Origin of the sequence: Facklamia sp. P12955, from assembly GCF_050409565.1 — a bacterium.
Lineage (GTDB): Bacteria > Bacillota > Bacilli > Lactobacillales > Aerococcaceae > Facklamia.
Window position 1 is genome coordinate 1 of sequence record NZ_JBNUPF010000003.1, and the last position, 57,671, is coordinate 57,671.

Below are 57,671 nucleotides of genomic sequence, written 5' to 3' on the forward strand. Positions count from 1 at the left end.
GTAAGTGTGTCCAACAAGATGGATGAAGGGCCATCGGAAACTCATTAGTCAGGGCCTCCGCTAACCCGGTTAATTCGTCTGAGACAAAAAGTAAAACATTTTCTAGCCCTCTTTGTTTTAAGTCTTGAAGCATTTCACGGTAATGAAGAGCTGACTCTGTAGGATAGACTTGAAAATCGAGTATTTCCTTATAGCCTTGAGCATCGATACCGATAATAGTATGGACGGCTTTCTTAGAGACATTTCCACGCCTTACAGGGACAAAAGTAGCCTCACAGTATAAACATACATCGTCTTGTTTGATGGGGCGTTGTCGATAAGCACCCATTTCCTCTTCAATAGTTTTTGATAGATTGGAAATGGTCGTTGGAGAATAATGAGGACCTTACATCTTTTCGATGAGCTTTGAATTGTCACGTGTCGTCACAGCCTTTTGAACCATCCAAACAATCATCTCCTCTAGATGAGAGAGCACTTCTTGAAGACATTGGAGTGTTTTAACGTCTCATTCACCTAAACGATTACGGGGTACTTTAAGATTCAACCTGCCATATTCTGTTATTAAAGTTCTCGAATAATAGCCATTTCTAGAATTGCCTGCATGGTAGCCTTTGACTTCTCATTTCTCATCATCAAGAAAGACGATTCTTTCACTTTCAAGCAGTAGATTAATCGCTTCTTCTAAAGCCTGACGAAACAGTTCATGAACAGATTCACCTTGGGCTAGTGCTGTGAATTATTTTGTGTTAAAGTCTTCCATAAGGGACCTCCTGTGTATGATTGTTTTGTGGTTATTACAATCTTACATAAGTGAGGTCTCTTTTTCTAGGGAGTCTCGGAGCTTACACAAAAAATTTTACGCTATGTATTAAGCTTGATCTATAAATCTATTTATATGTTCATAAAGCCCATAAGTTTATCTCTCAAGGCTTTACTGAAATAAGACTTTGAGTTAACCATACAAAAAAAATATACCGAGAATTCCTCGGTATATTTTAGGTCGAATCGCATTTAAGTTATTATTTTAAATTGTTTACAATTAAATCAACATTATGACGACACATATCAATAAATGTATCTCCCTCTTGACCTTCAGGTGCTAATGAATCAGAGAAAAGTTCTTGACCTTCTCCACTAACAACTTTCACTTCAAAACCTTTAGAGGCACAAGCTTCTTTTAATTTTTCCATCCGTGCTGGATCGGTTGTTGATTCAGCAAAGATTGCTTTAATTTTATTTTCAACAATAAAATCAACAGTATCATCAATATCTTTATTAGAAACCTCAGAATCGGTTGTTACCCCTTGAGGAGCACGTACTGGAATATTATAAGCTCTTGAGAAATAATTGAAAGCATCATGTGGTGTAATTAAGAAGCGACTTTCTTCTGGAATTGAAGCAATTTTTTCCTCTAATTCTTTATCTAATTCTTTCAATTGCGTAATATACTTATCGGTATGCTCCATAATTTCAGCTTCATTGTCTGGTATTAACTCGATTAGGGCTTCAGAAGCTCTTTGAGTAGCTTGTTGATAGAGATTCAAATCAAACCAGAAATGAGGATCGACAGCCATTCCCCCATCGTCGTCCATTACTCCGACCTCATTCGAATCAAAATTTTCTGAAACTGCCACACCAATTGGTTCTAATTGTTCAATCATTTTTCCTTCAAAATGCAAACCATGGTATAAAACAAGATCAGCTTCTTTTAATTTTTGCAAATCTTGAGGTCTTGGCTCATACAAATGCGGATCCTCCCCTGCTGGAATAATCATTTCAATGGTTACCAGATCTCCGGCTAAGTTCTTTACCATATCTCCTAAAAATGAGGTGGTTACAGTAACCATTGGTTTTTCTTCAGCTGCAACACTCGAAGCTAAACTAACGGATGACCCCATAAACAATGCCATTGCGAACAGAAACTTAATAAACTTTTTCATACTATATCTCCTTTTTAGGTTACCCTAATTATTTTTGTAAGGTAAGTATATAATAGTAATCATTACATGTCAACAGAATTTTAGACGAATCTAAACTAATTAAAGATTTTTCCTTATTTTTTGATAAATGACGATTAACTTTGTAAACTTTTACCAAAGATTCCTTATTTTATTCATTTACATCTTCAATATTAAAAGAACCCACGTCCTAGTAATGGACATGGATTCTTATGCGCAAACAGATTGGCGTTAGAGGACTGAATTAAAGATTATACCTTTCTTTAAGAGATTTTACTCTTACTTGACCTTTTGAAGTTAGTTGATAAGTAGCATTCAAATTATCATGAAAAACTTCGTCATTTTTTATTAAACGGTTTGCTACTTTTTCAATTTGCTCTTGGGGCCATTGTAAATGCTCTTTTATTGATTGGAAGCCAACTTCACTCAATTCATTGACTGTATTCCTATGATTTGCCAGATGCATAATAAATAATTCTTCTTTTAAGGTTCTTTTTTGTTGAATCTTACGGACCATTTGAGTAATGAATCCATTTTTATTAAACAAGAAAGTCAATCCAAACGTGATTCCTGCAATGGTGGCTGTCATACCAGAGAGTGAAACATTTAAGCCTAAGCCGATAAAATAACCCAAAACGGAGTTAAAAATTGCATAAAGACTGGCTATCAAAAGCATATGATTTAATTTTTTTACAATGAGATAGGCTGAAGCAGCTGGTGCGATTAAGAAGGAAATAACAAGAATGGCCCCCACCGCATCAAAAGCGACAACCGTTGTGATTGAAGTTAACAACATCAAACCATAAAAGAGCATAATCTGGGTAAACCCAGCCACTTGGGCAAATTGGGCATCAAAGGTTGTGATTTTCAATTCCTTATAGAAGAGTACAATAAACAAAATATTTATGAGTAACATAACACTCATTTGAACAGCTGATTTAGCAATCGAAATACCAAAGACATCCAAACGAGTTAAGGAAGCCATTCCCACATCCCCCATTAACACAGCATCCGTATCAAGATGAACGTTCCTCCCATATTTAGTTATTAAAATAACGGATAAGGCGAAAAAGAGCGGATAGACAACACCAACCGCATCATCATTTTTTATTAAGCCGGTATTGGATAAACTCTCGACGCCCCAGACAGTAAAAACGCCTATCAAAGCGGCGCCAATTATTAATAAGGGGGATGTTAAGTCATGAGCGATAAAATAAGCTAATACGATTCCTAATAATACGGTATGAGAAATGGCATCTCCTAACATCGAAAGATTTCTCAATAAAAGGAAACAGCCAATGATTGCACAAGCGATAGCTGTCAATACCAGAATGATCAGTGATTCATAGGTAATATCAAATAATAGTAAGATATTCTCAATCATTGAATTCTCCTCCTTTTTTTGGCATGAGTGTTTTTTGAACAATTCCCTTTTTACCAAAAAGCATCGAAAGTAATGCGACAATTGATAAGGTCAAAATAATAGTCGGACCCGTACTCATACCGTTATATTTGGTAGAGATATAAGTTCCAATCACGGCAGATATACCACCAAAGATCCCTGAAAGAATTAAAACGCGCTCAAAACGATGGGTCCATTGCATCGCTGCAATGGAAGGTACAATCAAAATTGAAGCAATTAGAATGGTTCCGACAAGTTTTAAGCCTACAGCAATTAAACTCATCGTCATGACCAGAATAATACTGTAAAGAATAACAGGTTTAATACCCACTGTTTTCGCATAAACTTCATCAAAGACAAACAACTTAATTTCTTTTTTAAAGAGAATTAATATAAAAATAGAGATAAGGGCCACAATTAAAATGATTTTTAAATCATTTTCCATAATATAAGAGGCTTGACCGAAAAGGTAATTTTTTAACCCTGATTGAGAAGCTCCTTTAAAACGCGGATTGCCAGAAATATTGCTCTTTAATACCATACCAAAACCAAAGAAAGATGATAAAATGATGGCTAGAATTGCATCTAAATTAAGTTTGGAATGTTGGTCAATGATTTGAATTAAACCGTAAGCCACTCCCCCACTAATAACGGCTCCGATCATCATGGTCATGGTATCTTTGGAGAGCGTCAACATGAAGGCTAAAACAATCCCAGGATAAGTAGCATGCCCAATTGCATCGCCAATCAGTGATTGACTTTTAAATACACTCACAGCTCCCACTGCTCCTGAAGCAGAGGCTAAAAGAAAAGTAGAAAGTGCAATTAAAATAAAGGAATAACTAGTTAAAATATCCACTTTAAATTTCGCCTCCCCAAGTCATGTTCGCTTTAACTAAATGTTCATGAACAAAGACTTCTTCAGTTGGTCCCGCCGCAATTAGACGTTTATTTAAAATAATAACATGGTCAAAATATTGTTTAATAGTGTTCAAATCATGATGAACAACAATCGACGTGTGCCCCTTTTGCTGGATTCGCTTGACAAAGTCGATAAAAATTCTTTCGGTCCGCTTGTCCACTCCTGCTAAGGGTTCATCCATAAAGTAGATCTCTGCTTCTTGAGCAATGGCTCGTGCAATAAATACACGCTGTCTTTGACCACCTGACAATTGAGAAATTTGGCGGTCTTTATACTCATAAATACCAATTTCTTTTAAGGCTTGATGAGCCTTTTCATAATCAATTTTACGTGGCCGTTTAATCCATCCTAAATGAACATATCTCCCCATTAAGACTACATCTTCTACAGTGGTTGGAAAATCCCAGTTGACTTCACTGGCTTGGGGAATATAGGCGACTTTATTTTTTATGGCATCAAAATGTGTTCCCAGTATAGATACTCTTCCTGAAAGGGGCTTTTCTAATTCTAGAATCCCTTTAATTAGAGTAGACTTACCAGCACCATTAGGTCCAATAATAGCTGTTCTTGATCCTTTCATAATTTTAACGTCAATATCCCAAAGAACAGGTTGTTCTTGATAGGCCATAGTTAAATCCTCAACTTCGACGATGGCATTTTTCATAATGTTTCCTCCTATTTAATTTAATAAAAATGATACCCAAAGATTTTCAGCAAAATATCTATTTTTTAAAAGATTACTCATTATTGAAAAGTTTTAACGAACCTTTTCCATCTATTTAGTTCTTTTTCTTTTTCTGATATCCCCTCCATTTTTTATCCTTAAACTCCGATGGCCTCTTTTAATTTTATTTTAAAGTGATTAAAATGATATTAGACTATTGACAAAAATTTTTTAGTTTAGTCTAATTCAACTTAATTTAGTATAGGTATATTTATGAAAATGTCAACAATAAGACACATCTAAAAATCACTTAATAAGCATAAAATCCACTTATTTTTGATGTGAACCCCTAAACACGAGCCACAATATTTATTGTAACTATGCGGCCTGTATCCTATAGTCAATAAGTAAAAGTCCGTTTATTCTTTTCTTTTTGCGTAGGTGTATTCCGATAATCATGCGACATTTGAATTCTCCTTTATTGATGATTGGTCACTTCAATAGAAAATGAATTCAGTGTCGTTTTTTTACTTAGACGAATGAGTGTCCAAGTTCATTATAAAATCCGCCCTATATTATCATCCTTAACACCCTAAATTTTTTAAAAACCCAAAGAAGTTTTCCCTATTACATCTGGTTCATCTGGATTTAGACAGGGGAAACGCCTTTTCATAACTTTAACCAAACTCTTATTAAAATCAAAGCAGTAGGGATTGTTTACTGAATTTGAAAACGTTATACTTTTCTAAGAACAACCATGAGGAGTGAAAGCATGAAGAAATTATTATTAATTAATACCGGTGGCACGATTGCCATGTCTGAAGACCAAACCAGTGGTAAGGTATCTCCCTCATCTGAAAACCCAATTATTACCCAATCTTCTTTCTTTAACCAATTCGCTGATATCACTGTGGAAGATTTAATGAATATTCCTTCACCGCATATGAACGAAGAATTGATGCTCAATCTTAGCAATTATATTCAATCGATATCGGATCAATATGATGGCATTGTTGTCACCCACGGAACAGATACTCTGGAAGAGACAGCCTATTTCTTAGAACTAACCCTTGATATCCCCATTCCAGTCGTTTTAACGGGAGCCATGCGCTCAAGTAACGAAATTGGATCTGACGGTTTAGCCAATCTCCGCTCTTCCATCTTTGTAGCCCGTGATGAGAAGTCCCACGGCAAAGGGGTATTAGTGGTGATGAATGAAGAAATCCATACCGCTACTTATGTGACCAAAACCCATACCACTAATGTTGCAACCTTCCAGACACCTACCTTTGGACCGATTGGATTAATTTCTAAAAACCAGGTCATTTATTTCCAAGAATCACTGCACCGTGAATATTATAAAGTTAATTCAATTAGTAAAAAAGTTGTCTTAATTAAAACTTACGCCAGCATGGGGCCCGAACTCTTTCAAACAGTCCTAGATAATAATTTTGATGGCTTAGTCATTGAAGGATTAGGCGCTGGTAATATTCCACCCGAGACACTTCCACCCATTCAACAACTGTTAGAAAAAAACATTCCTATTGTGATGGTTTCTCGAGCCTTTAACGGAGTCACTGAAGATGTCTATGACTATGTAGGCGGTGGTAAACAATTGAAACAAATGGGGATCATATTTGCGCAAGGACTTTCTGGCGTAAAAGCACGACTTAAATTATCAGCGATTTTGAACGCGGAGATAGAAGGAGAAATTGCTTCAGCCTTCCATCTATAATCTTAATACAAAGACGACCTCCCATTGATTAACGAATCAATGGGAGGTCTTAATTTATTGGCTTAAATCCTTAAGAGTCTGCCGTCACATCCTGATATTTTTCAGGATCCTTAGCTAGCTTGTGGGTCACATAGGTGCAAGTGGAAGTAATCTTTCTTCCTTCCCTCCGGGCTTTATCGACCATTGCATTGAACAACTCGCCAGCTAGCCCCCTACCCTGATTGGTAGGGTGAGTAAAAGTATGAGTGACCCAGATTTTATCGCCTTCGGTTAATTCATAAACCATCTGTGCCAGTGTATTTTCTTGTTCATCTACTGCAACCAACCTTCTCGAATCATCCACGATTTTCATCGAAACCCTCTTTTCTAAACCTATTTTTTAACTGAAAGTCACTTAAAACTATTATAAACAAAATGTAAGCGTTTGTAATCTTAAACGACTCAATTTAACCTACTTTTAATATAGGAGAAATATAAGTATTGCTCGCTCTTAAAAGAAGCTCTAGGATGTTGGTCAATAAATAATTAAGCGGTAAAATCAAAGGAAGTTCCCAAACCTTGTGCTAAGGCCCTTTGATAGACTTCGTGAGCGACAGCTACATCCGTGGCACCGATTCCAATTGGAATACAGATGATGCGCTGATTTTTTGGATCAATCTTTTCACTCGGACTCTCAGAAAGTTCAGCCAAAGTAGCTGTGATATCTTCTTCTAAAATTTGACCTGACTGATAGAGAGGTTTCAAGATTCCACGATTAAGAGCTTGACTGACGTGGTCGACCACAATAGCATCTGCTTGATGGATCAATTCGTATTCAATTTCTTGGTAGGATCCCATTGGGAAAACGATAGTTCCTTTTTGTACCCACTCTTCTTTTATTAAAGCAACCTTAGAAGGAGTTAGGGTAAAAACCGCGTCTACTTGACAAGACTCTTGACCGTCTTCACAGATTTTAATGGCCCCTTGGACATATTTTTGCATATCCTCTTTAAACTCTTCGGCTGTATCGTGGTGGATATTCCAAACCCTTAATTCTACTATCTCAAAAACAGTTGAAATGGCATGAGTAACCTGTCTAGCTTGTTGACCAGCGCCGAAGATACCCATTTTAACCTTAGGCTTATTAAGCATATATTTTAAAGCTACAGCTGCTTGCGCTCCGGTTCGCATATTCGAAATCCGTGTCCCATCTAATACTGAAATAAAATTACCCATTCTAGCATCGACTAGCATGATCATCGCATTAATAAAGGGTAAACCCGCTTTAGCTCGTTCTCCTGCAAAACCTCCCACAAATTTTTGACCTGCTACTTTTAGAGAGCCTAAATAAGCTGGCATGGCGTTAAGAAAGGCTTCATGAAAAGGCCAGCCTCCCGTTTCCCCCATATCCAAAGTTACCTTACCTGGATTAACCACTTGACCAGCCGCAAATTCTTTAAAAACATTGTCAATAATTTCAACGGTATCTTCCATGGTAATTAAATGCTCAATTGTGGAATCATTGATCAGTAAACTTGATTGATCCATTAAATCACCCCTTTATGATTATTGTATCATGACACTTTTCTTTTTTCGATGCTTTGAATAAATGCTTTAACGCTAGCTTGAGTTTGTTTGGTTTTCGCTTGATAGGCCATAAGTTCGTCCTTTCGTAATTAATTATTTAACAATTATTATACTTTACTCATAGTACTCCACCAATTGATTGACTCTCCTTGCCTTTTAAAGCAATAGGTTCTAAAATATAAAAAAGAAGGAGGGTGGTTGAATGCGTATTTTCTATAAGAAAGTTTTTAAATTAGCACGTTTAGCTGGGAAGATTCTTTTAGAATCCAATGCCGAGGAACACCGTGTTGAAGACACGACTTTGAGAATCCTTCAAACAACTGGCCTTGACTCCCCTTCTAGCTATTCCAACACCACCGGTCTTTTTTTATCGCTAACAGATACAGACTTGGCAGAATATAGTTTTTCTGGTATTGTTCGCATAAATCAGCGACAAAACAATATCCAACACATCGCTAAAGTAAATGATATTTCTAGATCCTATGTTTCTGGCGCAATATCTGTTGATCAAGCCTATGAAGCCATGAAAAATATCAAGGATGATAAGTATGGCTTTTTAATTAAATACATTAACCTAATCCTGATGGTCCTCTTCGTCATTCTCTTTGGCGGAACTAATATCGATATGTTGGTCGCTTTTCTAATTGCTTGTCTCATACTAGCTTTAGAATATTGGCGCAAAACAACTTTTCTCACTGACTTTTTCTTTAATATCTTATCCATCGCTCTAGGATCTTTAGCCGTAAAATGGATTGATGCTAGTTTCCCTTCAACCATTCATCCAGGCATTATTTTAGGAGCTATGATCATGCCAAATTATCCAGTAACTTCAACGACCAATGCCATGCGCGATATTCTTAAAGGGAACAATCTTGCTGGTATAATCAAGGGCATTGATGCAATAATGGTCATCATTTCTCTGACTATTGGGTATACCCTAGGAATTCTTCTTAGTCAAATACTCCTGCCCTTCCTAAGCTAAAAACCGATAGCCAAAAACCGATTTTTAATTGGATTTAAAAAGCATTAATTTAATTAGATAAAGCAATAAAATATGTCCCGGATAGGCCCAATAGTGAAAGGCTTGTTGAACCCTACCACGCTTACCATTATAAAAAAGAATAAATAGACTGCTGAGAAAAACAGTGGGCATGAAATACTCAAAAGCAAAGGCTGGCAGAACGGCTAGCGCCTCTCTTAATCGTTTACCATAAGCAAAATAAAAAATTAAAGCAGCTAATAAACCAAATAAGTCATAATCTGCCATAGTTAAATATGCTAAGCCAAAGCATAAGCCGACACTCACTAAACGCATCAACCAACGATCTTTAAAATAATCCAGACTTACAAAAAGCATTAAGGCAATCAATAATTCTATGAAAACATTTTGATGGTTCCAATAAAAGACTTGATCAGCAAAGGCTAAATCAAAAGGTATTTCCGATATCACTGCTAAAAACCCCAAACGCATAAAATAACGCTTCAAATTTTTAGTATGATGATAACCTTCTAATAATAGATAAAGATAGATTGGAAAAGCTAAGCGCCCAATATTTCGCATAATTTCATAAACGCTTACCATCTGGCTTAAGAATTCATAGCTGTAATCACTCTGATGTCTAAAGATGCCCATTTCGATCAGAACAACAGCTGTATGGTCAATGATCATAAAAATTAAAGCCAACCACTTTAAATGGCCAGCTGTTAAAAAGCCTTTAAAGTTCTTCATTTTATTGTCACCCACTCATCAAATTTATTTTTAAAATTATTCTTATTATATAGAGAAAACGCTTTTAAAACAATAAAAAAACAGACAGCTAGGGGCAATGATGCTATGCCTAGCTGTCTGTTTTCATTTATTTATCCGATTCTTTTTCTAATTTAAAGCTTTCTTCATTTTCTGAATTATTGGTAAGCTTACCGTCTAACTCGTCCTTAATAATTTGTTGATTCTTATTAAAGGACTCTTCAGTAATTTGATCATAATAGATGCCGTCTAACATAAAGCCTTCACCTTCAAATTGATTAAAGGTTAGCGTTGGACGCATATCTAAGTGTGAAATTACTAGCTTACCCAAATCAAACATATTGAGATTCATCCCCACATATTTGTTAATAGCCGTCGTCATATCTATTACTTCTTTAATACCTCTGCTTTTATTTAAAGCAGATTGGGCAATACCAACTACCACTTGACGTTGACGCTTTTGACGAGCATAGTCGCCACCAGAATTGTAGCGTTCTCTAACGTAAGCAAGCGCCATCTCACCATCTAAATGTAGTTCTTGACCTTCAGTAAAACTATAACCGCTGATTTCAAAAGAAGTTGGTGGAACAACATCAATTCCTCCTACAGAATCAACTACATCAGCTAAGCCTTTCATATCAACGGTAATATAGTATGGAATTTCAATATCTAACCAGTTTTCGACTGTTTCAACTGACAATTCTGGTCCCCCAAAGGCATAAGCGTGATTGATTTTATCCATTCCTCTATCAGGAATAACAACATAGGAGTCACGAGGAATAGAGGTAATGACAATATTTTCTTCCTTAGGATTTATCGTAGCAACCATCATAACATCTGAACGCCCAACTTCTGTTCGACCTAAATCGCCCGTATCAATCCCTAAAAGTAAGACTGAGAATGGCTTATTAATATCCATAGCATGGGTAGTCACAGTAGTTGTGAATAATGATGTCATGAATAAAGCAAAGACAGTAATATATTTAATTAGTTTTTTGGACATTGTTCCATCTTCCTTTCTATAATAGCATAGTTATTATAAGTTATTTCCGAGGCGATTTCTAGAAATTCACAAAAAATACTAACTTATCACTAATCACTTTAAAAACTTTGAGGCTATTTAAGAATTGACATGGCTTGAGAATATCAGATAAAAACCGTATGATAAAATGGATTACAAACAAAGGAGATTGTCTATGAAAGTTAGAAAAGCCGTCATCCCCGCAGCAGGGCTTGGAACTAGGTTTCTTCCTGCAACAAAGGCCATGCCTAAAGAAATGCTTCCTATCATTAATAAACCGACTATTCAGTTTATTGTGGAAGAAGCCCTTCAATCAGGTATCGAGGATATCTTAATTGTGACCGGACGGTCTAAGCGGCCCATTGAAGACCATTTTGATGCCAATGAGGAGTTAGAAGCCGTCTTAGAAGCTAAAGGTAAAGAAGAATTACTAACCACTGTCAAAGATCTTAATAAGATTAACCTCTTCTTTAAACGTCAATCTTATCCAAAGGGCCTGGGCCACGCTGTTTTACAAGCCAAGAATTTTGTAGGAGATGAACCTTTTGTCGTCATGTTAGGCGATGACTTAATGACTGATACGGTTCCCTTGACCAAACAATTAATCGATAATTATAAAGATACCCATGCCTCTACTCTAGCAGTCATGTCAATCCCACCTCAAGATACCTCCAAATACGGTGTCATTGATCCGGAGCGCCAATACAAAAAAGGTGTTTATAATGTGAGACGGTTTGTCGAAAAGCCAGCACCCGAAGTCGCACCGTCCAATTTGGCTATCATCGGCCGCTACCTATTAACACCAGAAATCTTTTCACTATTAGAAACACAAACAGCTGGGGCTGGTAACGAGATTCAATTAACTGATGCCATCGATCGCTTGAATAAAATCCAACGCGTCTTCGCCCTGGAGTTTAATGGACATCGTTATGATGTAGGAAATAAATTCGGTTATATGAAGACAGTAATAGAATATGGTCTCAGTCTTCCGGATTTACGCGATGACTTAATTAAATTTATCAAGTCCACTGTTGACGAGCGCTTATAGGAGGTTATTATGACTAAGGTTCAAGTTAAAAAAGCTGTTATTCCAGCCGCTGGTCTAGGCACGCGCTTTTTGCCAGCCACCAAGGCAATTGCCAAAGAAATCTTACCTATTATCGATAAGCCGGCCATTCAATTCATTGTTGAAGAGGCTATTGCGGCTGGGATTGAAGATATTTTAATTATTACTGGTAAAGGAAAACAAGAAATAGAAGATCATTTTGATGCCAACTTTACCCTCGAACAAAATTTAAAAGCCAAAGGGAAGGAGAAACTCCTTAAACTAGCTACTGAAACATCTAACTTAAATATTCATTATACCAGACAACACCATCCAAGAGGACTGGGTGATGCAGTTCGTCACGCCAAGGCCTTTATCGGCAATGATCCCTTCTTACTACTCTTAGGAGATGATATTATAAGGGGAGAAAATCTTTCCAAACAGATTATTGATCTCTATGCGGAAAAAAGACAAACAGTAATTGCCGGCGTTCGTGTCGATCCTGATAAGACCAAAAATTATGGTATCTTAGCTATTGAAGAAACAGCTACCCCTCACGTCTTTCAAGTCCTCGATATGATAGAAAAACCACAAGATCAACCGTCTTCAAATATGGCTGCAGCGGGGCGTTATATCCTAGAACCGACAATCTTTTCCATCCTAGACCAACTTGAAGTTGGAGCAACAGGTGAAGTGGAATTGACTGACGCCTTAATTGAATTACAAAAAACGCATCCCCTATTAGCTTACGAATATCAAGGCGAATGGTTTGAAGTAGGAGATGCTAAAGGGATGCTCAAAGCTTCTATTATATTCGCCATCGATCATCCTGAAGTTAAAGAGGAATTTATCCCTTATCTTAAAAATTTAGCTGAAAAGTTTGCGAATGAATAGTTATAAAAGCAGTGTCAATTTATGACTCTGCTTTTTATTTTAGAAATTATAAAGGCTATGGAGGTCGATAATAAATAAGAAATTTCAGAAAACACAAATAAAAATAAAATTTTTTTCTAATATTCGTATTTTTATATTGTATAATATTGCACCACTTAAATAATAATTTATGCCGTTTTATGTAAGCGAATAAAAAACGATTGTATCCCCTATGCTATCAATAAATAACTCCATAATTATTAAAAAACTTTAACAAGTTAACTTAAAGGTTAAACTGCTATAAAAGCCAAAGCACTACGATTTCTTTTGAAAGTCATAAAAATTATGCTATAGTGGATATAAGTGCTAAAATTTTACTTTTTTTCTTAGAAAAATAGTTTAACTGTTTAATAAGTGTAAAATCAGCATTAAAACTTATGAAAGAAGGAATCTGAATGGAAGATACACCGATTGTTCGTTTTCTCGGCCTATCTTTTAACTTCAACACCTTGATAGCCACCCTGGTCGTGGTAGCCATCATCACGGTGTTGTGCTTATTAGTTAGCCGCAGATTATCAGCCAATCATCCTTCCAAATTCCAAGTTTTGATGGAAATCATCATTGAATTTGTTGAAGGCATCTGTGACTCAACCCTCGGCCAGCACCAAAGTGTTTATGTCAATCTAGGGTTGACCTTTTTCTTGTTCATTTTTGTGTCAAACTTAATTGGACTCCCCTTTTTAATTGTGACAGAGCATGAATCATTTTGGCGAAGCCCAACGGCTGATCCTATCGTAACCATTTCCCTAGCAATTATTGCTATTTTATCAGGTCACATTTTAGGGATTAAAAAGAATGGTTTAGGAGGTCACTTTAAAAACTTTTACGCTCGCCCAAACATTTTAAAATTACCTTTACAATTGGTTGAGGAAACAATCAATACAACCACCTTAGCCCTACGTTTGTTTGGTAATATTTTTGCCGGGGAAGTTTTAGTCGGACTGATTGCTAAATTCGCTATGGTCTTCATTCCATTTACTTGGGTAATTGCCATTCCCTTACAATTTGTCTGGCAAGGCTTCTCTGTCTTTATTGGTGCTATCCAAGCTTATATTTTTACCACTTTAACTATGGTTTATTTATCACACAAAATTAATCACTAATCCAAATACAAAGGAGATTTAAATATGACTGAATTAGCTGCTGCACTTGCTGTCGGAATCGCTGCCCTAGGTGCGTCAATTGGTAACGGAATGGTTATTTCTAAAACCATCGAATCCATTTCACGTCAACCCGAATTAGACTCACAATTAAGAGCTTTAATGTTCCTAGGTGTTGGTCTGATTGAGGCTGTTCCGATTATCGCTGTTGTTATTTCCTTTATCTTAATCTTTAGCTAACCATCAACTATTTAAGGAGTGTCAATATTGGACTTTACTATTATTCTGGGCGAAGCCCTTTTAACGCTTGCATCCTTTTTGATTTTACTCTTTGTCATCCATAAATTCGCATGGAAACCCTTCAACCAAATGCTAGAAACGCGTCAGAAAAAAATTACTGACGATTGGCAAGCGGCTGAAGAAGCTAAGAATAAGAACAAGGAAGCCCTATCACAAATTGATGCACAACTAAAATCAGCTCACTTAGAAGCTGAAAAAATTATTCGTCAAGCACAAATTGATGCCAATCATCTGCGCGACAAGATGATTGAAGAAACACGTCAAGAACAAAGCAAAATGCTGCAAATGACGCAAGAAGATTTAAAATTACAAAGACAAAACTTTGCCGAAAATATGCAAGAATCATTAGTCCATATGGCAGTTGCCATGGCAGGCAAGGTCATTCGTCGTGAAATTTCAGAAGATGACCACCGTCAAATGATTCAAGAATTTATCACTCGATTGGAGGAGCTCGATGAACAACGGTAGACTTCACAAACAAGAAGACTTAGCAGAGCTCGCCCTAAAATCAGGACGACAGGTCACCTATGAAGATGACCTGCTCTTCGAACTGCTAGACATTGAAATTAATGATGAAGAAGAAGGTCAAGAAATCTTAAAAGAGTTAACTGGAGAGCGACTCTTTTTATCTTCAGCGATCCCCTTAACCAAAACAGAAAAGCTTAAAATTGCCCGTGAATTCATGCGCATTACTGGCTTTTCTATTCGTTCTTTTACCACTATTATTAACCCAGACTTAATTATTGGTGTCCGCTTACAAAGCGAACGCTTCTACTATGAGCTTTCTGGCGGACAGATCTTGCAAACTATGCAAAATGAAATTAATATTTCGGAAAGTGAAGAGGTGATTTCTTCATGAGCACAAACGAAAAGTTTACAAAAGATGTTTTAAAACAAATCCACGACTTTGAAATTGATAAGAAGTTAGAAGAAATCGGAACCGTTTCTTATGTCGGCGACGGTATCGCCTTTTCTGAAGGATTAGACAACGCCATGTATGGTGAGATGGTTGAGTTCAATGATGGAACCATCGGCATGGTACAAAACCTTGAAAACGACCAAGTCGGAGTAATTATTTTTGGCTCCTACCATCAAATCCATGAAGGCGATATTATTCGTCGAATGAACCACACCATGGAAGTTCCCGTTGGTAAGGCCCTGCTTGGACGAGTGGTAGACGCCTTAGGACGTCCCATAGATGATAAAGGACCTATTTTAACCAACAAAACACGACCCGTCGAACAAGAAGCTCCGGGCATCATGGAAAGACAGTCGGTTAAAAAGCCTTTGGAAACAGGTATTAAGGCCATTGACTCCCTAGTTCCCATCGGAAGAGGTCAAAGGGAATTAATTATCGGAGACCGTAAAACTGGTAAAACTTCACTCGCTATCGATGCCGTCTTAAATCAAAAAGGCAAAGATGTTATTTGTATCTATGTAGCGATTGGACAAAAGGAATCAACGGTAAAAAACATTGTCAATACTCTGACCAACCGTGGTGCAATGGATTACACTATAGTAATGACTGCTTCTGCTTCCAAGCCTGCTCCTCTTTTATACATCGCTCCCTATGCGGCAACTGCTATGGCTGAGGAGTTTATGTACGAAGGAAAGCACGTCTTAATTATATATGACGATTTATCCAAACAAGCAGCAGCTTATCGTGAAATGTCCCTCTTGCTCAAACGACCACCTGGGCGTGAAGCCTATCCTGGGGATATTTTTTATCTACACTCACGTCTTTTAGAACGTTCAGCTAAATTATCGGATGAATTAGGCGGTGGTTCGATCACTTCTTTACCGATTGTTGAAACGCAAGCAGGTGATATCTCAGCTTATATCCCAACCAACGTTATTTCCATTACAGACGGACAGATCTTCTTACAAAGTGATCTCTTCTTCTCTGGCGTTCGACCAGCCATTAATGCCGGACTATCGGTTTCACGGGTTGGAGGATCTGCGCAATTAAAAGCCATGAAACAAGTATCAGGAACCTTACGTTTAGACCTAGCTTCCTATCGCGAATTAGAAGCCTTTACTTCCTTTGGATCAGACATCGATGAAATGACTGCCCGCCAATTAAGACGTGGCGAGCGCATCGTTGAAGTTTTAAAGCAAGGCCTTCACAAACCTATGCGCTCTGGCGTTCAAATCATCGTCTTCTACGCTTTAGGTAATGGTTACTTTGATAAGGTATCCGTTAATTTAATTCACCAATTAGAAGAAGTAATTGCTAATGAATTTACTACCTATCATGCCGGGCTTTTACGACAATTAGAAGATAACCAACCCCTACCAACTGAAATCGAATTAAATGGTATTTTAGACAAAGTTGTTGATAATTTTATCCTAGTTCATTCTGAAGGATCTAAAACAGGAAGTGATAAGTAATGCCGTCTTTAAACGAAATCAAACGACATATTGCTTCTACTGAAAAAACAAAAAAAATAACTAATGCTATGCAGATGGTCTCAAGAAATAAAGTCAACCATTTATTGGATATGACTCAATCTTATCAAGTCTATATTGATCATTTAAGAGAAACCATAGTGCAACTGCACTATACCTTAAAAGTCACCCCTCCTAACTTTTCCAAACCAGAAATTCGCTCTTTAATCACTCCCCGGAAAGTAAACAAAATTGGTATTTTTCTTATCTCAACTGATAAGGGCTTAGCAGGTTCCTATAATGTTAACTTAATTAAGGGGCTGGATGAGTGGATTGAAGAACAAAACTTTGACGAAGAACAAGAATTAGTTTTTTATACCCTAGGACGGACAGGTGAAAGATATTGCCGCGAACGGGGCTACAAAATTGCTCGCTCTTACTATCCGCTGTCTGACCAGCCGGGCTTTCAAGAAGCTCACTACTTCATCAGACAACTACGTTCAGCCTATGTGGAGAAAGAATGTGATGAGCTTTATTTAGCTTACAATCACTATGGAGTAGGTTCCGGTACGAATTCAAAATTTGGAGTCGATAACTTATTACCGGTAGTTTCTTTAAACCGCCGTATGGAACTTGATCCATCTTTTGATAAAAAAGAATTAATTTCGGAAGTCTTTTTAATCGAGCCCTCAATGGAAGCAGTATTAGAAGGCTTAGTTCCTCAATATATCGAATCTTTTGTCTACGGTGCCCTCTTACAGGCCAAAACAGCTGAACATTTCTCACGTATGATTGCCATGCAATCGGCCACTGAAAATGCTAAAGAAATTATTGAAGACTTGCAGTTGCGCTATAATCGCGCCCGACAAGTTAAAGTAACCAATGAAATTATCGAAATTGTTGCAGGTGCTCAAGCCCAACATAAAGAAAGAAGGAAATAAGTATGCGAATCGGACATATCAAACAAGTAATCGGACCGGTCGTGGATGTTTCCTTTCCTTTAGAATACGGAACACCAGAAATCCATCATGCCCTGGTTGTAACCGACCTTGAGGAAGTAAATGAAACATCCGACTTAAAGACGATTCTCCAACACCGAAAAGTGGTACTCGAAGTCGCTATTGATATTGGGCATGACACCGTACGTACCATTGCCATGGAAGCAACCGAAGGTTTATCACGGGGCATGGCTGTTGTCGATTTAGGTGAAGCCATTAAAGTACCCGTAGGTGAAGCTACATTGGGACGCGTATTCAATGTTTTAGGAGATACAGTCGATAATGGACCTGAACTCTTCCCAGATGTAGTCAAACATTCCATTCATGCCGATGCGCCTGAATATAGCGAACTGGCTTCAAACTTCGAAATCTTAGAAACAGGAATAAAGGTCATTGACTTATTAGCTCCCTACCTCAAGGGTGGAAAAATTGGTCTTTTTGGAGGAGCCGGTGTCGGTAAGACGGTATTAATTCAAGAATTAATTCATAACATTACCCAAGAACACGGTGGCCTTTCGGTCTTCACTGGAGTTGGTGAAAGAACGCGTGAAGGAAACGACCTCGTCCATGAAATGCGCGACTCTGGTGTTTCTAAAAATACAGCCATGGTCTTTGGCCAAATGAATGAACCCCCTGGAGCTAGAATGCGGGTAGCTTTGTCTGGTTTAACCATGGCAGAGTATTTTCGTGATGTAAAGCATCAAGATGTCTTGCTCTTTATTGATAACATCTACCGTTTTACTCAAGCAGGTTCTGAAGTTTCGGCTCTACTTGGAAGGATGCCTTCAGCAGTAGGTTATCAACCTACCTTAGCTTCTGAAATGGGAGCCATGCAAGAGAGAATCACTTCCACCAAGGCAGGATCGATTACATCCATACAAGCAGTATATGTACCAGCCGATGACTATACAGATCCAGCGCCAGCGACTACCTTCTCTCACTTAGATGCAACCACTAACTTAGAGCGTAAATTAACCGAGCAGGGTATCTACCCAGCAGTTGATCCACTCGCCTCCTCTTCTTCAGCCTTATCTGAAGATGTTGTTGGCGAACGACACTATCGGGTAGCCCGTGGCGTTCAACAAACTTTGCAAGGCTATCAAGACCTCAAAGATATCATCGCCATCTTGGGTGTAGATGAGTTGAGTGAAGTTGAAAAACTAACCGTTAAAAGAGCCCGACGTATTCAGCTCTTCCTATCACAAAACTTCCACGTAGCAGAAGCCTTTACTGGTATTCCAGGTTCATACGTAACCGTACAAGAAACGATTGACGGCTTCGAAGGTATTCTAAATGGTGATTACGATAATCTGCCTGAAGAAGCTTTCCGTAACGTAGGAAATATCGATCAAGCCATTGAAAAAGCTAAGAAAATGGGAGTGGATTTGGATGACGCAAACGCTTAAAAATCTACAAGTTCAGATTATCTCTCCTAATGGCGTAGTCTATACCAAACGTGCCCGCAAATGTCATGTGCAAACCATTGATGGTGGTATCACCATTCTACCCAATCATATTGCCATGATGACCGTCTTAGACATCTCAACTGTTATCGTAGCACCTCTAGTCGAAGGCAAACCGGATGACTATATCGCTATTAACGGTGGACTATTGGAAATTCGGGACAACGAACTTAATATTATTGCCAACATGGCCGTTCGAGCCCTAGATATTGATGACGCCCAGACTAAAATGGAGTTGTCCATGGCTGAAGATAAGCTGAAACAAGCAGAAATCAATCAAGATATTCGCGCTTATCATTCAGCTGAAATTGAATTACGAAAAGCACTCAACCAATTGGATGCTTTCAAACATCAACATAATCAATAAAAAGAAACCTTCCGTTTTCAAATTAACGGAAGGTTTTATATTTATCTTAATTATTGCCAAAAACGTCGCGACTATAGACTTTTTCTTTTACAGCTGCTAATTGATCTGCAAGGCGATTAGCAAGAATAATATCAGCCTTTTGACAAAAGACTTCAAAATCAGCTACAACTTCTTCGCCATCAAATTGCTTTTCTTCAAGTGTCGGTTCATAGATAATTATCTCTTTGCCTTCTGCTCGCAGCTGTTTAATAATATCAAGAATAGCAGATTGACGGAAATTATCCGAATTGGATTTCATGGTCAAGCGGTAAATGCCGATTACTTGCGCTTGATGTTTTAAAACTTGTGAAGCAATATGTTCTTTACGGGTTGCATTCGAATCCACAATCGCTTGAATTAAGTTGTTTGGAACGTCTTGATAATTAGCCAGCAATTGCTTGGTATCCTTAGGCAGGCAGTAGCCACCATACCCAAATGACGGATTATTGTAGTGATCACCAATTCTAGGGTCAAGCCCTACTCCTTGGATAATGTGCTGACTGTTTAAGCCACGTACTTCAGCATAGGTGTCCAATTCATTAAAATATGAAATCCTTAAAGCCAAATAAGTATTGGAGAAGAGTTTTACTGCTTCTGCTTCAGTTGAAGGCATGGTTAAGATAGCCACTTCTTCATCCAAGCAAGCCTCAGCAAATAATTCAGCTACTGTCTGACTATGAACAGATTCATTGCCGACAATAATACGAGAAGGATGCAAGTTGTCGTAAAGCGCCTTACCTTCTCTCAAAAATTCTGGTGAGAAGATAATATCCATACCATATTGTTGACGGATCTCTTGGGTATATCCAACCGGAATGGTTGATTTAATCACAACTACTGCCTGAGAGGCATATTCTTTAACTTTATCGAGCGCCTCTTCGACAGCTGAAGTGTCAAAGTGATTATTAGCGTCATCATAATTAGTTGGCGTAGCAATAATCACTAATTCTGCCCCACTATAAGCATAGCTAGGATCATCGGTGGCTTCTAAATTTAAAGAATGATTGGCTAGGTAATCTTCCATTTCAGCGTCCACAATAGGTGCAATTTTTTGATTGATTAAATCGACCCTTTCTTTAACAATTTCCATCGCTTTCACTTCATTATATTGAGCCAAAAGAATCGCATTTGAAAGCCCGACATAACCCATTCCTGCAACTGTTATTTTCATGACGCCACCTTATCTTTCGTTATTTTAATTCTATTATACAAAAGTTCACTCTAAGTTAAAACTAAATATCCCGTGCAGATTCAAGCAAGTGTTTCACACAAGCTTCTGCTTGCTTATAGGTCAGCTTGGTATTATTGTTACCAAATTGAGTAGAGAAAATCCAATGACCTGTTAGATATAAATGCTCCAATCGGCCAAATCTTTGACTAAGAACTTGAGTATGCGGCCAATCAACAAGAATACCACCCAATGGATTTGCTTGGATAATTCCTTCTTGATACATTTGATTAATTAAAGGATCATGTTGAGCGGCTGTCTCTAAGTTTTGATCAAAGCCGGTTGCATTGATTAAATAGCCGCTTTGATAGCGTAAGCCTTTTTGAGTGATAACGGTAAATCCTTGGGCATTCACTTCCACAGCTTTCATACCAGAAACAATCCGAATACGTCCATCTTTCAAACCTTGTAAAATAAACGCAATACTTTCAGCCGGTGTTTGACTTCTAAAATGTTCGAAAAGTCCCATAAAATCTTTAAAGAAGCGTATGCGATCTTGGGATGATAAGGCCATATTCAAGGCTGGTAGAAAGGCAGTCAACTTGCGACCATATAATTGTAAGATACTTAATCGACGGTTTTGTTGGTGGATAGCCATTAAACCTTCCCCAATGGATCCTTGACTGTATCTTTCGACTAAAGATTTCCAATCTACCCCATTGGCTTCCATATCCTCTTCAAATTGATGAAATATAGCTTCTAAAGGGATTGTTTGACCATCAGATTGGGCCAACTGCTTATCAATCCAATCTGCATTTAAGTTAAAAACCAAGTCTTCGGCATAGCGTTCAAACTTCGGTGTCGAAAAGGGCTGGTCTAAAATATAAAAAGTCACCGGATGATCAATGGTAATTGGATAGTGATCTTGTAAATAACGCATAATATCAATCCCAGTTAATCCGGATCCAATGATTCCAATTCCTTTTTGATAGTCCAAATCACTTAGAAGCTGTTCAACTGGATAAGGATGGTGAATATAGCCTTCTTGTCCCAAAAGATTATAATAATCGGCATAAGGTGGATGACCTACTGTCATTAAGACAGAATCATAAGGTCCATATTGCTTACCTTGCGCGTCATATAGATAATAAGACTTGGGGGATTTAATTTTCAGTTGATGAATACGCTGATAAACTACATGAATGATTTCGTCTTCAAAGTATGGACTAAAATAATCTTGGATATACTCACCAAAAATAGGTCTGGGTGAAAAAATATCCCTGCGGGCATATTCGGGATAATGATCTTGTAACCACCTTAGATAGTGGTCAGCATCTTGCCATTCAAAGCCTAAATCACCGACATAGGAGTTCATTAATAATTGGTTAGAATCAGGCTCATAAGGGGAGCCTACTCCCAATTGTTTACGGTCTTCAAAAACATCCACATGACTAATCAGATTCTGGTGATTTTCTTCAAGGATTGTTTTAACGGCAGCCGCTCCAGCAACCCCTGCTCCAATAATTGCTACTTTCATAATGCACCTCCATTATCTTTTTCTCAACTTCCATTATAACGAATTTGAATTCGCTTTACACTAGGAGAAAAACAAATGAAAAAAGGCCTTATTAAAAGGCCTCGTTCTCTAGCTTGCCGTTTCAATTATTAATTGAATTTCAGGATCAATTGTTTTCAGCATATCTGTTAGCAATTTTTCAATTTGGCTTTGTGAATAATTCTGTGCTTCCTTTAATAATCCCTTAGATAAAGCTTGCTTCTCCATTTCTTTTTTTAGGTCTGATTGAAGACTCACAACATCATCCACCTTAATTGGATTAAATAGCGAACCTTCTTCATCAATGATTTCGATTGAATCATCTTCTACTTCATGCGCTAAAATTTTCGCTTGTGGGACTTTAACCACTAGTTTTTCTTCATTAGAAATGACGTCAATCTTTCCTAACTCTACCCCTGTATGAATGATACCGGAATAGGTCATCATAAACTCTGATTCAGTAAAGGGAATTTCCCAAGACTTTATCGTTTTATGCTTTTCAAATTTTCCCATATTAGTGTAGTGATATTTCATAGTGGTTAATTCCTGTGAATCTTCTAAACGATTTTTGATTAATACTAATTCTTGATCCGTTACTTGATTAGGTATGGAGTGAACAAAATGATTGAATCCGTACCAACCTATCCAAGCTACAAAAAAAAGGATGCCTACTAGTAGAAAGAAATAATTCAAGAATGTTTTAAGCGCTTGTTTCATCTATTCACCTCTTTTAAAGTTTGCCTATTTACTATCATAGCATAATCCATTCAGATAGTATCCGTCTTAAGGTGGAGAGAGGAAAAAATGAGACTAATTCCATTAATCCGTTAGCTGGACAATTTGATAACGATAATCCCCCAAGTTGAATATTGCTTTCTTACTTGGATCGACTAAACAACTAAGCGGCAGCGCTAATTGCCGACGAAATTGCTCCATTTCTGCTCGATTATAACCGGGGCAAAGGGTATTGTTATTAACTTCCCAATGTCCTTTAACAGCAGAAGCGGGTATGTTTAAATTTTTCATGAGTTTACGCGTGAGCCAGTCTCTAGCTTTGATTTGTTGAGGCGAATAGTCTTCTTTGGCATTAGCTTCTACTGATAGATGGACACAGAAATGATTACAATTGGCTACCCCCCAAGTCATGCGTTCTAGGTCATAATTTTGGTAAATTCGTCCTTGACTATCGATATAAAAGTGATAGCCTCCACGATCCCATCCACGTTGCTTATGCCAAAAGACCTCGTGGTCTGAAATGTGACGATTTAAAGACCGTTTCACACCTGTATAGTGCCAGACAATGGTTGTGATAGCATCAAGAGTCCTGTCTTTTGCTTGTCCACCTAGAGCTTCTGACCGACGATCAATAATAAGAGGCTCATCCAATTGCTTATTTAATTCCTCCACCCTATTCACTGCTAGATTATAGCTCGTAAGATCATAGCAGTTGATAATTTCAATTAACTTATCACCATAATGGGGGTCACTGGCATAAATGCCTGTTAAAGCCCTGGCTTCTTCAAAGGAATCCGCTGCTGCAATAGCGGCCTTATAGGCAACCTGCTTACGGTAGTTGGTTGAAGTGAAGAAAATAGCGTGGTCTTCAACGCCTTCTTCCAGACTCTTATAGGCGCGAAACTGTGAAACCACCATCTGGCCATTTGCTTCCAGTGAAGGATGGTCGACTACCTTACCCTGCCAGGGAGCAGATGCTTTAATACCAAAACCATTATTGGATTTAAGATATAGCGGTGACCGTCCCCCATTGGATTCTAAAACAAATTGCGCCATCCGGGTCGCAACCGATATCGGACTTTGATATTTCTGAAAAAGTGGTGCTAAGCTAGCCATTCTTTGACTCATCCAAGCATCTTTTATCATATTAAGGCCCCCCAACCCTTAGGCGAGTTATCATTATGATGATAGTGATAAGAGGATATTTGTAAGATAGATCCTAAAAAGATGGTTAACAAATTAATCAGCCCCACCCATTGACCTCCTTGATTCAAGTGGTACAAGTCGGCCATTCCTTGTACAAAAACAGCCAAGGCTGGTAGAAAAATTAATACGAGCCATTTGCCTAAATCATAAAAACGATTAGATAACATTCTATCACCCTTTCTATTATTTTTATATCCATTGACGACTTTCTGCCGGCCACATAAAATAATCGTTTTGATCGACCTTTTGTTTAATCGTTTGTAGCTCTTGGTTAAACGCTTCTAGTTTGGCCTGCATCCAATCAATGCGTTCAATTAGATCATGCAAGGCAGTAATCAGGCCAATTAACTTAGAAATCAAGGTAATCACTGCAATAATCGCTCCAGCATAAGAACCCAAATCAATCAAATGCATGCACAACCTCCTTTTAGTAATAAGGAGCTGAGCAAACACTCAGCCCCTCTAAAATCATGCTTAACTAAGCTTCTTCATAGGCATAAACATCGGTAACGTTACGCTCAACATAGCGAGCGGCAACCGGAGTCACATACATATCTACGCCCTGATCATCTTTGAATAAATCACAGTCAACTAGAGCCTGCATCACAGCTTCGGCAGTTTCTTTAGTAACTGAATCAGCTGGTTGATTAATCGTAATCTTACGCGTTTTACCCGCCGCATCTAAGAAAATCAATTCTAATACCATACTATCTTTCATCTTGCTTTCCCCTTTCCATCATTAAATAAAATTATAAGCATAAACAGCTTGAGCGGTATCGGTTGGATTAATGGTTAATTGATCGATTTGATCTTTAACCAACTGCACTTGATTGGGAGTAACCCCCTCAATCAAGCCTTGAATAGAGACATTAAAAGTCTTCTCCGTTGTCGGATTCATACCTTTAAGCGCTAAACGCCCTGATTTGTATTCTTTACTTTCCATTTTTCATTCCTCCTAGGTATTTATGTAAGCCGTACGATCTTACACCTTATACACACAATCAGATCATCAAAAACGGCAAGAAAAAGACAAGTTTTTAGATTTTTCTTTAAAGAGATGACCGAGCTTAGCTGCAATACGCTTTTTATCATTGCGGAGGGTGCGCTCAGAAATGTTGCAGAGCTGGCAGATTTCACGATTGCGCCATTTTCCTTGTAAAATTAAATTGAAAATCTTACGCTCTCGTTCTTTTAGATGGTCTTTAACAGTTTGTTCCAATAAAAAGATTGATTCTTTTGAGCATTCTTCTCTCAGCTCTTCGATAAGATCTGATAAAATAACAGGATCTGTCGGGGTCACTTGATAAGTGGATTGGCGCAAACGATTGAGTAGAAACCATTTTAAACCCTTACCCGCATAAGCGATAAATTGATAGCGATGATCGATACAATTTAAGGGATCGCCTTCAAACTTTTGATAAAGCCTTATCAACTCTAACCGCATCTCCTGAAGATGGTCTTGATAATCGTTATGGTGGGTAGACAATTGGTAATGATGGAGCCAGTGATGGATGAGGGGGTCAAACATAATAATGACATTAGTTAATTCTTCAGATGATTTTTTCATTAGTCTTCCTCCTTGAATTTTGACATGAAAAAAACGGGCCGAAAGCTAAGGAATATCCTTACAATCTAGCCCGTCTAGCGGTTCTGCTTAATTCTTATTTTTATTTTTATTTTTATTTTTCTGAGTTACCTGCGCTTCTTGAATGGTTACACTATCGGATGGAAGAAATTGAATCTTGGTTTCAATTCCTTTGCTAACAATAACAACCGTTTTCTGTTTCAAATCGAGCTCACAGACTTTCTTGTTCCTCGAATTCCTTATTTCGAGCATCCGAATCCTCCTACTATATTCAATTGAGTCCATGTGATGACTCATAGTTTCTCATCACTTTATGCAAAACACAACTTATATGATAAATGGCTTATAACAAAACAAAATAGCAAATTAAAAGACAACTAAGCGATTCTTTTTCTTATAGCTATAGGTAGCAGGCTCCCCCTTCCTCAGATTTATTGTTAAATGTTGATCAACAATTTGAATTATACATATTTTTAAAGCCTTTGCAATACTCTTAAGTTTAAAATTTTTAATAATTGAAATTTTTATTTAAAATAGGGCCTCTTTTTCTCACTCTAGGCTGATATCATACTCTTATTAAAATAAAAACATATATTTAAGATGATATAAGCAGAATTGTGAAGAAAAGATAGTAGCTTTGACAATCGGTTGAAAGTTGACAAAATTTTAAAAAATTATAAAAAGTTGCTGACTAGAAAATAAAAGAGCCAATAGCTCGGATCGCTATCAGCTCTGAGGGGCAAGAGTCAAGATTTAGCGTTCAGCTTTACTCGCAACCAATACCATCATTATCTCGATCTAAGTGTGGACCATATCCAGGTTGTCCACGATAGACGGGAGCGGCTCCTGCTTGACGGGCAATGGTACAGTTCGCATAATAAACATTTTGCTCTGGGGCTGGTTCTGGCTCTGTATTAGTGTCAACAGGTTCTTTTGACACTACTGGCGCTGAAACTTCTTCTGTTTGATTAATGTATGAATTATTAGATTCTTGCGTTGGATGGGATGGGTTATTTTTGCTCGGTAATTCAAATAAAGCATTTGCTTTTTGAGTATTATCGGCTTGAGAAACAACGACTTGACCCGTTTGTGTATTTTTAATCACTTCAGGGAATTCGGCATTGGCTAGAAACTGATTGGAGTTATCCTCCCAAACATAATAACGATTTTTGGCAGCATAGTCTTGGGATTGAACAAGAACATCTAAGTATTCATTAGCCATTTCTGCTTCTTTTGTTTTGTCGAGTTGGATCACTGAGTAGCCTTCCGTTAAGAGAATTTCTTGCACTAATATGCCATCTAACCATAAGTTCGCCACATAATCTTCTTTTTTAACCGATTCATCTTGGAAGTCTTCTTTTTCAACTTCAAATAATTCTAATTCGACCTTGTCAGCATCTTTCATCAATTCTTCTAAGCGCTCTTTAGCTTCTTGGGCATAAGCTTCATCTTTTTCTTCTTCTGGTGAGAGGATATGCAGTAAGTTAAACGTCATAACCTTATCCTTATCACTCTTTAAGCTGGCTTTCATGGTATTGGCCGAAAGAACCTTATATTTGTCCACTTCTTCAAAGTTTGATTGGTCTTCTCTTTCAGCAAAGACCACATAGCCTAACTCTTCCTCATTGACTTCTGCACTTACCCACGTATTAAAGAAAAGGCCTGAAGTCAATAAGCCGACAGTGGCTGCTAGTAACCATTTTTTCATTGTATGCTCTCCCTTATAATTGATAGTTAATGTTAATAATTATAACATAAAAAAAGAGCTGTTTTCTATATCAAAAGCGAAGAATTACGATAAAATACTTTAAGACAGAAATTTAAATAAAACTATAGATGAAAGCCTTCCTATAAAACAAAATTTTATAAGAAGGCTTATCTAAAGTGATTTACGATATGTTGAAGGAGTTATGTGATTGAGTTCTTTAAACTTACGATAAAATACAGTTTCTGACTGAAAACCAACCGAATGAGATATTTCGCTAATTGACATATTAGATTCTTGCAATAGATCCTTTGCCCTATTAATTCGTTGAGATGTAAGATAGTTCATTATAGTTTGATTTGTATGATTTTTAAATAAGCGACAGAGATTGCTAGCTTTCATAAAATAACGATTGGCTAAATCAGTTAAATTTAAATCAACCTGATAATAGTTTTTATTCAAATATAGTATTAAATCGTCGACAATTTCATTTCCATAAAGATTCATATTAAATACCCGATTTACAGCTGCAACAAATTTTTTCCGATCAATCGGTTTTAATAAAATGTCTTTAGCATTTAATCGCAAAGCTTCTTGAGCATATTCGAATTCATTATAAGCAGTGATTACAATGTATTGGAATTCAGGATAAGTCTCCATAACTTCTAAACCTGAATGATAGGGCATACGAATATCAACGAAAATGAGATCAAAATTTGCATCTTCTAACAATTTCAATGCATGTCTACCATCGCATATATATGCATCCACACTCATAGGTAATTTTTCCATCTCGATAATTTTACTAATAATATGATATACAGATTCTTCATCATCAATTATTGCTACAGAAAGCATTACATTACCACTTCTTTCGGAAAGCGAATAGTCATTTGAGTAAATTCTGGATTGGATTGTAACGACATAGTAAAATTTTTTTGAAAATTATTATAGAATTTCTGATATACCAAAGATAATCCATTATCAGTACCTATCGCTAAATTAGAATTAATATTTCTTACGCCGTTCATATCTAGTGTATTTCCATTATTTTGCACGATTAATTCAATTTTTTCTTTATTTATTAAATGTATAACCAAATTAATAATTTTTCGTCCATCATAATTTATAAAACCGTGTGAAAAAGCATTCTCTACAATAGGTTGTAAGCAGTTTATTGGAATTCCATTTTGTAAAACAGTATCATCAACTTCAATATTAAATTCAAAATTAGGATATCTTGATTTTTGAAGCTGAATATAAGCGTTTAAATACTCAAGTTCTTGACGAATTGAAATTAACATACCGGAATTATCTGATGTGTATCGTACCATATCAGCAAAGAGAACAATCAAATCATACAAACGGACATTGTCTTCTTTGATCGCTAAGTTAGCCATGTAATTTAAGGTGTTGAACATAAAATGGTTATTAATTTTTAAAGAAGAACTTTTTTCTTTTTCAAAATTTAATTGTTGAGCCATTGTTTTAATAATATTTCTCTTATTTTCTAACTGATGTATACTATCATTTAATTTCTTTTTTACAGAATGATGGATTGCGTAGCTTTCAATACTATCTATTAAACTGTTAAAAAAATTAAAGATACTCTTTTTTGTTGAGGTTGGCATTTCATCTATCAATAAACTTTCTGAATTAAAAATTATGATCCCCAGCACTTCATCATGAAAAAAAATCGGAAAAAGAAAATACTGCTTAAAAGTTGTTGATTGACCTGGCGATAAATTTATACTGTCTATTAATTGAAAAATAGAAGTTAAATCGTCGTATTTGATGGGTTTATTACTACAATATTTGATATCCTTAACACCATTGATAATACAATAATCTAATATAACTTGATCCTTCATTTCAATAATAATACTTTCAATAGCCTCACCTAATAAATCTTTCGAAATAGATGTGGATTGTTCTTTTGTATGATTAATATAGTTATTATTCGATAAACGAGGAATCGAAACCACCAAATCAACTAAAGGTTCATCCATATTATTAGTTGTCGAATGAATTGAATTATATGGAAATAATAGATAATCACCAGCTTTTAATTGAAAAGTTTGGTCATTTACTTGATAAGCGCCTTCTCCACTTATAACATAGATAAATTGTTCGTTTTCATAATGGATATGTGGTTTTTGATATGTATGTGGGTTGATTGAAGAAATACCAATATTGATATTATGGTGTAATCCATCCAGCCATTGTACTTTCCCCCAATAAAATTCTTCAATTTCCAATAAATCACCTACCCTCAACTTCTATTATGATTAACTAACTTTTAATTCTTGGCATTTTGCCAGAGTTCTGCACCTGAATGAATACCAACTGATCGAGGATCAAATGTTGGATTTTGAATACCTCTATTCAATTGATCTGTATAGTCATTAAGGATTTTAACACCTTTGTGACCGATAAATATTAGAGCAATAATATTGGTCCAAGCCATTAAACCATTTCCAATATCAGCTAATGCCCATATTGTATCAGATACTACTAAAGTTCCGCCAAAAACTGCTCCTAAAAAAACAACTTTTAAGATAGTATAACCTGTCTTATTATCACCTATAATATAAGATAAACTACTCTCTGCATAAAGATAGAAAGCCGTTAAAGCAACAAATGCAAAAACTAAAATAGCTAAAGCTATAAATATATTACCAAAATTTGGAATAGGAACAACTGATTGAATAGCATTAGCTACAAAAGGATTACCATATTCTAACCCTTTGACCCCTTCAAAAACTATTTCTTTCTGGTCATTAATAACATTATAACTTCCTGTCATAAGAATCATAAAAGTAGTTGTTGTACAGACAAAAAGCGTTCCAATATATACACTCATACCACCTAAAAGTCCTTGTTGAGCGGGATGAGAAACTTGTGAAGTCGCAGAAGTGATTGCGGAAGTACCGATACCAATTTCATTCGCATGAACACCCCTTCTAATTCCCCATTGAAGAGCACTACCTAACATCGCTCCAAAGACTGCATCTTGACCAAATGCTGAACTAAAGATTAGACTTAACGTTTCACCCAATTTATCAATATTCATTAGTATGACAATAATTGACATGATCACATATAACAAACCAGCTACTGGAGAAATTTTTTGACTTGTTCTTCCGATACGTTTTAAGCCTCCAAAAATCACAATGCCTAAAATTAATGTAAAAATAGTGGATAATAGTATAACTGGTAAGTTCATGGCCGAATGTAAACCTTGAACAATATAATAAGATTGTACGCCTGACATCAACACAGTTAATGAGACAGTAGTTATGATTGAATAGAGAATAGCAAAAACGCGACCTACTTTTCGGTTTGAAAACCCTTCAGCCATATAATTGGCAGGACCACTTTTATACTCATTATTAATGACTTTTTTATAAGTTTGAGCTAATGTTCCTTCAATAATAGCAATACTAGATCCAAAAATTGCTAATACCCATAACCAGAAAATAGCTCCGGGACCACCAAAGTAGATACCAGCCGCCATTCCAGCAATATTACCAACGCCCACTGTACGAGCAGCAGTAAAAATAAAAGATTGAATGGGAGAAAGACCTTGTTCCGACTCTCCACGCTCTTTTAGTAATCGCAACATTTCCTTAAATTGAGTAAATTGTGGAAACTTCATAACGATTGAAAAATATAAACTAGCTAATAAAATCATGAAAATTATTGGTAAGCCCCATATCTTACCAGCAATATCATTTAATATTCCAGACATTATTCTCAACTCCTTTTAAATTTCATTGAGGTATTCAATTGTTTTAGCGAAAAGATCTTCTTGAAGAATGATATCATCGTATGTATGTCCCGCATTTTCTACGATATGAATTTTTCCATCTTTGGCAAAATGATAATACAACCATCCATTAATAGGTAAAACATCTTGATCGTGCGAACCATGGATGACACGAATAGGAATATTTAATTTTTTAACTATTTCTAAAGGATGTATCTGATCGATATTTTCAAAGAATTTCGGACTGACTTCATCTCCTTCAATAGATATATAATTACCTTGCATTCCGGCTTGAAAACGTTCTGAACCTAATAGATGTTGAAAATTCCACAGCGGATCAGATACTGGTGACCAAAGTACTAGACCATCTGGATCAATCTCATTACTGAGTAGGGTAGCAGTTGTCCCGCCCATACTGTAACCTAAGAGAATGATTTTTTCCCAGCTATATGACTCTTCTAAAATTTCAAATACTTTGAGATAATCCTTAATTTGATCTTCGATTATCATATAGTCTTCATTTCCCTCACTGTCTCCGGATCCAATGCAATCCGTTCGACAAACAGTATACCCCAACTGAGTTAATTGCTGTGTTAATTTAGGTAACATCCGGTGAGGTGTAATCTTGTGCCCCACAAAACCGTGACAAAAAAAGATTAATGTTTTATTATCAATCGATACTTCTGGAAAGTGAATGATTGACACAAGTTCTAGTCCTCTGCTTTTAATTACCTTTGCTTCTAACATATGCGACTCCTTTCAATTATTTCCCGACTATGTATTCAATCTCTTCTTTAGAATATAAAGGGAATTGATTGACTAATTCTCTTACTTGTTTTTTTAATGATTCAAAAGATTTTTCATTTATTAAACATTCAGCCGTTTTATTCATAAGTTCAGCTATGAATAACATCTCATCTTCTTTCATACCACGCTGAGTTGTTGCCATTGTTCCTATTCGAATTCCGCTTGTTTCATTTGGACCTAAAGGATCTGAAGGAATTTGATTTTTATTTACAGTAATTCCAATCTTATTTAAAGCTTCATCCATTTGCTTTCCAGTAATATTTTTTTGTCGTAAATCAACTAAGAGCAGATGCGTATCTGAACCATTTGCAACAAGACGGAAACCTTTATTCTCCAAAGCTTTAGCCAAAGTTTTAGAGTTCTTCACAACTTGTTGCATAAGGGTTTGATACTCTTGACTTTGACAATGCTTGAACAACCAACATTTTGCTGCCATGGTTGTTAAATGCATTGATCCCAAAGCAGCAGGAAATACACCATGATCAATTTTTTTAGCATGTTCTTTTTTGCATAATATGATTCCAGATCGCGGTCCTGAAAAGGTTTTAGTGGTTGAAGCGGTAATAAAATCAGCATATGGTACAGGTGAAGGAATCACCTTAGCTGCAATTAAACCAATAATATGTGCAGCATCAACCATCAAATAAGCATTTACTTTATCAGCAATAGCTCTAAATTTTTCATAATCTAATAAACGGGGATAAGCCGATCCACCAGCGATAATTAACTTTGGCTGATGCCGAACGGCTAACCTTTCAAGTTCGGAATAATCTACTTGCTCATTTTCATTATTAAGAGGATAGTGAACAAAATTATAAAATTTATTCATAAAATTAGCTTTTGATCCATGAGATAAGTGACCGCCTTGATCTAGCTTCATTGATAAAACCGTATCTCCTGGTTCAAGAACAGCCGCATAAACAGAATAGTTAGCAGTTGTTCCAGAATAAGGTTGAATATTCACATGTTCACATTTAAAGAGTTCTTTTGCACGTTCAATGGCTTCTATTTCTAGTACATCGGCACATTGCGCTCCTTGTTGATAACGTTTACCAGGATAACCTTCAAGTGTCTTATTGGTGAATATAGAACCCGATAATTCCATTATCTCAATAGGAACAGTGCTTTCTGACGCGATCATTTCAATATTTTTCTCTTGTCTTTTTAACTCATCAATAACGATTTCATAAAGTTTAGGATCTGATACTTTCGTCTTATTTAACATATAAAACCCTCCTTATTTCTTCGTAAGCGCTTACTAATTATGTTTATTTTAAGAAAAATTATTTCAAAATTCAATCAACTAAATTATCTATTTTATGCTAAAAATTATCATTTATATATTAAAATTATAATAATAAAAAATTGTTAATACAAAAAACCGGTGAAAAATCACCGATTTTAATCATTCTATTGTAAATAATCAAGGGTTGCTAAAATAAAGGCCTTAAAGGCTAAGATGAGCTTGCTTTCATCGATATCGAATTTAGAAGAATGGTGACCATGGAACTGGCCTTCAATCTCTCTTGGGTTGGCTAAAAATAAGAAAGTTGCTGGAAGCTCTTTACCATAATAGGCAAAGTCCTCAGCCCCCATTAAGGCCTCTGCTGATGGAATAAGGTAATCATCGCCTAGTCCTGCTTGTAAAGCTTTAACAGTATCTAAAGTAGAGGCTTGATCGTTTACTAAGACGGGGTATTTATACTCATAAGACAGGTCAATTTTTACATCATAAGCGACTTCCAAACCTTTGGTAATCTTATCCATTCGCTGATGAACAAATGCTCTCAAATCATCATTTAAAGTCCTTACGGTGCCTTCAATGAAGACTTGATCAGGGATAATATTTTGATTAAAGCCCCCTTCAATATGGGTCACAGAAACGACTACTGGATCACTGGCTTTAATATTCCGACTCTTAATGGTTTGAAAGGCCATTATCAATTCGGCAGCCACTGTAATCGGATCTTTGGAAGATTCTGGATAACCGGCATGAAAGCCAAAGCCTTTGATTATAATCTGAAAACGATCCATCGAGGCCATCATAGGACCAACACGATAAGAAATATGACCCGGAGCAATTGCTTTATCTAAATGACCGATATGAAAACCTAATACCCGTGTTACATCCGGATTTTTAAGGACACCTTCTTGAATCATTGGCTCTGCCCCTCCGGGGTATTCTTCACCGGGTTGGAAGATTAGTTTAACCTTACCTCCAAATAAATGACGGTGATGGGATAAAAAGTCAGCGACGGCTAGAAGCGTAGCCGTATGTCCATCATGGCCACAAGCATGCATATTACCGTTTCTCGAAGCAAAAGACAAGCCCGTTTCCTCTTGGATGGGTAAACCATCCATATCGGCTCGAAGTCCCATTACTCGATCATTTGGACTCCCTTCTTTGCTTCCTTCTATGACGACAGCCAAGCCATTTCCGTTGACATAATGGTCTTCAACCGAAAGACCCATTCCTATGAGTTGACTGCGAACATAATCCACTGTCTTCGGCAAATCTAAGCCTAACTCAGGAATCTGATGTAAATCACGTCTCCATTGAATGATTTTTTTTTCGTATTGATCATTTCTTTCAAATAGTTCTTTGCTTGGCATTAAACCACCTACTTAATCTTTACTTAAATAATTGATCAACGCTTTAGTCGTTAGGATCATTTCATCCGTATCTAGGTATTCTTCCGTCGTATGAACCAGCTCCATCCCCACACCGACAATGGCTGAGTTAAAACCTTCTTCGGCAAAAAAGTTGGCATCCGATCCTCCACCGATAATTTGAGGCTCTGCTTTGACACCGACTGTTTCGTAGGCTGCGACAATTTCTTTGACGAATTTGAGGTCATCTTGACTGGCAAGGGCTGGGTAGTCACGACGCGTTTCGATGGTATAGTCGTTTGTATACTGCTGGATAATGCCTTCGTAGGCTTGTAATAATTGGTCGACCTTTTCTTCTTGATGCGAGCGGATTTCACCGGTAAAGATACAAGAATCTGGCACCACATTATTAGGGAAATCAGAAGTAATTTGCGACACATTGGCGGTTGTTTCGTCATCAATCCTTAAGAGCGGCATTTGGCTAATGACTTTGCTCGCTACTTGGATGGCATTAATGCCCTTTTCTGGTTCGATCCCCGCATGGGCCTTACGTCCTCCAATGGTGATCTCAAAGCGGTAACAAGTCGGTGCTTGGTAGGCGACCTTATTGGCCTTGCCGGCATTGTCAGCTACAATTAAGTTTTTAGCAGGATTGATATGCTGGTAGACACTTTCCCAATTAATATTCCGCGCACCTAACATCCCCTGCTCTTCACCGGGAGTGACGATTACATAAATATCTTGGTGACTAATCTGATGCTTAACAATGTATTCCACAGCGGTTAAAATAGCGGCCAGACCGGCCTTATCGTCCCCACCTAAGGTCGTCGTCCCATCTGAGGACCAAATATTGTCTTTTTTAACGATTTTTAAGTTTTTATTGGGCTGAATCACATCAGTATGAGCATTTAGTGACACGCCCTCGCCTTCTATGTCTCCTTTAATTTTCGCAAAGATAACTGGCGAATTGCCACCGTAGGTATGCTGGCTTTCGTCAAGATGAATCTCGGCTCCAAGATTTTCAAGAAATTTAATGACATAATCTGCCATTTCTTTTTCCTCTTTAGAGGGCGAATGAATCATCAACATTTCTTCAAAAATTTCTAAATTACGTTCAGCAATCATAGTATACCTCCTATTAGTTTAATAGACCTTTTTCCAATTGTTTACGCGCAAATAAAATAGTAGTAAAGATAGATGTTAAAGTAATAACAAAAGATGGATTTCCTGGAATGAACTGAACAATGTAGATCATAACGGTTGAAATCAACAGTGCAAAAAGACCGGTCTTGTATGACTTGACCATAAATTGGCCAAAGATTGCCCCATAAATGCCTGGAATGATTAGCTCAAAATACTTCGCTAAGTCGGCAGGTAAGGTAGTAATCACCGTTTGTCCTAAAATGGTCGCAAAAATCACAAAGAAAACAGCCACATAGATGGATACAGCTAAACCGATTGTCCCCATCAAAGCCCCTTCATCTGTCCCTTGCTTGTAGCCTGAGGCTTCCGATGAAATGGCTGCAGCAGGAATCTTCATATTGACCCCATTACCTGATAACATGGTTAAATATAAGCCTGATGTACCAACAATTGGGAAGTAAGTTAAAGGTTCACTCAGATAGAAAGCTCCAGAAACAGACATTTGTGAAATAGCTCCGGCGATGATGGCGGCAAAACCTGGATTATAACCAAAGACAAAGGTCATGGTTAGAGGGGGTAGTAATACGGCAATCACTCCCAAGACCATGGTTAAGCGGCCAAAATTAGTTATACTTTTGGTGAATTTTTCATAGGCTCCCATTCTTTTTCCTCCTTATAGATCTAAACAAAGAACATGCCACATAAAGCACCGGCAAACATGGAAATCGTTAGTGACCAAGACTTTAACCATTCGTATTGGTCGCTTAATTTTTGGCAGATAATCATAATCACTAAAGCCGATAAAGAAGCGACGGCGTAGGATGGATTGACATTAATTTTCACGACATTATTCATGACAAAGTAGGCAAAAGACCCTAACATGGCACCGACACTGACTGCTGGTAGTAAGGCTTTTTTACCACCGGTCATAAAATCATTGATCATGTTCATGCTATGGCCAAAGAAGAAGGTCACAATTAGCCAAGGGATAACCCCTAAAGCCGGCGTCCATAAGGCATTGGCATACACCGTTGGATCCATCATTGGAGAGAGTTCTCCGCCTGCTGCTTGCGCACCAAAGGTGGCGGCCATGGTTTCATAGTTGGTACCTCCAATAATTGACATCCGCAAGGCTGAAACTGGCGCACCTAATGAGACAATCAAGGATAAAATACTCCCTACAATCCCTAAAGCCGGTCCAATACTGGCCATGGCTGCGACTCTTAGGCCTTTTTTAACGCGCTGTTGATCCATATTTAATTCTTTGGTTGCCTTCATCGCTTTCTTTAGGATGTAGGTCCCTTGAATCAACACTAAAGCAATACCAATTCCACTAACCAGATACATCAAAGGATGGTTGGCAAATTTTAGATGGTCTGACATACAGATTCCTCCCTATTAAATTTTAAAAAAAGACTTCAACTATGATAAACTTATTGAGAACCGTTCTCTTTTAAAGATAGCGCTTACATCTTTAATTAAATTTTACCATCATCCTCTAGCAATTAAAAATAGATGATAACAATACCACCTATCCTCATTTACTTATAATCAAACTATTAGGAGCCTAGACCATGGACATTCATCATATTCAATACATTTTGGAAATCGCGAAGACGGGTTCAATCAGCAAAGCTTCTCAAAATCTTTTCGTTTCACAACCCTATTTGAGTTCAATATTAAAAAGGTTTGAAGAATCGATTGGTTTTACTATTTTCGATCGTACTCACAAAGGGGTTCAACTAACGAATGATGGCCAGCAAGTTCTTAATGATTTGGAAAAACTCGATGCCCTTTATCAGTCAATTGAAACCAAATATCTAACACCGACTAATTACTTCTCTTCGCTTTCTATTTCTGCCAGGAGGTCTTCTTATATTGCTTTTGCAATCGCCAAAATGATCAACCGCCTGCAAGAGGAACATCATAACTTATCGATCAAATTTTCTGAAACAACCAACTTACAAGTCATCGAGGATGTTAATAGTGGCAATGCAGATATTGGTATTATTCGTTTTTATACGGAGAACAAGGAGCATTTTGAAAATCAATTAAAAGCGCGTTATATTGAGTGGAAGCAGCTTTCCTCCTTTCCTCGAGTCGTTCTGATTTCCCAGCAGCACCCACTGGCTAAAAAAGAACATTTAGCGCTTAAAGACTTAGAACCCTTTACAGAAATTATCCACGGTGATTTTGAATGGGATGATTATACTGAGGCCTATTTATGGCAGAAAAAAATTAATTCCTCAAAGAAATTAATCCAAGTTTATGAGAGAGGTTCACTGCTTGACTTTATCGCCACCATTAAAGGCAGTTACACTTGGACCACAGCTACCTATCCAACCATTCTGGATAAATACAACTTAATTGAAAAACAAGTCTTACCGAGTCATTCGGAATGTTTAGATTATATTATTTATAAGGCGAAGCTTGAAAAATCAGTCATCCTTAAACTAGTCGAAGAGAAAATCGATGAAACGATCCAATTATTTAATTAATAAGTAGGGCGAAAATAAAAATCCCTAGAGCTAACTTCAACTCTAGGTGTTTAATCTTTTCATCTTATTCGTCCAACTTCTCCTTCATATACTGACGGATTTCCTCAGCGAATTCGCGGTGGAGGGCGAAGTCAATGGTGGTCTTAATAAAGCCGATTTTCTCCCCGACGTCATAACGAATGCCTTTGAAGTCATAGGCATAGACCGGTTCGACTTGGTTTAACATTTGAATGGCATCAGTCAGTTGGATCTCTCCACCGGCGCCGACTTGTTTCTTGGCTAGAAAATCAAAGATCTTAGGCGTTAAAACGTATCTTCCCATAATGGCTTGATTGGAAGGGGCTGTTCCTTGCTTAGGCTTTTCAACAAAGGTTTTGACCTTGTATAAGCGCCCATCTTGTTCCAAGGGATCAATAATACCATAGCGATGGGTTTGGTCTTGAGGGACCGTCTGGACACCGATAACGGAGGAGCCGGTCAAATCGTATTCGTCCATTAATTGTTGGATGGCTGGTTGATCACCCTCTTCTGATACCACAATATCATCACCCAGAAGAACGGCAAAGGGCTCGTCACCAATAAAGCTTCTGGCGGTATAAATGGCATCGCCCAAACCCTTCATTTCTTTTTGGCGGATAAAGTAGACGTTCGCTAGGTTGGAAGCCTTTTGAACCGACTCTAACATAGCAATCTTCCCCTTGTTCATCAGGTCTAATTCTAACTCGGTATTCTTGTCAAAATGGTCTTCAATGGCTCGCTTAGACTTCCCTGTAATGATAATAATATCCTCAATACCTGCTGCCACTGCTTCCTCTACGATATACTGAATGGTTGGTTTATCAATAATCGGTAACATCTCTTTCGGCATGGCTTTAGTAGCTGGTAGAAAACGTGTTCCATAACCGGCGGCAGGGATGATTGCTTTGCGTACAGTAATCTTCAAAATGTACATCCTTTCTCATCTTTTATAAATCTATATTGGTAATACATTATTTGTTATTGTTTAAACTTTTGTATAACAAATCTTTTAGGAATTTGTTATCTAATAAGTAAAGAACATATAAATATGCAATTAATGATAAAAGCAATTTTAAAAAAAGACTTAATATACTAGTTAATGAAAAAAAGTTTATTAAGGTACAAATTATAACTATAACAAATGATCCGATTATTATACTGATAAAAAATTTAAAAGGAACTTCTAGTTTATAAAGATGCTTAGAAAAATATAGTTGAATTAAAAACATTAAGAATTCTGCAAAAACAGTGGTGATTGCAGCTGCATTATGTTTAAAATAAGGTATCAAAAGAATGTTGAATAGGATATTTAAAATAGCACATATGAGTGTAGATATTAAAACTTGACTTTCTTTATTGAACGGTAACAGAACAACATTTGTATAAAATGTTGCTAAGATTGAAAAGAACAAGCTCACAGATAAAATCTGAAGAGTCAGTATTGATTCAGTATATTTATCACCACCTATTAAATTTATAATTTCCGGAGCGACCATAACTAATCCGATTACTGCTGGGACCAAAATAATAAAGAAAAGTTGAAAGATATACGTTGCTGTTCTTTTATATTCTATGAATTTATTCTCAGATAAATAATTAGAGAGTCTTGGGAGAGAAACTTGAATTATTGCTATAAACATTATCTTTAATACTGTATAGATATTTACAGAGGCTGAGTATAGACCAACAAAATAATTATTTAAGAAGTAACCTAACATTGTTTTGTCTGCGTTAACATATATAGTGCTAGCCACACTAGAAGAAAATATAATTAAAATTGGTTTAAGATGTTTTGATAATTCTAAATTTTTAGTTAAAGAAATATTAATATATTTCTTTGCTTTATAAAGATTATAAAAATTTGCACCTGTATTTGCAAAAATTGAAATTGATGCATATTTGAGATAATCATCTGGATTCTTCACCAAAATAAACATTAAAATAACAGATAAAATATGTATTAAAAGGGATCTAACAGTTATATAAAAATAGTCTTCAAAAATTGAAAATATCCAAAAGACTCCTAATAGGTTTGCAAATATACTAATACTTTGAATAGTAATTAAAGTAATATAGTTATGTAGTTTTTTTGAAAAGAATACAAAAATAAATAAGCATAAATATGAAAATATTGTAGTCAATATATTTAGAGTAAGCATTTGATTTGCAAAAACATTTAGTTCTTTTTTTTTGTTTCTTAAACGTGCCCCTTCTCTTATGGCATAAACATTTATGCCTAGACCGCCTATTAATATGAAATAATTTATTATAGATCCAGTAAAGTCTATTTCACCAATATTACGAACCTCTAAAACTCTTAAAATATAAGGATAAGTTATCAGTGGAAATATTACTGATAAAGCCGCTTTAAGACTATTCAAAACGGCATTCTTAGTTAATGATTTTTCTGTTTTAATCATATTCAAATTCCTTAAAAATATTTCTAGATATTATTAAATCATTATAAAATTTGTAACTCAAATAAATTGTAATTATAATTAATAGAGTTGGATATGAAAAAACACTACTTATTATATCTGAAAAGCTTCCTCTAGGTGCCCATAAAATTCGCTGGACTAGAAATAAAAATATACTCTTTTTAAAAATATTTTCATTACTTCTATTAGATAATTCTACCTTGGAAATTAGATATGAGTAAAATATTGAACCTATTATTGCTCCAAAGTAACCAAAATCTTGATAAAACTCTGCGATATAACTACTTCCAGTTCCTCTACCAGATAAATAATTATCACCTAATAGAATAAACCCAATTGAGTGTGCAAAACTTCCACCATACATTGCATGTTCATAAGTATTTCCATAATATACATCTATACCTAGTATCCTTGCAAAAATACCACTTCTAAGAAATTCCAAAGTATATAATTTATTACTATTTAATAATTCTTTAAAAGCAAATGATCTTTTAATTATATTACTAGTAACTCCTTGATCATAAACAAATTTATAAATCGCATCCAAAAACCCCAAATTTGAGATATCGTTTCCTTCTCTGAGAAAACTTATTGTAGTTGCTAAAAAAATTGTGATAGGAATTAAGATAATAAATATAAGAATAGATTTTTTATTTAACCATTTATCATCCTCATCAATATTATTTCTAAATATAAAATAAATAAATATAAATAGAATGCCAAGCATGAATGTTGATCTTGCGCCAGTCGCTAAAGATATAATTAAATAAATAATATAGGAAACTAGTGGATATTTTGTTTCTTTCTTTGTCGGGGATGCTGCTAAAAAAACGCTTAAAGCCACAGGCATCATTCTTTCCACAAAACTAAAGACAGACATAATTATATTTTCAGAATATAAATTTAAATACTCTGTGTAATATTCAAAATAGCTATTTGATAAGACAAATCTTGCAGCACTTATTTTGGAAAAAATTGCAAAAAATAATGTAACAAAAAAATAAAACTTAGAAATATTCCTAATAATAGTTATTTTTTTAACATTTCTTTTATTACTTTTATTAAAGTTATTATTAAGTTTGCTTAATTTCTTGTTTCGAGAAAATATTGGATATGACAAAAGAAAAGTAAATAAACTTAAAATATAAAGAATGTAAGCGTGATTATTTATTCTTTCCGGAAAGTTTTCAACTTGGAAACTGAGAACTACCTGAACAAATTCTCTACCTAGTAGAAATATAAAGAAAGTTATACAAAAGCCAAAAAGAAGGCTTCTATTAGATATATCTAGTAATGAATAAATGAATAATATTATCCATAGTGAAAAGGCTATTCCGAAGTAAAAGTTGTCAATTAAAAGACAAAATATACTCAAAATTATTAAAGTGAAAAGAAATAAAATAAAATTTATTTTACTTATTTTAGTCATACTATCCTCTCATTCATAATATTTAAAAGTTGTTCTATTTCTTAAACTTATTAAAGTAAATATAAATCTAATTACTGAAATAGGTTTGTTAGATAAAAAGGTAATTAATTTCAAAGAATTTGGTAATTTTTTGTCATTTAGTAAAAGTTTTTGATTAGTCTTAATATCTTTTAATGTAGATTTTAGAAAGCTGTTATACTTATTAAAAGTTAAATTATCTGAGTATATAAATAGTTCTCTAATTAACATAAGTTTAGTTTTTAATAAGCGGTATTCAATATGATCTTCAAACTCTCTTAGATAGGGTTCATTCAATAGCTCTTGAATAGCATATAACCACTCAAATTTTGTTTCTGAAAACCCATTTCTGATTATACTTCCTTTTCTTTGTCTATAGTGGTATAAAGGCTGATTAGCTAATGAAACTTTGTTTGAGTTTAAGAAGAGTTTATATGTAGTTCTTATATCTTCATATACTTTCCCTTTTGGATATCTAACATTTTTAAAGAGACTTCTTCTGTATAGTTTTGACCAAGCATGATCATGTATCTCATCTCCAATTAGAAGCTTTTTTAAAGCTTGCTTCGATGTTAAAATCTTATTATCATTATCTTCTACTTTTGTTTCGTTCTTATATTCTCTGTATATTCCACAAATTGCGATTTCAGTATTATTATTTTCGATACTATCCAATAGGGTTTCATACATATTATGTTCTATCCAATCATCACTGTCTACAAAACCAATATATTCACCAGTAGAATTACTGATCCCAACATTCCTTGCATCAGAAAGCCCACCATTTTCTTTATTAATAATTTTAATTCTTTTATCAGAAGAAGCTAATTCATCGCATATTTCTTTACTTCTATCAGTACTACCATCATTAACTAAAATAATTTCTAGTTTATTATATGTTTGATTTAATACACTTTTTACACATTTTTCAAGATAATTTTCGACGTTATAAACCGGAATTACAATACTAATTAATTTATGATTCAAATTTAACCTCCTAGACTCACTTGTATATATCTATAAGTTTTTTATATACACTTTCTTCTGAATAATGTTTAAGTGCGAAATCTTTAATAAACTCTTTGTCAAACTTACTATATTCAATAAATGTTTGATCCATGGCTTTTTCCAGAGAATCAAGATTTTTTGGTGAAACCTGAATTCCGAGTCTTTTATCCCAATTGGAAATAACTCCTACTGATTCACTAGATATTACAGGTTTACCTAGTGCCCATGATTCTATAATAGGCACACCAAATGTTTCATACAAACTATAATTTATAAGCACATTAGCTTTCATCAATTCTTCTGATGTCTCTTTTCTACTTAAAGATCCAGTAAATACTATCTTATTAAAGATGTTTAACTGTTTTGAAAGTTTCTTTAAATTAGAGTGTTCAGGTCCGTTGCCAACTAATACTAGCTCAGAATTTGGATTTTTTGATGAAAATTTTTTGAAAGCTTCAATTATTTTATCAAATTGTTTAATATTCACTTGATTTCCAATGGCTATAAACTTAAATTTTTTTGAAATCATTTTATCGCTTTTATTATTAAATACAGGGTTAATCATATTTGGAACAACTTTTATTTCGCAATTTTTCTTAACAATATTTAAGATAGAGCTTTTAAGAGTTTCACTTACAGTTATAAATGTATCGGCATTATCCACATATTCTATCAATTGCTTTCTTTCATATTTCTTAAGATCTTTCAAAAGTACTTTAGACCAATGTTCAGTACATACTATTTTACTCCCTTTACTTTTATAAGCAACAATAGTTTTAAAAATAGTAATATTGGTTGGATAATGTACATGTATTATATCAGGCACTCCGAATTCTTCTTCAACTGAACTTAAAAGTCTTTCCCAAAAATATGCTTTAAAATATTTAAAATTTAATTTGACTCTTTCTGGAAAGTAAAAGACTGAATTAGTATATATTTTGATATTGTCTTCTTCCCAATTTAATAAACCCCATCGCTTTATTTTTTTAAAAGGATGAAATATGCACGATAGGTAAGCAACTTTATGTCCATGCCTACTCAACATTTTTGCTTGTTCTAATTCAAAAGAACCCTGCATATTATTTTTGTTTAAAGGATAACTTCTTCCTATAACCCATATTTTCATAATGATAAACCTCGTTAATGTTTATTTATTTCAACATTTATATTATCAAAAACTTTTCTAATTTCATCCTCACAACCTTTTATTGTTTCAGCACAAACTACTACTTGTCCGATGCAATCACTAGAATTAACAAATTTTCTTATTTCGTCTCCTTTTTGTTTAAAGAAAGTTACTTCTCTAATATTATTAGATAAATTTCCATTATATTTAATTTCATTTATCTCCCCAGATTTTTCAGTCTCAATTATCATTCTTGCTAAACCAGCAGTTTCTTTGTCACTTCTATTATTCCAAATTTCTTTAGGTGAATCTCCCATAGCCATTTTAGCGATCATTTTATAATAATCAATAGAATAGTTAATTTCAACAAGTTCAGGTAGGCAATTTGCTCCTACTCTCCCCGTTAGCTCAATAATATATACCTTATTATCTCTTAAAATTAGGTCAACATTTACAGCACAGTTGTTTAAATTCAATGCTTTAATAGCTTTTCTTACTGTATAGTTAATTTGATCAAACAATTTATCTTTATCTTCAAACGGAACATAATGTCCAATCGGAACAGCTGTATGACTCATATAGGTTTCATCACCGTGTGGCATTACAAAAAGAATCTCATCATTAAACACGAATGACTGTGCACCAAATTCAAGTCCTTCAATAAATTCTTCAATTATACAATAATCTTTATCAGTTTCTTGCATGACCTTTGCAAATGATTCCATTGCCTCATTTTTGGAATTGCAAATATAAACTCCTCTACTGCCTTGTAAATCTGTGGCTTTAACTACTACTGGGAATTCTAAGTTTGAAAAAGATTCAATAAGCTGATCTCTACTAGAGATTTTAAAGAATTTCGCAGTACTGACCTCATCTTCAATCAATGCTTGTTTCATTTGTAACTTATTATTACATTTTATAGCTGAATCTTCACTAAGTCCAATCAAATTTAAACTATCACATACACGACCTAAAGCCTGTATACCTGTATCCAAACAACATGTGGCGATACCATTTATATTTAAAAATTCAGATTTTTTTTCAACTTGAGAAGGATCAGAAATATCCATGATCGCAACCTCATCTGCAAACTCCAAACAGGGTAGATTATCTCCTTCTAAAGTTCCAGCAATTACATGATACCCCAACTTTTGGGCTGCTTTATATAATCCAATTTGTCCTCTTCCAGCTCCTAAAATTAAAAGTCTGTTATTTTTCATTTTTCTATCTCCCTTACTCCTTTAACTTGAGTTTCATCAATATATACATTATTACGAAATAAGATTGTTTGAATAGTTTTAAATAAAATTTTTAAATCACCTATGAAAGTAACATTTTGAGCATATTCTGCATCATATTTTAATTTTTTTTCTTGTGAAATCGAATTACGAAAATATGCTTGGGAATATCCAGTAATCCCTGGTTTAACCAGTAATCGTATCTTCCGTTTTTCATCATATTCCGATAGTGGACGGTTAACGGTAATTGGTCTAGGGCCAATAAAACTCATATCCCCTTTTAATACATTTAAAATTTGAGGAATTTCATCAATAGAGGTTTTCCGAATGAATTTTCCGATTTTTGTGATTCGAGGATCATTAGGAGAATTATATGTTGAATTATCAGCATTTCTCAAATCTGGTGAATCCACGTACATACTTCTTAATTTTATCATTTTAAAAATGCTTCCATCTTTTCCTCTTCTTTTAGCAAAATAAAATGGACTACCCTTATCTTCAAGATATATTAACATGCCGAAAATCAAAATAATCAAAAGTACTATTGGTAACAAAATTAAAGATCCTATTAAGTCAAATAATCTTTTAAAGACTTTTCTATACAATTATTTCACCTCGATTTGTACATATTGACAAGCTTTTTCACAAATTGATTTAGCTTCATCTGAAGTATTCTTTTGACAAATAACAAAACCCACCCGGTCAGTGCTGTTTTGAATTTTACTTATTTGATCTCCTACTTTATTGAGTAATTTAACTTCTAATACCCCATCAAGACTTTCGGCTTCAGAAACGCCAGATATTTTTTTTATTTCACCTTCAGTAGTATTGAAATATCTGACAGCAGAAGCCAAATTAATTGTCTTTGTAATATTAACTGGTTCACCAATTGCTAGTTTAATAGAAGCTTCCACCATATCTACGCCAGTAGATAAAGGAACTAAATGAGTAGTAATATTATCTCCACCAAGTCTAGCACCTATTTCAACAATTTTTGGACCTTGATCAGTTACAATTATTTCTGTATGTGAAGGACCATTATTGATTCCTAGAGCTTTATTAGCTTCTTTGGCAAGTTCAATTATTTGCTGTTGAGTAGCACTTGGTAAGTTTGAGGGCTGCGAATGGCCCATTTCAACAAAATTTGGTGCTCCAGTGGTTAATTTATCGGTTATTTGAATAACGTGACAATCACCTTTAATAGCAAAAGTTTCAACACTTACTTCTTTTCCCTCCATATATTCTTCTATAATTACTTTTTGTGTTTTAGAGAAGTAAACACTATATTCAAAGGCTTTTTTACATTCTTCGATTGTTGTGGTTTCTAATAAATAAACGCCCCTACTTCCAGAACTATCAACGGGTTTAAATATGTATTTATTATTAGAATTATTAAATTGATTTAGTAAATGAATAGCATCATCTAATGATGAAGCTATTCCGAATTCCGGTATCGCTATCTCATGCTTTAGTAAAGTTTCACGCATTAACTTTTTACTTGTCGTTTTCATAGCCGTATCTTCATTAATTCCAACTAAATTCATTCTATTTGCAACATATGATACAGTTCTCATAGGCAAATCACTTGCTAAAGTAATAATCCCATCAATATTGTTTCTAACAGCAGCTTCATAGACTAATTCTTTATCAATCGTACTAATAATTTCTTTTGTAATACCCTTAATTTTAAAGCCTTCTGCATTTAGATTCATATCAACAGCAACCACATCTAAACCCATTTCCAATGCTTTTAAAATAGCGGGTATTTGTAATATACTAGCACCTAAAATCATAATTTTCTTTTTCATTTTTCTTTTAGATATCATGTTCCATTATAATTCCTTTAAAATTATCTACAATATATTTTATTTCTTCATTCTTTATTAATGTATGAAGTGGTAAAGTTACTTGATTCTGATATTGTTTTAATGCATTAGGATAATCATCAATTTTAAATCCCAAATTTTTATAGGCAGTCATCATCGGTAACGGCTTATAATGAACATTAGTTGCTATTCCTGCTTCTGCCATTTTAGTAATTAATTTATTTCTATCTTCTTCTTTATATCCATTCACTCTAACCAAATATAAATGACGACATGATTCGCTGTCTCTATTTTTGTGCGAAAGAATTTTAACTGGTATATTTGCAAAACCATGATCATACATTTCAACAATTTCTTTACGACGTTTTAGAAGTTCAGGATATCTTTTTAATTGAGCTAACCCTAGTGAAGCACTAATATCTGTCATATTACATTTAAAATAAGGCGCTACTATATCGTATTCCCATGAACCTAATTTAGTTTTAGCCAAAGCATCTTTATTTTGTCCGTGAAGAATTAATAACATAAATTCTTTATAAATTTCGTTTTGATTTATTGGGATATCCTTTCTCCAAGTAAGCGCTCCGCCTTCACCAGTTGTGAAATTCTTAACAGCGTGGAAAGAAAAGGAAGTAAAGTCAGCAACTTCTCCAGCATTCTTTCCTTTATAGGTTGATCCAAGTGCATGTGCTGAATCTGCTAGTATAACCACACGATCAAAAACCTCTTGCTTAGTTCCTTTAGTAGGCCTAAATTTATTTTTTTGATTTTCAACAATTTCATAGATTCGATCATAATCACACATTACCCCGCCTAGATCTACCGGAATGATCACTTTGGTCTTTTCTGTGATAGCAGCTTCTAATTGATCATAGTCCATTTCAAATGAATCTGGTGCTGTATCAACTAGAACTATTTTAGCACCAACATGATCAATTACACTTGCTGATGCTGTATAAGTATATGCTGAAGTTATAACTTCATCGCCTGGTCCCACACCTAACAACCTTAAAGTCATTTCCATGCACGCTGTTGCCGAATTCATAACAACCGCTCGATCAGTATTACAATAATCAGCTAATTGTGACTCTAATAATTTTGTTTTAGGGCCTGTTGTTATCCATCCAGATCGTAATGTATCAACAACTTCTTTAATTTCAAGTTCTGTAATATCCGGAGGAGAAAATGGGATTTTCATAATATCGCTCTCTTTCTATAAGTATATGATTGCTTTATATTCACCGTTAAAAGTATAACACAAGAAATCTCATTTTGAAGGCATTCTTCGTTTTTCTTTCAAAGATTACATTTATTACATAACCTAGCTAAGCCAGCGTTTAAAAGGCTCACGGTCGACAACTTTTATTAAGAGATAAAGGCATATTAATAACCCACTTCCAACCACACTAACATAGATAAGAGGGGGCATCGATAAAGCCATTTTTTCAACCGTCCCTTCAAGTAATTTCAAGAAAAGAACATGAGAAAGATAAATTAAGAAAGAATACCGGCTAAACCATAGGAAAAGCTTCTCAAAAGGCAACCTATATAACATAAAAGTCAAGACCAAACCGATCGAATAGAAAGTAACCAAAGGTCTTGTATTGGCAATCACTGCTCCCCCACTTAGATAAGATTCTTCAATCAACAAGCCTAGCATTATTACCGTATAAATCAAGATACCATAACGATAAACTTGAAAGCTTTTAAGCTTAGCTTGAAAGTCTCGGCTTAACCAAATGCCAAAGAAGAAGCAAAAAGCATAGCTATAATAGTCTTGGACCTTATCATAAGGAATATAGCCTAGTAGGTGATCACTGACATCTTGGAAGATGAAAAGACCCACGAAGGCTATGGCTAAGTACTTGTTATCGGCAATTTTAGATAAAAGTGGGTAAAAGATATAAAGTCCCACAATTAATGGAACAAAATACAAGTGATAGGAAGTCTTCCCCAGCAAGAGAAACTGCAAGAAGGTCAAAAGACTCAATTCTTCACCTACCAACCAGAAATTAGCCCAAGCATAGATTAAAGACCAGCACAAATAGGCCGGGATAATTTTTATGAGGCGATCTTTTAAGAAGGCGGGGTAATCAAGTTGTGAATCCAAAGCATCGGTCCGATCCAAACCCCAACCTGAAAGCATTAAAAAGACAGCTACCGCAAAGCGTGTCGCTTGATTAAGGGCTAGGATCCATAATTTATTTTCTCCTAATAAAGGGGCTGTAAGATGAATCAAGAGGACCGCTATCGTTGCAAGCCCTCGTAATAAATCAAATGGAATAAAACGTTTCGTCATTTTTGTCTACCTTTTCTAATTCAATTATTTATTGGTCAATCCAATAATAGAGTTCTAGATAATAGCCGATGTATTTATAGACTTCAGAAGCCATTATCCTTAAGGCCTGGCGACTGTCTTGATAAAGGACTTCCTCACCCTGAGCATTCTTTAAATAGGCACTGACATAATAAAAGTGCATATCCTTTCCCCGACTCGCACGCTCAAAAGCCAATCGAGTGCGCCGGCTATGATAGTCGGTCGTAACTACTAAGGCCGTTTGCCATCCCCTTTCTTCCATGATGGCGATAGAATTGGTCGCATTGGTCCAAGTAGAAGTTGCTTCTAATTCTCCAATCACTTGGTCTTCCGATAAACCGGTATCAGTTATAAAGTCAATTAAGGGTTTGGTGCCGATAAACTCATTTAAGGGAGAAACAATCATTGAGTGTGATGTGACATAGCCTTCTTGGATTAATTCAGCCGCCTTCAAGGGACGAACTATTTCCCCACCTGGTACAATCACCACCTCAGCTTCAACCGCTTCTTGACCAATGTCTAAATGACCAGCCAACCAGACTAGATAGGTCACTAGCGCTACAAGAAGGATAAATAGAATCTTTACTTTCATGTTTGGGGCCTCCTTTTTTCATTTAATAGCTGCTAACTAGCTAAGACTAAGAAATAGACACACAGGGCATACAGAATACTGTATAAGCTTCCAATCAAATAATACTCCGCAACCTCCTTGTCTTCTTCTAAACGTTTGAGACACGCAATGGATTTGGCCGTATAAATTAAACCAATCGCATTCACCTGGCCCATGCCTAAAAAAATCAAGGAAAGAATCCGCTCCAAATGACCGATTAAAGCGCCCGCCCCTTGTAGACCTTCTTGCTGAATGGCCTGACTTTGAGGATAAGGACTGAAGGCTAGTTTAAATAAAACATTAGCCAGCTTGCCGACCAAAAGGATCGCTAATAACCCCGTCAGCATTTGACGGTTCAAAAACGCTGGGAAAACAGACCCTAAGGAGTTAGTAAAAAACACTTGGCCTAACAGAATGATGAGGACAATATGTAGGATTTGATCAATTAAGAAAGTATATAAGCGATAAGAAGGCTGAAGCTTGTCAAAGCCACTCTTTATACAGTCGATCAGACTGTAACTAATCCAAAGCATCAGATAAGCATAAAAGGCCGGCCAAAAGACTTGATAGTATAAGCTCCGGATTAAGGGATAGAAGAAAAAAAGGCCATGAATCGCTAAATGAGTTGCCAAGGCTTGCCTGTTAGGCTGCTTGTCTACAGCTAATTGAGGACTTTATAATTGAAAATCACCTAAAAAGTGCAGGATTAAAATCATGATTGTCCATTGATTAAAGGGACTCATGATTCCCCTCCAAAAATTCTGCAATCGTTTCTCGACCCCTCAAGTAGATCTTAATATTACCCAGTGATAAGCGCTTGCTCAAACTGCTCTGACTGATTTGAATCGTTTGGGCAAAATGGGCCTGATCAAATTCCGCTTGGTAGATCCCTTCTTCAAGCATCAACTTGAAAGTCTCCCGTTGCAGGTCGGTCCATTGGCTTTTCAAGGTTTCACTCAAGAGAAACAGGCTATTGACCATCTGATTAATCGAATCGTCTTGGGTCCTGAGCGCCAGATGACACTTGTTACCATAATGATTACGGTGGACAGCTTCAATCGCCTCGCGCGCTCGCCAAAAGGCTGGACCATCGGCTCGAATACTTCGTTCAGGATCGATGGCCGTCGTGATCTCACCGATACCGATTCCCAGCCGAAAAGGATGGGGCAATGTGACATATAAGTCATCTAAAAAGTTCAGCCAGTTTGAATCCAACTTCATAATCACTTGAAACTCATCGCCAACTGTTAAGGTCAATTGAGAAAGCAACTGCTTTTGATACTTCTGATTAAGGCGCTTGAATATGTCTTGCACTTGCTTTTGGAATACCTTACGTTCTTTGATTTGCTTAGACTTAATAAAATCCCCGATAATAACCACATCCGTAGCCATCGAACTCCTCCTTCCTGCCTACTGCCTACTTACTTCATTTTTTTCCATTGTTAGAAGAAACTTACGATCATAACTGGTTAGCTTCCCCTTTCCTTGAGGAAAGTAATTGATATTTCTTTCCTCATTTAAGGAAATTTATTAAATTTGCCTTGTTTAGGGAAAGTTTACCCTAAACAACCTTTAAAAGCAAGCGATTCCTTGCGAGCATTCATCTGAAAAAAAGCATCCGCTTTAGGCTTAGGTCAAAAGACCCATGCTTCTTTTGCGAATGCTTAATAAAACGATTACTGATTCATCTGTTCATCCATCGCAACCACCTGGTCGAAGCCTAAGGCCACGATATAAGTACCGATATTAGGTAGTTTAAGGTGGCTAGCTAAGGCGTCCTTGTAAAGATTCAACTGGTAGCGATACTTGTCTTTTAACCCTTCCAATTGTTCTTGTTTGGATTGACTCAGATGCGGACGGTAGCGGTCCGTCTTGAAGTCAATCAAGACAAAACCTTGATTAGGTATCACATAATAGCTATCAATTACCCCGTGAACCAGAATCGAATCTTGCTCCATCTGCATACTTTGCTTGCTCTCAGTCAGATTGGCGAACAAGTCCTTAGCCGGTACCAGGTAAGAAAAAGCTTGTTCCCGTTTAAGTTGATCGCTGTTTTCTATCATTTGTTGGCCGATCGGACTTCGGAGGAAGTTAAGAATTGTTTCCAGGTACAGATGTGGCCGATCTTCTGCTTCCATCAAACCTCGCTCGATCATCGATTGGATCTGGTCTTGTAAGATCTGGTTATAATCGGCTGGGTCAGCTAATTTAAAGGGACCAAAGTCCACCTGCTCCATCAGATAGTGGTTCAAAGTTCCTATCCGAGCTGCATCTAGCGTTTTGGACTGCATAAAGCTTGGGGCTTCAAAGGTATCTTGCGTATAGCGAATCCCTTGAATCCCTTGAATCCCTTGATCTATATCAATGGATGCACCTAGCTCATGCATAGATTCCTTCCGCCGGTCTGTATAAAAAGAAAGAGCTGGATGCGGTGGTTCTTCGAACAAACGTTTTAATTCCGAAACAGATTGATAGGCAGCTGTCTGACTGGCTAATTGATAAGGGTATTGGGCAGTTAGCAATTCTTCAAGCTGGTTGATCCTCTCATGCTTGTGCTTGGGTTGATCGAAAGCTTCGCCCTTTTGTAGCGCCTTCAACCAGGCCGGTGGGCTGGCTATTGGATGGCTAGCCGTCACGCTAGGTACATTGGCTTGAATTTGGTCTTCAGTATAGATACGTGTGATAAAGTCTTGAGCAGTAATTGTGGCGAGTGATTGATGGTTTCTTTGAGCGAGGGAAGTTGCCTGATGAATCCAATCCAAGAAACTATTAGCTTGTGATCTGAGTTCTAGGGCCACTTGCAAGCTGTCAGGGTCAGTCATCATTTGATAATGGTCGCTCATTTCTTGCCATTTTTCCCTACTCTCAATCGAACCCACTATCATTAATTTCTGCTCGGTTCGCGTCAAAGCTACATAGAGTACCCTTAATTCTTCGGCTTTTGCTGCTTGATCTAGAAGCATTTGTCGCGAGGTTTTACTGATGGATTGATAATAGACAAAGTCATCCGTTTGGTAGTGGTTCATACCCACTCCATAATGCTTGGTCGCCACAATAGCTTTTTGGCTATCCATTAAATTAAAGCGGTGATTACTGTTAATTAAATAGACAACCGGGAACTCACTCCCCTTAGAAGCATGAATGGTCATAGCCCGCACCATATTTTGATCCTTGTCTAATTGTAGGGGTTCTGCCAAGTCTTTGTCTTGTTCTAAAAGAGTCTCAATATAGTGGATAAAACTTGCTAAACTGCCTCCTAAACCTTGATTAATGGTTTGAGCTTTTTGATAAAAAGCATGAAGATTAAGCTGACGTTGGCGCCCCATATCTAAGCCCACTACATAGTCTAAGAAGGAAGTGTCTAGATAGATTTGCCAGATGACTTCATCAATAGCCTGGTGGCCAGCAAAGTCACGCCATTTTGCAAGTTGGGTAAAAAAGTTTTGCACTTTCTTTTGTATGGCTAATAATGGCTGATCCTTTTCAAATGCTTGACTCAATAAGCCTTCTACCGCTTGATAGAAGGAAGCTTGTGGATGATTAACCCGAATCAAGGCTAAGTCATTGTCACTCAAGCCTACAAAGAAAGACTTGAGAATAGCGACCAGAGGAATATCCTGCATGGGATTATCGATTAATTTTAAGAGGGCTAAAATTAACTGAATCTCTTGTCGCTGGAAATAGGTCTCAATGGCTTGTGAAGTAAAAGGTAGCTGATAATGGCTGAAGGCTGCCTGCAAATTGGCAAAGCTGGATTTGGTAGAACTTAGCACCACAATATCCTTAAAGGTCATCAAACGATCCTTACCCAATTCTTTATCATAGATTTGATAGCCTGCGCGCAACTTAGCTTGGATATCTTGAGCAATCAGATGGGCTTGGTAATCAATTCCCTTGTCTATTAATAAATCAGGACGATCTGCTTGCATTTGATCTTCTTCGTCTGAGCGTTCCTTGCTATGTAAGAGCAATTCAATGGCATAGTGGTCTATTTCCTTTGCAACTGTGAAGTCCTGGTTGCCGGTCATCAAACGCTCATTTTTACCATAGGTCATTTCTCCAAAGGATTCATCCATCAAGCGTTCAAACAGATAATTGGTAAAGTTAAGGACTTGGTCCCTTGAGCGGTAATTCTTATCCAAGATAATCAAGTGACCTTGGTCACTGGTTTGGTAAGTACGGTATTTTTGGAGGAATAGGGATGGCTCTGCCATCCGAAAGCCATAGATAGACTGTTTGACATCTCCTACCATAAAGAGATTGCCTTTGGTCCCTTCCACCCTTTCACGTGATAAGTAGGATAAGATGGCTGCTTGGATTTCGTTAATGTCTTGATACTCATCCACTAAGACTTCTTCAAAGAGGGCTTGGAAATATTCAGCTGCCGCCGATGGCTTACGTTTACCTAATTGAGCATTATAAGGCGCTAAAATCTGCAAGGTTAAGTGCTCAAGATCTGAATAATCAATCCACCCTTCTTGAAATTTATAGTCTTGCATGGCTTGGTAAAATAATTTACTTAGATCGCTTAATTTTCTTAAGTAGGGTTGAATCGCCGCTTCGACTTCCTGCATAGTTTGGTAAGGATAAGGAAAGTAAGACTGAATCTTAACTAAAGTATCCTTACTAGCCTGACGGTATTGCTTAATTATTTGCAGTGTTTCTAAGTCTTCTTCATGGGCTTTTCCTCTTGAACTCGGCCAGCGGCTAAAGCTTAGGTTATCTAAAAGTTGACTAAAGTAGGCCATATCGTTTTGTAAGAAAGCTTCTGTTAGTTCGACCACGCGCTGCCCTTCTGCAGATAATACTGGTTCAAACTTATCTAGCGTCGGCCTTGAACAAGAAGCTAAGAGACTCAAGCCATCTTGATAAGAACGATCAGCAAGCTTTAACTGTGCTTGAAGTTGGATTTTTAGACTTTCTTGATAGAGTTCACTCTTCCAAAAGCTTTCCAAACCATCGGTCTCAGCCACCATTTGGTCCAACCAGATTAAGGGTTCCGGATTGGCGCGGGCAAACTCATAAATATCTAAAACAATTGAACGCAAGGCTTGATCATCACGACCACTGGTTAAACGAATTAATAGGTCTTGATAATCGGCTTGTGTGACTGCCAGTTGAGAATCGGCTTGACTAATTTGATCAATAAGCTTGTCCCAGACTTCTTCCACCATGACTTGCTTTTGACTTTCATCACTTAAGAGGTTGAAGGCTGGATTAATAGCTTCCAGATAGAAGAAGTTTTGAATCACAAATAAACAAAATGAATGAAGTGTTTGGATATGGGCACTAGGCAGCTGATTAATTTGACTAAGCAAGTATCGCTTTTCTTCCCCGTCTAGCGATTGGTTCACCGCTGATTTTAACCGTTTCTCCATTCGTTCTTTCATCTCATTGGCCGCAGACTCAGTAAAGGTCACGACTAAGACTTCTTTCAATTCGGCATAACGTGTCAGTAGATGATTCATAATCCGTTCGATTAAGACCGTGGTCTTACCTGAACCCGCTGACGCAGCGACTAAGATATTATTTCCCCTTTGATGAATAGCCTGCCATTGTTCGTTGTTAAATTTACTATTATCCGGTTTAATCGGTAGGGTTTCTATGATGATCGCCTCCTTCGCTTGCTGCTTTGTTAAGTAATTTTTCCTTCATATGAGCCAAAACTTCTTTTTTATTGACTTGTTTATGGCGATAACGGTGGAAGGATTGTGTTCCATCAAAGCCTGTAATCACTCGGTATTGAGCATTTAAGGAGAGGGTATAAGGATTTTCGTAAAAAGGAGCTAAGGCAATATCACCACTTTGAATAGCCTCAGCTGCTTGTTGGAATTGATAATGCGTATAATCTAAGAGTAAATCGACTTTTTCTTTAGTAAAGAAAGGACTTCTAGCATGATAGCCCGTCTTGGTATAAGTCACCGGATAAATGCGACTTTTACTAGCTTGGTGATCAAAGGATTCAACTATTTGTAAGTCATCCGCCTCAATGGTTACAAACCCTCTCAATGTTCGTTGACTTAAAAGCGTCTTAGTCTGTTGATCAACTTCTCCTTGGGCATAATGTTTGTCCGCTTTATAAAAACTTGGTAAAAGATGCTGGTAAAAAGCACCCAGAGGCTGGTAATCAGGATAATTTTTCAAAGCTACTGCTAAATAAGTTAATAATTGTAAGTCTAAGCCATAATAAGCATCCACTAAGTCAAAGTCTTTTTTACCTGACTTATAATCGACCACTTGTAACAGTTTCTGCTGACCTTTTTGAATACGATCTAAACGGTCGATCTTCCCTCTTATGCTTAGTAATCCTCCCGCAGCCAATGGGTATTCAAAGCCAGCCACTTGACTATTGCCCCCTGTGCCAAAAACTAATTCTGAGGCTAAGGGTTGGTAATGAGTCAAATTGTTTTGTTCTTGCATTAATTGAACAAAATAAAGCAGGCGTTGATTTAATAGATGATGAATCGCCTGCATCCGCGGATGTTTGCTGAGCACTTGGTAATTAGGATCTTGGTTTAAAGCGTCAATCACTCCACCTAATAAGTCCTTAACTTCTTCTTCTGACAAGTCAGCTAAAGATTTCCCTTGGGCTTGTACCAATTGATTGAACTGGTCTAAGGCCTGGTGGAAGTAGTCACCTGAAAGCGCAGCATCCAGTTCAAAACGTTCTCTTTCCTTCAATCGTAATCCATAGCGTAAAAAGTGGGAATAAGGGTCAGCAAAAAACTGTTCAATCCGAGACACCGATAGTGATAAGTTGCGACCGAAGAGTGCTAAGGCTAAATTGCTATCAATCTTATCCGGTAGGTCATTAAAATAAAAGGTTTGAATAATTAAGTCGACGATGCCACTTGCTTTAAGGCTTGCTTTGTTTTGCCTTTCATAATCAACCATCAACTTTAATAATTCTAAGAAAGCGGGCTGAGGGCTTTTACCCTGCACAAAGTCTTGATGGATTTGATATAAAATAGGGGCCTTGTTACTGGCATACCGTCCAAAATCGGCTAGTCTTAAAGGCGTTTCTAAAGTTGCATCTCTACTATAGTCAGCTTGGTGAATCAGTTTAAGATTGGCGATGTCTGCCGCTTGTTGCAACCATGGTGAAAAGTTACGGACTTGGTCGCCTTGATGAATGGCATAGGAAATAATCAATTGATCCGTCGCTAACAGTAAGACTTGATAAGCTAATAAGTATTCCATTTGATACCCTTGAT

At 36.3% G+C, this 57,671-nt stretch carries 55 protein-coding genes and 2 pseudogenes (1 of these 57 running past the window's edge); 13 read left to right on the plus strand and 44 right to left on the minus strand.

Features of this window, described 5'->3' with window-relative positions; all coding sequences use genetic code 11:
- From ACQV2G_RS01050 to ACQV2G_RS01070, 5 genes and pseudogenes are all read right to left on the minus strand, one after another.
- Window positions 1-544: pseudogene (locus ACQV2G_RS01050) on the minus strand (IS256 family transposase); the annotation flags it as partial.
- A 475-nt stretch (window positions 545-1,019) separates the two neighbouring features.
- Complete coding sequence (locus ACQV2G_RS01055) at window positions 1,020-1,940, minus strand: metal ABC transporter solute-binding protein, Zn/Mn family (RefSeq protein WP_428874741.1); 921 nt, start codon at window positions 1,938-1,940, stop codon at window positions 1,020-1,022.
- 262 nt (window positions 1,941-2,202) lie between these two features.
- A complete protein-coding gene (locus tag ACQV2G_RS01060; protein WP_428873696.1) occupies window positions 2,203-3,342 on the minus strand; it encodes a metal ABC transporter permease in 1,140 nt (379 codons plus the stop codon).
- Window positions 3,335-4,219 carry a metal ABC transporter permease gene (locus ACQV2G_RS01065; protein ID WP_428875834.1) on the minus strand — a complete coding sequence of 295 codons (885 nt, stop codon included), beginning with the start codon at window positions 4,217-4,219 and terminating at the stop codon, window positions 3,335-3,337. Before ACQV2G_RS01065 ends, ACQV2G_RS01060 begins: the two co-directional genes overlap by 8 nt.
- A 1-nt stretch (window position 4,220) precedes the next feature.
- Entirely contained in the window at window positions 4,221-4,946 is a 726-nt protein-coding gene (locus tag ACQV2G_RS01070; RefSeq protein ID WP_428874743.1) for a metal ABC transporter ATP-binding protein, read from the minus strand.
- Between the two features lie 772 nt (window positions 4,947-5,718).
- Between ACQV2G_RS01070 and ACQV2G_RS01075 the strand changes: the two genes are divergently transcribed.
- Complete coding sequence (locus tag ACQV2G_RS01075; protein WP_428875836.1) at window positions 5,719-6,681, plus strand: asparaginase; 963 nt, start codon at window positions 5,719-5,721, stop codon at window positions 6,679-6,681.
- 70 nt (window positions 6,682-6,751) lie between these two features.
- Here the strand turns inward: ACQV2G_RS01075 and ACQV2G_RS01080 are convergent, their stop codons facing one another.
- Window positions 6,752-7,033, minus strand: coding sequence for a GNAT family N-acetyltransferase (locus ACQV2G_RS01080; RefSeq protein WP_428873691.1), 282 nt, complete (start codon window positions 7,031-7,033; stop codon window positions 6,752-6,754).
- A 173-nt stretch (window positions 7,034-7,206) separates the two neighbouring features.
- Window positions 7,207-8,208 carry an ornithine cyclodeaminase family protein gene (locus ACQV2G_RS01085; protein ID WP_428875837.1) on the minus strand — a complete coding sequence of 334 codons (1,002 nt, stop codon included), beginning with the start codon at window positions 8,206-8,208 and terminating at the stop codon, window positions 7,207-7,209.
- 241 nt (window positions 8,209-8,449) lie between these two features.
- On the opposite strand from ACQV2G_RS01085, the gene ACQV2G_RS01090 reads away from it, so the two are divergent.
- Window positions 8,450-9,229 (plus strand): threonine/serine ThrE exporter family protein, encoded by a 780-nt coding sequence (locus ACQV2G_RS01090; protein ID WP_428873689.1) that lies wholly within the window; start codon window positions 8,450-8,452, stop codon window positions 9,227-9,229.
- Between the two features lie 24 nt (window positions 9,230-9,253).
- On the opposite strand, the gene ACQV2G_RS01095 is transcribed toward ACQV2G_RS01090, so the two are convergent.
- Both ACQV2G_RS01095 and ACQV2G_RS01100 read right to left on the minus strand, forming a co-directional pair.
- The gene (locus ACQV2G_RS01095; protein WP_428873688.1) at window positions 9,254-9,976 is read right to left on the minus strand and encodes a TraX family protein; all 723 of its coding nucleotides are present in this window, start codon (window positions 9,974-9,976) and stop codon (window positions 9,254-9,256) included.
- 127 nt (window positions 9,977-10,103) lie between these two features.
- Complete coding sequence (locus tag ACQV2G_RS01100) at window positions 10,104-10,997, minus strand: LCP family protein (RefSeq protein WP_428875839.1); 894 nt, start codon at window positions 10,995-10,997, stop codon at window positions 10,104-10,106.
- 193 nt (window positions 10,998-11,190) lie between these two features.
- Here ACQV2G_RS01100 and galU (ACQV2G_RS01105) point away from each other — a divergent pair, with 193 nt between their 5' ends.
- From galU (ACQV2G_RS01105) to atpC, 10 genes are all read left to right on the plus strand, one after another.
- Window positions 11,191-12,063: a UTP--glucose-1-phosphate uridylyltransferase GalU gene (galU, locus tag ACQV2G_RS01105; RefSeq protein ID WP_428875841.1), complete on the plus strand. Its 873-nt coding sequence runs from the start codon at window positions 11,191-11,193 to the stop codon at window positions 12,061-12,063.
- Window positions 12,064-12,072: 9 nt separating this feature from the next.
- Window positions 12,073-12,954 (plus strand): UTP--glucose-1-phosphate uridylyltransferase, encoded by an 882-nt coding sequence (locus ACQV2G_RS01110; protein WP_428875842.1) that lies wholly within the window; start codon window positions 12,073-12,075, stop codon window positions 12,952-12,954.
- A 434-nt stretch (window positions 12,955-13,388) separates the two neighbouring features.
- A complete protein-coding gene (atpB, locus tag ACQV2G_RS01115) occupies window positions 13,389-14,096 on the plus strand; it encodes a F0F1 ATP synthase subunit A (RefSeq protein ID WP_428875844.1) in 708 nt (235 codons plus the stop codon).
- A gap of 24 nt (window positions 14,097-14,120) precedes the next feature.
- Entirely contained in the window at window positions 14,121-14,333 is a 213-nt protein-coding gene (gene atpE, locus ACQV2G_RS01120; RefSeq protein WP_258435918.1) for a F0F1 ATP synthase subunit C, read from the plus strand.
- Between the two features lie 27 nt (window positions 14,334-14,360).
- Window positions 14,361-14,861, plus strand: a complete 501-nt coding sequence (gene atpF / locus ACQV2G_RS01125; protein WP_428874747.1) for a F0F1 ATP synthase subunit B — start codon at window positions 14,361-14,363, stop codon at window positions 14,859-14,861.
- Window positions 14,848-15,252, plus strand: coding sequence for a F0F1 ATP synthase subunit delta (locus ACQV2G_RS01130; RefSeq protein WP_428875846.1), 405 nt, complete (start codon window positions 14,848-14,850; stop codon window positions 15,250-15,252). The genes atpF and ACQV2G_RS01130 overlap by 14 nt, the downstream gene beginning before the upstream one ends.
- Window positions 15,249-16,784 carry a F0F1 ATP synthase subunit alpha gene (gene atpA / locus ACQV2G_RS01135; protein WP_428873682.1) on the plus strand — a complete coding sequence of 512 codons (1,536 nt, stop codon included), beginning with the start codon at window positions 15,249-15,251 and terminating at the stop codon, window positions 16,782-16,784. The genes ACQV2G_RS01130 and atpA overlap by 4 nt, the downstream gene beginning before the upstream one ends.
- Window positions 16,784-17,722: an ATP synthase F1 subunit gamma gene (gene atpG / locus ACQV2G_RS01140; protein ID WP_428873681.1), complete on the plus strand. Its 939-nt coding sequence runs from the start codon at window positions 16,784-16,786 to the stop codon at window positions 17,720-17,722. Before atpA ends, atpG begins: the two co-directional genes overlap by 1 nt.
- Window positions 17,723-17,724: 2 nt before the next feature.
- Complete coding sequence (gene atpD, locus ACQV2G_RS01145) at window positions 17,725-19,185, plus strand: F0F1 ATP synthase subunit beta (protein WP_428873680.1); 1,461 nt, start codon at window positions 17,725-17,727, stop codon at window positions 19,183-19,185.
- On the plus strand, window positions 19,169-19,609 hold the full coding sequence (gene atpC, locus ACQV2G_RS01150) for an ATP synthase F1 subunit epsilon (RefSeq protein ID WP_428873679.1): 441 nt from the start codon (window positions 19,169-19,171) through the stop codon (window positions 19,607-19,609). The genes atpD and atpC overlap by 17 nt, the downstream gene beginning before the upstream one ends.
- Before the next feature lie 46 nt (window positions 19,610-19,655).
- On the opposite strand, the gene ACQV2G_RS01155 is transcribed toward atpC, so the two are convergent.
- The 20 genes from ACQV2G_RS01155 to ACQV2G_RS01250 form a co-directional block, all read right to left on the minus strand.
- Window positions 19,656-20,819 (minus strand): nucleotide sugar dehydrogenase, encoded by a 1,164-nt coding sequence (locus ACQV2G_RS01155; protein ID WP_428875847.1) that lies wholly within the window; start codon window positions 20,817-20,819, stop codon window positions 19,656-19,658.
- Between the two features lie 61 nt (window positions 20,820-20,880).
- A complete protein-coding gene (locus ACQV2G_RS01160; RefSeq protein ID WP_428875848.1) occupies window positions 20,881-22,353 on the minus strand; it encodes an FAD/NAD(P)-binding protein in 1,473 nt (490 codons plus the stop codon).
- 108 nt (window positions 22,354-22,461) lie between these two features.
- A complete protein-coding gene (locus ACQV2G_RS01165) occupies window positions 22,462-23,088 on the minus strand; it encodes a DUF4230 domain-containing protein (protein ID WP_428875849.1) in 627 nt (208 codons plus the stop codon).
- A gap of 102 nt (window positions 23,089-23,190) precedes the next feature.
- Window positions 23,191-24,252, minus strand: coding sequence for a glucosaminidase domain-containing protein (locus ACQV2G_RS01170; protein ID WP_428875850.1), 1,062 nt, complete (start codon window positions 24,250-24,252; stop codon window positions 23,191-23,193).
- Window positions 24,249-24,479: a phage holin gene (locus ACQV2G_RS01175; RefSeq protein ID WP_428873674.1), complete on the minus strand. Its 231-nt coding sequence runs from the start codon at window positions 24,477-24,479 to the stop codon at window positions 24,249-24,251. Before ACQV2G_RS01175 ends, ACQV2G_RS01170 begins: the two co-directional genes overlap by 4 nt.
- Before the next feature lie 22 nt (window positions 24,480-24,501).
- Window positions 24,502-24,726, minus strand: coding sequence for a hypothetical protein (locus ACQV2G_RS01180; RefSeq protein WP_428873673.1), 225 nt, complete (start codon window positions 24,724-24,726; stop codon window positions 24,502-24,504).
- A gap of 64 nt (window positions 24,727-24,790) precedes the next feature.
- On the minus strand, window positions 24,791-25,030 hold the full coding sequence (locus ACQV2G_RS01185) for a DUF2922 domain-containing protein (RefSeq protein WP_428875851.1): 240 nt from the start codon (window positions 25,028-25,030) through the stop codon (window positions 24,791-24,793).
- A gap of 21 nt (window positions 25,031-25,051) precedes the next feature.
- Window positions 25,052-25,255: a hypothetical protein gene (locus ACQV2G_RS01190; RefSeq protein WP_428873671.1), complete on the minus strand. Its 204-nt coding sequence runs from the start codon at window positions 25,253-25,255 to the stop codon at window positions 25,052-25,054.
- A 66-nt stretch (window positions 25,256-25,321) separates the two neighbouring features.
- Window positions 25,322-25,879, minus strand: a complete 558-nt coding sequence (locus ACQV2G_RS01195) for a sigma-70 family RNA polymerase sigma factor (protein WP_428875853.1) — start codon at window positions 25,877-25,879, stop codon at window positions 25,322-25,324.
- Window positions 25,880-25,966: 87 nt separating this feature from the next.
- Complete coding sequence (locus ACQV2G_RS01200) at window positions 25,967-26,149, minus strand: hypothetical protein (RefSeq protein WP_428875854.1); 183 nt, start codon at window positions 26,147-26,149, stop codon at window positions 25,967-25,969.
- A gap of 514 nt (window positions 26,150-26,663) precedes the next feature.
- Window positions 26,664-27,605 carry an excalibur calcium-binding domain-containing protein gene (locus tag ACQV2G_RS01205; protein WP_428875855.1) on the minus strand — a complete coding sequence of 314 codons (942 nt, stop codon included), beginning with the start codon at window positions 27,603-27,605 and terminating at the stop codon, window positions 26,664-26,666.
- Between the two features lie 171 nt (window positions 27,606-27,776).
- The gene (locus ACQV2G_RS01210) at window positions 27,777-28,460 is read right to left on the minus strand and encodes a response regulator transcription factor (RefSeq protein ID WP_428875856.1); all 684 of its coding nucleotides are present in this window, start codon (window positions 28,458-28,460) and stop codon (window positions 27,777-27,779) included.
- On the minus strand, window positions 28,460-29,860 hold the full coding sequence (locus ACQV2G_RS01215; RefSeq protein ID WP_428874752.1) for a sensor histidine kinase: 1,401 nt from the start codon (window positions 29,858-29,860) through the stop codon (window positions 28,460-28,462). Before ACQV2G_RS01215 ends, ACQV2G_RS01210 begins: the two co-directional genes overlap by 1 nt.
- A 41-nt stretch (window positions 29,861-29,901) precedes the next feature.
- Window positions 29,902-31,353: an alanine/glycine:cation symporter family protein gene (locus tag ACQV2G_RS01220; protein ID WP_428875857.1), complete on the minus strand. Its 1,452-nt coding sequence runs from the start codon at window positions 31,351-31,353 to the stop codon at window positions 29,902-29,904.
- 15 nt (window positions 31,354-31,368) lie between these two features.
- On the minus strand, window positions 31,369-32,118 hold the full coding sequence (locus ACQV2G_RS01225) for an alpha/beta hydrolase (protein WP_428873664.1): 750 nt from the start codon (window positions 32,116-32,118) through the stop codon (window positions 31,369-31,371).
- Between the two features lie 16 nt (window positions 32,119-32,134).
- The gene (gene glyA / locus ACQV2G_RS01230; RefSeq protein WP_428873663.1) at window positions 32,135-33,403 is read right to left on the minus strand and encodes a serine hydroxymethyltransferase; all 1,269 of its coding nucleotides are present in this window, start codon (window positions 33,401-33,403) and stop codon (window positions 32,135-32,137) included.
- A 185-nt stretch (window positions 33,404-33,588) separates the two neighbouring features.
- Window positions 33,589-34,791: a M20 metallopeptidase family protein gene (locus tag ACQV2G_RS01235; protein WP_428875860.1), complete on the minus strand. Its 1,203-nt coding sequence runs from the start codon at window positions 34,789-34,791 to the stop codon at window positions 33,589-33,591.
- 12 nt (window positions 34,792-34,803) lie between these two features.
- Window positions 34,804-35,913: a M20/M25/M40 family metallo-hydrolase gene (locus ACQV2G_RS01240; RefSeq protein ID WP_428873661.1), complete on the minus strand. Its 1,110-nt coding sequence runs from the start codon at window positions 35,911-35,913 to the stop codon at window positions 34,804-34,806.
- A 13-nt stretch (window positions 35,914-35,926) separates the two neighbouring features.
- Complete coding sequence (locus ACQV2G_RS01245; RefSeq protein WP_428873660.1) at window positions 35,927-36,592, minus strand: hypothetical protein; 666 nt, start codon at window positions 36,590-36,592, stop codon at window positions 35,927-35,929.
- 20 nt (window positions 36,593-36,612) lie between these two features.
- Entirely contained in the window at window positions 36,613-37,314 is a 702-nt protein-coding gene (locus tag ACQV2G_RS01250) for a DUF5058 family protein (RefSeq protein ID WP_428875861.1), read from the minus strand.
- A 191-nt stretch (window positions 37,315-37,505) separates the two neighbouring features.
- On the opposite strand from ACQV2G_RS01250, the gene ACQV2G_RS01255 reads away from it, so the two are divergent.
- Complete coding sequence (locus ACQV2G_RS01255) at window positions 37,506-38,429, plus strand: LysR family transcriptional regulator (protein WP_428875863.1); 924 nt, start codon at window positions 37,506-37,508, stop codon at window positions 38,427-38,429.
- Window positions 38,430-38,493: 64 nt separating this feature from the next.
- Here ACQV2G_RS01255 and galU (ACQV2G_RS01260) read toward each other — a convergent pair whose 3' ends face one another.
- From galU (ACQV2G_RS01260) to ACQV2G_RS01330, 15 genes and pseudogenes are all read right to left on the minus strand, one after another.
- A complete protein-coding gene (galU, locus tag ACQV2G_RS01260) occupies window positions 38,494-39,366 on the minus strand; it encodes a UTP--glucose-1-phosphate uridylyltransferase GalU (RefSeq protein WP_428875895.1) in 873 nt (290 codons plus the stop codon).
- A 52-nt stretch (window positions 39,367-39,418) separates the two neighbouring features.
- Window positions 39,419-40,867: a flippase gene (locus ACQV2G_RS01265; RefSeq protein WP_428875866.1), complete on the minus strand. Its 1,449-nt coding sequence runs from the start codon at window positions 40,865-40,867 to the stop codon at window positions 39,419-39,421.
- The gene (locus ACQV2G_RS01270; protein ID WP_428875867.1) at window positions 40,860-42,314 is read right to left on the minus strand and encodes an O-antigen polysaccharide polymerase Wzy family protein; all 1,455 of its coding nucleotides are present in this window, start codon (window positions 42,312-42,314) and stop codon (window positions 40,860-40,862) included. Before ACQV2G_RS01270 ends, ACQV2G_RS01265 begins: the two co-directional genes overlap by 8 nt.
- A gap of 9 nt (window positions 42,315-42,323) precedes the next feature.
- The gene (locus ACQV2G_RS01275) at window positions 42,324-43,319 is read right to left on the minus strand and encodes a glycosyltransferase family 2 protein (protein WP_428875868.1); all 996 of its coding nucleotides are present in this window, start codon (window positions 43,317-43,319) and stop codon (window positions 42,324-42,326) included.
- Between the two features lie 16 nt (window positions 43,320-43,335).
- Window positions 43,336-44,466 carry a glycosyltransferase gene (locus tag ACQV2G_RS01280; RefSeq protein ID WP_428875869.1) on the minus strand — a complete coding sequence of 377 codons (1,131 nt, stop codon included), beginning with the start codon at window positions 44,464-44,466 and terminating at the stop codon, window positions 43,336-43,338.
- A 14-nt stretch (window positions 44,467-44,480) separates the two neighbouring features.
- Window positions 44,481-45,686, minus strand: coding sequence for an ATP-grasp domain-containing protein (locus ACQV2G_RS01285; RefSeq protein WP_428875870.1), 1,206 nt, complete (start codon window positions 45,684-45,686; stop codon window positions 44,481-44,483).
- Window positions 45,683-46,309: a sugar transferase gene (locus ACQV2G_RS01290; RefSeq protein ID WP_428875872.1), complete on the minus strand. Its 627-nt coding sequence runs from the start codon at window positions 46,307-46,309 to the stop codon at window positions 45,683-45,685. The genes ACQV2G_RS01285 and ACQV2G_RS01290 overlap by 4 nt, the downstream gene beginning before the upstream one ends.
- A complete protein-coding gene (locus ACQV2G_RS01295) occupies window positions 46,310-47,530 on the minus strand; it encodes an ATP-grasp domain-containing protein (protein WP_428875873.1) in 1,221 nt (406 codons plus the stop codon).
- The gene (locus ACQV2G_RS01300) at window positions 47,520-48,728 is read right to left on the minus strand and encodes a DegT/DnrJ/EryC1/StrS family aminotransferase (RefSeq protein WP_428875875.1); all 1,209 of its coding nucleotides are present in this window, start codon (window positions 48,726-48,728) and stop codon (window positions 47,520-47,522) included. Before ACQV2G_RS01300 ends, ACQV2G_RS01295 begins: the two co-directional genes overlap by 11 nt.
- Window positions 48,729-48,851: 123 nt before the next feature.
- Entirely contained in the window at window positions 48,852-49,829 is a 978-nt protein-coding gene (locus ACQV2G_RS01305; RefSeq protein ID WP_428875876.1) for an acyltransferase, read from the minus strand.
- A 28-nt stretch (window positions 49,830-49,857) separates the two neighbouring features.
- The gene (locus ACQV2G_RS01310) at window positions 49,858-50,439 is read right to left on the minus strand and encodes a YdcF family protein (protein WP_428875878.1); all 582 of its coding nucleotides are present in this window, start codon (window positions 50,437-50,439) and stop codon (window positions 49,858-49,860) included.
- Between the two features lie 32 nt (window positions 50,440-50,471).
- A pseudogene (locus ACQV2G_RS01315) lies at window positions 50,472-51,113 on the minus strand (DUF3307 domain-containing protein); the annotation flags it as partial.
- 73 nt (window positions 51,114-51,186) lie between these two features.
- Window positions 51,187-51,849, minus strand: coding sequence for a SatD family protein (locus tag ACQV2G_RS01320; RefSeq protein ID WP_428875879.1), 663 nt, complete (start codon window positions 51,847-51,849; stop codon window positions 51,187-51,189).
- Between the two features lie 284 nt (window positions 51,850-52,133).
- Window positions 52,134-56,069 carry a helicase-exonuclease AddAB subunit AddA gene (addA, locus tag ACQV2G_RS01325; protein ID WP_428875896.1) on the minus strand — a complete coding sequence of 1,312 codons (3,936 nt, stop codon included), beginning with the start codon at window positions 56,067-56,069 and terminating at the stop codon, window positions 52,134-52,136.
- Window positions 56,044-57,671: the 3' portion of a PD-(D/E)XK nuclease family protein gene (locus tag ACQV2G_RS01330; RefSeq protein ID WP_428875880.1), read on the minus strand. The gene runs 1,975 nt beyond the window's last position; the window shows 1,628 of its 3,603 coding nt (coding positions 1,976-3,603); its start codon lies beyond the right edge, outside the window — the gene reads right to left on this strand; the stop codon is at window positions 56,044-56,046. Before ACQV2G_RS01330 ends, addA begins: the two co-directional genes overlap by 26 nt.

Coding starts and splice junctions, on each gene's coding strand:
- ACQV2G_RS01055 (WP_428874741.1), bottom strand. CDS start 1,940: ATGAAAAAGTTTATTAAGTTTCTGTTCGCAATGGCATTGTTTATGGGG.
- ACQV2G_RS01060 (WP_428873696.1), bottom strand. CDS start 3,342: ATGATTGAGAATATCTTACTATTATTTGATATTACCTATGAATCACTG.
- ACQV2G_RS01070 (WP_428874743.1), bottom strand. CDS start 4,946: ATGAAAAATGCCATCGTCGAAGTTGAGGATTTAACTATGGCCTATCAA.
- ACQV2G_RS01075 (WP_428875836.1), top strand. CDS start 5,719: ATGAAGAAATTATTATTAATTAATACCGGTGGCACGATTGCCATGTCT.
- ACQV2G_RS01080 (WP_428873691.1), bottom strand. CDS start 7,033: ATGAAAATCGTGGATGATTCGAGAAGGTTGGTTGCAGTAGATGAACAA.
- ACQV2G_RS01085 (WP_428875837.1), bottom strand. CDS start 8,208: ATGGATCAATCAAGTTTACTGATCAATGATTCCACAATTGAGCATTTA.
- ACQV2G_RS01090 (WP_428873689.1), top strand. CDS start 8,450: ATGCGTATTTTCTATAAGAAAGTTTTTAAATTAGCACGTTTAGCTGGG.
- ACQV2G_RS01095 (WP_428873688.1), bottom strand. CDS start 9,976: ATGAAGAACTTTAAAGGCTTTTTAACAGCTGGCCATTTAAAGTGGTTG.
- ACQV2G_RS01100 (WP_428875839.1), bottom strand. CDS start 10,997: ATGTCCAAAAAACTAATTAAATATATTACTGTCTTTGCTTTATTCATG.
- galU (WP_428875841.1), top strand. CDS start 11,191: ATGAAAGTTAGAAAAGCCGTCATCCCCGCAGCAGGGCTTGGAACTAGG.
- ACQV2G_RS01110 (WP_428875842.1), top strand. CDS start 12,073: ATGACTAAGGTTCAAGTTAAAAAAGCTGTTATTCCAGCCGCTGGTCTA.
- atpB (WP_428875844.1), top strand. CDS start 13,389: ATGGAAGATACACCGATTGTTCGTTTTCTCGGCCTATCTTTTAACTTC.
- atpE (WP_258435918.1), top strand. CDS start 14,121: ATGACTGAATTAGCTGCTGCACTTGCTGTCGGAATCGCTGCCCTAGGT.
- ACQV2G_RS01130 (WP_428875846.1), top strand. CDS start 14,848: ATGAACAACGGTAGACTTCACAAACAAGAAGACTTAGCAGAGCTCGCC.
- atpA (WP_428873682.1), top strand. CDS start 15,249: ATGAGCACAAACGAAAAGTTTACAAAAGATGTTTTAAAACAAATCCAC.
- atpG (WP_428873681.1), top strand. CDS start 16,784: ATGCCGTCTTTAAACGAAATCAAACGACATATTGCTTCTACTGAAAAA.
- atpD (WP_428873680.1), top strand. CDS start 17,725: ATGCGAATCGGACATATCAAACAAGTAATCGGACCGGTCGTGGATGTT.
- atpC (WP_428873679.1), top strand. CDS start 19,169: ATGACGCAAACGCTTAAAAATCTACAAGTTCAGATTATCTCTCCTAAT.
- ACQV2G_RS01155 (WP_428875847.1), bottom strand. CDS start 20,819: ATGAAAATAACAGTTGCAGGAATGGGTTATGTCGGGCTTTCAAATGCG.
- ACQV2G_RS01160 (WP_428875848.1), bottom strand. CDS start 22,353: ATGAAAGTAGCAATTATTGGAGCAGGGGTTGCTGGAGCGGCTGCCGTT.
- ACQV2G_RS01165 (WP_428875849.1), bottom strand. CDS start 23,088: ATGAAACAAGCGCTTAAAACATTCTTGAATTATTTCTTTCTACTAGTA.
- ACQV2G_RS01170 (WP_428875850.1), bottom strand. CDS start 24,252: ATGATAAAAGATGCTTGGATGAGTCAAAGAATGGCTAGCTTAGCACCA.
- ACQV2G_RS01175 (WP_428873674.1), bottom strand. CDS start 24,479: ATGTTATCTAATCGTTTTTATGATTTAGGCAAATGGCTCGTATTAATT.
- ACQV2G_RS01180 (WP_428873673.1), bottom strand. CDS start 24,726: ATGCATTTGATTGATTTGGGTTCTTATGCTGGAGCGATTATTGCAGTG.
- ACQV2G_RS01185 (WP_428875851.1), bottom strand. CDS start 25,030: ATGAAAGATAGTATGGTATTAGAATTGATTTTCTTAGATGCGGCGGGT.
- ACQV2G_RS01190 (WP_428873671.1), bottom strand. CDS start 25,255: ATGGAAAGTAAAGAATACAAATCAGGGCGTTTAGCGCTTAAAGGTATG.
- ACQV2G_RS01195 (WP_428875853.1), bottom strand. CDS start 25,879: ATGAAAAAATCATCTGAAGAATTAACTAATGTCATTATTATGTTTGAC.
- ACQV2G_RS01200 (WP_428875854.1), bottom strand. CDS start 26,149: ATGCTCGAAATAAGGAATTCGAGGAACAAGAAAGTCTGTGAGCTCGAT.
- ACQV2G_RS01205 (WP_428875855.1), bottom strand. CDS start 27,605: ATGAAAAAATGGTTACTAGCAGCCACTGTCGGCTTATTGACTTCAGGC.
- ACQV2G_RS01210 (WP_428875856.1), bottom strand. CDS start 28,460: ATGCTTTCTGTAGCAATAATTGATGATGAAGAATCTGTATATCATATT.
- ACQV2G_RS01220 (WP_428875857.1), bottom strand. CDS start 31,353: ATGTCTGGAATATTAAATGATATTGCTGGTAAGATATGGGGCTTACCA.
- ACQV2G_RS01225 (WP_428873664.1), bottom strand. CDS start 32,118: ATGTTAGAAGCAAAGGTAATTAAAAGCAGAGGACTAGAACTTGTGTCA.
- glyA (WP_428873663.1), bottom strand. CDS start 33,403: ATGTTAAATAAGACGAAAGTATCAGATCCTAAACTTTATGAAATCGTT.
- ACQV2G_RS01235 (WP_428875860.1), bottom strand. CDS start 34,791: ATGCCAAGCAAAGAACTATTTGAAAGAAATGATCAATACGAAAAAAAA.
- ACQV2G_RS01240 (WP_428873661.1), bottom strand. CDS start 35,913: ATGATTGCTGAACGTAATTTAGAAATTTTTGAAGAAATGTTGATGATT.
- ACQV2G_RS01245 (WP_428873660.1), bottom strand. CDS start 36,592: ATGGGAGCCTATGAAAAATTCACCAAAAGTATAACTAATTTTGGCCGC.
- ACQV2G_RS01250 (WP_428875861.1), bottom strand. CDS start 37,314: ATGTCAGACCATCTAAAATTTGCCAACCATCCTTTGATGTATCTGGTT.
- ACQV2G_RS01255 (WP_428875863.1), top strand. CDS start 37,506: ATGGACATTCATCATATTCAATACATTTTGGAAATCGCGAAGACGGGT.
- ACQV2G_RS01265 (WP_428875866.1), bottom strand. CDS start 40,867: ATGATTAAAACAGAAAAATCATTAACTAAGAATGCCGTTTTGAATAGT.
- ACQV2G_RS01270 (WP_428875867.1), bottom strand. CDS start 42,314: ATGACTAAAATAAGTAAAATAAATTTTATTTTATTTCTTTTCACTTTA.
- ACQV2G_RS01280 (WP_428875869.1), bottom strand. CDS start 44,466: ATGAAAATATGGGTTATAGGAAGAAGTTATCCTTTAAACAAAAATAAT.
- ACQV2G_RS01285 (WP_428875870.1), bottom strand. CDS start 45,686: ATGAAAAATAACAGACTTTTAATTTTAGGAGCTGGAAGAGGACAAATT.
- ACQV2G_RS01295 (WP_428875873.1), bottom strand. CDS start 47,530: ATGATATCTAAAAGAAAAATGAAAAAGAAAATTATGATTTTAGGTGCT.
- ACQV2G_RS01300 (WP_428875875.1), bottom strand. CDS start 48,728: ATGAAAATCCCATTTTCTCCTCCGGATATTACAGAACTTGAAATTAAA.
- ACQV2G_RS01305 (WP_428875876.1), bottom strand. CDS start 49,829: ATGACGAAACGTTTTATTCCATTTGATTTATTACGAGGGCTTGCAACG.
- ACQV2G_RS01310 (WP_428875878.1), bottom strand. CDS start 50,439: ATGAAAGTAAAGATTCTATTTATCCTTCTTGTAGCGCTAGTGACCTAT.
- ACQV2G_RS01320 (WP_428875879.1), bottom strand. CDS start 51,849: ATGGCTACGGATGTGGTTATTATCGGGGATTTTATTAAGTCTAAGCAA.